We start from the raw sequence: 57,671 nt of genomic DNA on the forward strand, positions 1-57,671 counted from the left end.
GGGCGCAACGACGATCAGGTGAAGATCCGCGGCCTGCGCATCGAGCTGGGGGAAATCGAGACCCGCCTGGGGGATCACCCGGCAGTGCGCGAGGCGCTGGTCCAGGCCCGGGACGGCCAGTTGCTGGCCTGGTTCATTCCGCGCCAGGCGGTCACGGCCCTGCAACTGCGGGAATTTCTGCGCCAGCAGTTGCCGGAGTACATGTTGCCCATGGCCTACGTACCGCTCGACGCCTGGCCGCTGACCGGCAACGGCAAGCTGGACCGCCGGGCGCTGCCGGCGCCGGGGCCCGAGGACCTGATCAGCCGCGCCTACGAGGCGCCCCAGGGCCCGCTGGAAATCACCCTGGCCGGGCTCTGGAGCGAGCTGCTGCAGGTGGAGCAGGTGGGCCGCCACGATCACTTCTTCGAACTGGGCGGGCATTCGCTGCTGGCCCTGCAACTGATCCAGCGCATGGCCCAGGCCGGCCTGCAGGCCGATGTGCGGGTGCTGTTCGGCCAGCCGACCCTGGCCAGTCTCGCTGCGGCGGTGAGCACCGGGCAGGTCGTCGAGGTCCCGGCCAACCGCGTCCCGCCCGACTGCCAGCGCATCACCCCGGCGATGCTGCCCTTGGTGGAGCTGGACCAGGACAGCATCGACCGGGTGGTGGCCTGCATCCCCGGCGGCGCTGCCAATGTGCAGGACATCTACCCCCTGGCGCCGTTGCAGGAGGGCCTGCTCTATCACCACATGACCGCCGCCCGCGATCCCTACCAGCAGCACGCGCTGTTCGCCTTCGCCGGGCGCGAGGACCTGGACGCCTTCGCCCTGGCGCTGCAGGCAGTGATCGAGCGCCACGACATCCTGCGCACCAGCCTGGTCTGGGACGTGCTGGAGCAGCCGCTGCAGGTGGTCTGGCGCCACGCCCGGCTGACGGTGCAAGAGTGGCAGGCCGGGCCCGGCGGCCATGTAGCGGAGCGCCTGCGCGAGCACTTCGACCCGCAGCACAACCCGCTGGATATCCGCCAGGCGCCGATGCTGGCCCTGGCCTGGGCCGAGGACCGGGCCAATGGGCGCTGGATCGGCCTGCTGCGCTTCCATCACCTGGTCAACGACGCCACCAGCACCGCGGTGCTGCTGGCGGAAATCGCCGCCCATGTGCAAGGCCGGCAAGCCAGCCTGGCGCCGGCCTATGCCTACCGTGACTACGTGGCCCGCACGCGCCTGGGGCAGGCCGCCCACAAGGCGTTCTTCGAGGCCGGCCTGGGCACGGTGGACGAGCCGACCCTGGCCTTCGAACTGCAGGAACGGCCCGGGGAACAACTGGACCTGCAGCACGCCAGCGGCCTGCTGGAAGCCGAGCTTGGCCAGCGCCTGCGGACCCAGGTGCGCCAGCTCGGGGTCAGCGCCGCCAGCCTGTTTCACCTGGCCTGGGCCCTGGTACTGGGGCGTACCAGCGGCCGTGAGGACGTGCTCTTCGGCAGCGTATTGCTGGGCCGCCTGCAAGCCGGGGCGGGGGCCGACCGGGCCCTGGGCATGTTCATCAACACCTTGCCACTGCGCCTGGAGCTGGCGGGGCTGACGGTGGCCGAGGGGCTGGGCCAGGCCCAGCAGCGCCTCAGTGCCTTGCTCGCCCACGAGCAGGCGCCGCTGTCCCTGGCCCAGCGCTGCAGCGCGGTGGCGGCGCCGACCCCGCTGTTCAATGCCTTGCTCAACTATCGCCACAACCTCGGCGGCGACCTGTTGCAGGGTTTGCCTGGGGTCGAGTTGCTGAGCAGCGAAGAGGTGCTCAGCTACCCGCTGATGCTGGCGGTGGACGACCTGGAACCGGGTTTCCGCCTGGGCTGCCGGGCCCCGCGGCGGATCGGCGCGCAACGCCTGCTGGGCTACCTGAGCACCGCTCTCGAAGCGCTGGTGCTGGCCCTGGAACAGGCGCCGCAGACGCCGTTGCACAGCCTGTCGATCCTGCCGCCGGTGGAGTCGCGCTACCTGCTGCAAACGCTCAATGCCACCCGTTCGCAATACCCGCGGGAGCTGACCCTGCATGCCCTGTTCGAGGCCCAGGTGCGGCGCACGCCCGAGGCCATTGCACTGCAGGCCGGCGCGCGGCAACTGAGCTACCGGCAGCTCAACCAGCGCGCCAACCAGCTGGCCCATTACCTGCGCGAGCAGGGTGTGGGGCCGGATGTGCGAGTCGGGCTCTGCGTGCAGCGCAGCCCGGAACTGCTGATCGGCCTGTTGGGCATCCTCAAGGCCGGCGGTGCCTATGTGCCCCTGGACCCGGACTACCCGCTGGAGCGCCTGCGCTACCTGGTGCAGGACAGCCAGCCACTGGCGGTGCTGGTGCACCAGCCGACCCGCGAGCTGCTGGGCCCGCTGCCCCTGTCGCTGATCGACTTCGACCGCAGTGCCTGGGAGCAGGCGCCGCAGCATGATCCCGTGGTGGCAGGGCTGACGGTTTCGCACCTGGCCTACGTGATCTACACCTCGGGTTCCACCGGTACACCCAAGGGGGTGATGGTGGAGCACCGCGGCCTGGGCAACTTGATGCACTGGAGTTCGCAGCTGTGTGGCGAGCGGGCCCGGGGCACCCTGCTGCAAAAGGCGCCGTTCAGCTTCGACGGCTCGGTCTGGGAGCTGTTCTGGCCCCTGGTCACGGGCATGCGCCTGTTGCTGGCGCGGCCCGACGGCCAGCGCGATCCGCTGTATCTGGCGCAATTGGTGCGCGAGGAGCAGGTGAGCATGATCAAGTTCGTGCCGGCCATGCTCCTGCAATTTCTGCAGCTGGAAGAGGCCGGCCAGTGCCACAGCCTGACCGATGTGTTCTGCGGTGGCGGCGAGCTGACCGAGGCGATTGCCCGGCTGTTCCGCCAGCGCCTGCCCGGAGCCCGTTTGCATAATGTCTACGGCCCCACCGAGGCCACCGTGGACAGCAGCGCCTGGACCCTGGAGCCCGGGGCAGCGGTGCCGCCGGTGCAACTGCCGATCGGCAAGGCTATCACCAACACCCGGCTGTATGTGCTGGATGCCCATGACCAGCCGGTGCCCCAGGGCGTCAGCGGCCAGCTGCACATTGGCGGGGTCGGGGTTGCCCGGGGTTACCTGGGCTTGCCGCAGTTGCAGGCCGAGCGCTTTATCGACAGCCCCTTCGTCGCCGGCGACCGGCTGTACCGCAGCGGTGACCGGGTGCGCTACAACGCTGACGGCGACCTGGAGTTCCTCGGGCGCAACGACTTCCAGGTCAAGCTGCGGGGGTTGCGCCTGGAGCTGGGGGAAATCGAGGCGCGGCTGGCCAGCCACCCGGCCCTGCGCGAGGTGGCGGTGCTGATGCGTGGCGAGCGCCTGGTGGCCTATTTCAGCCTGCACCCCGGGGTGGCGGCGCCGGGGATCGAGGCGCTGCGGGCCCATGTCCTGGAGCGTCTGCCGGAGTACATGGTGCCGGCAGCCTATGTGCAACTGGCGGCGCTGCCCCTGAGCGCCAACGGCAAGCTGGCGCGCGATGCACTGCCGGAGCCGGGCCTGGAAGCGGTGCTGAGCCGCGATTTCGAGCCGCCCCAGGGGCCGCTTGAAACCACCCTGGCGCGGCTCTGGGCCGAGGTGCTGCAAGTGGAGCGGGTAGGGCGCCACGACCACTTCTTCGAACTGGGCGGGCATTCCCTGCTGGCGGTCAGCCTGGTGGCGCGGATGCGCCAGGAAGGCCTGCACGCCGATGCCCGCCTGTTGTTCAGCCAGCCGACCCTGGCGGCGCTGGCGGCCCATACCCTGGGCCAGTTGCAGCGCCTGGAAATCCCCGCCACCACCATCCCCCAGCTCAAGCGCCAGCGGCGTCTCTGAGGCCGCTGCAAGTGCTTTTCCCCGCGCCGGCCCCAGGGCCGGCGCGGGCCGTGGTGCCTCAGCGGGACAGGCCCCGCGCCATGTCCCGGCTTCCCATGTCAGCCCCGCTGCGGCGGATGTTTTAGCGTCTGCGAGCTGCCAGCAAGCCTGGCGGGCTCACTGTCCCTGGTGCTTTTTGCGCAACGGCGCGACAGCCCCGCGCGGTGCCTGGCAGCGGCGCTTGTCGCCCGTCCGGGCAGCGGGGCGCCGGTGAAAGGTTGCATCTGAAACAAGGACGTTCTCTTCAACCGTTTCCGAATTCTCAGGCAGGTTACAAGATGCAGTTCAGCGAATTGATGGCAGTGCTTTCGACCCTGGCGATCCGTCTTCAACGGGAACAGGAGGACCTGCTCGTCCAGGGCGATGACGAGGCGCTGGACGACGGGCTCTGGGACAGCCTGGTGCAGCACAAGGCCCGGCTCCTGGAACTGCTCGACGGCCAGGGCGGCAGCTGGCTGAGCCCGGCCTTCAGGATCACCCCGGACATGCTGCCCCTGGTGCAGCTGGACCCGCCCGCCATCGAGCGTATCGTCGCCGCAGTGCCCGGTGGCGCCGCCAACGTGCAGGACATCTACCCCCTGGCGCCGCTGCAGGAGGGCATGCTCTATCACCATTTGTCCGCCGCCCAGGGCGACCCCTATGTGCTGCAGGCGCGCTTCGCCTTTGCCAGTGCCGAGCGACGGCAAGCCTTCGTCGAAGCCTTGCAATGGGTCATCGACCGCCACGACATCCTGCGTACCGCCATCGCCTGGGAAAGCCTGGATGAGCCGTTGCAGGTGGTCTGGCGCCAGGCGCCGCTGGTGATCGAGGCCGTGGCGCTGGACCCGGCCGACGGCGATGTGCTCGGCCAGTTGCAGGCCCGCTACGACTCCCGGCACTTTCGCCTGGACCTGCGTCAGGCGCCGCTGCTGCGCCTGGTGCACGCCGAGGACCCGGCCAACCAGCGCCAGGTGGCGCTGCTGCTGTTTCATCACCTGGCCCTGGACCACTCCGCGCTGGACCTGGTACGCCAGGAAATCCACGCCCGCCTGCAAGGGCACAGCGAGCGCCTGCCGGCCCCGGTACCGTTTCGCAACCATCTGGCCCAGGCCCTGGCAAGCCGCAGCGAGGCGGCCCACGAACGCTTCTTTCGCGAGATGCTCGGCGATATCGACGAGCCGACCCTGCCGTGCGGCCTGGGGGATGTGCAGGGCGCCGGGCGGGTGATCGAAGAGGCCCGGCTGACCCTGGACCGCGAGCTCAGCCAGCGCCTGCGGGCCCAGGCCCGGCAACTGGGGGTGAGCAGCGCCAGCCTGATGCACCTGGCCCTGGCCCGGGTGCTGGGCCAGCTGTCGGGGCGCGAAGCGGTGGTGTTCGGCACCGTGCTGCTGGGCCGCATGGAGGCCGGCGAAGGCGGCGAGCGGGCCCTGGGCATGTTCATCAACACCTTGCCGCTGCGGGTGGATGTCGGCGCCCAGGGCGTGCGCGCCGGGGTCCTGGCCACCCATCAGCGGCTCAGTGCCTTGCTCGCCCATGAGCATGCGTCCCTGGCCCTGGCCCAGCGCTGCAGCGGGGTCAGTGCGCCGACGCCGCTGTTCAGCGCCATGCTCAACTACCGCCACAGCCACGCCGCCGATGGCGCCCAGGTGCAGGAGGTGGCCCCGGGCATCCAGGTGCTGGGCGCCGAAGAACGCACCAACTACCCGCTGACCATCAACATCGATGACCTGGGAGAGGATTTTTGCATCACCGCCCTGGTGGATCGGCAACTGGGCGCAGAGCGCATCGCCGGCTACCTGCTGACCGCCCTGGAGAGCCTGGCCCTGGCCTTGCAGAGCACTCCGCAGGCACCGCTGTACAGCCTGGAGATGCTCCCGGCCAGCGAGCGCCGCTACCTGTTGCAGGGCCTGAACACGCCGCTGGGGCACTACCCGGACAGCCCGCTGATCCACCAGCAGGTGGAAGCCCAGGCCCGGGTCCAGCCCGAGGCCCCGGCGCTGCTGTTCGGCGAGCTGCGGCTGAGCTACGGCGAGCTCAACCGGCGCGCCAACCAGGTGGCCCACCGTTTGCTGGCGCTGGGCGTACGCCCGGACCAGCGGGTGGCGATCTGTGTCGAGCGCGGCGTGGAAATGATCGTCGGCCTGCTGGGCATCCTCAAGGCCGGCGGCGCCTACGTGCCCATCGACCCGGCCTACCCCCGCGAGCGCATCGCCTACACCCTGCAGGACAGCGACCCGGTGGCGCTGCTGGTGCAGGCCGGCACCCAGTCCCTGGTGGCCGACCTGCGGGTGCCGCTGATCGACCTCGACAGCCGCACCCTGGCCCATGAAGCCCAGGACGACCCCGAAGTGCCGGGGCTGACCCCGGCCCACCTGGCCTATGTGATCTACACCTCGGGCTCCACCGGCCTGCCCAAGGGGGTGATGGTGGAGCACCGCAACGTGGCCCGGCTGTTCAGCGCCACCCGCGACTGGTTCGACTTCAACTGGCGGGACGTGTGGGCGCTGTTCCATTCCTTCGCCTTCGATTTCTCGGTGTGGGAGATCTGGGGGGCGCTGGTGCATGGCGGCCAGTTGCTGGTGGTGCCCCAGGCCGTCAGCCGTTCGCCGGATGACTGCTACCGGCTGCTCTGCGAAGCCCGGGTGAGCATCCTCAACCAGACCCCCAGCGCCTTCCGTTCGCTGATCGCGGCCCAGGACCAGAGCCCCCTCAAGCACTCCCTGCGCCAGGTGATCTTCGGCGGCGAGGCCCTGGAACCGGGGATGCTCAAGCCCTGGTATGCCCACCTGGAAAACGTCGGCACCCAGCTGGTGAACATGTACGGCATCACCGAAACCACGGTGCACGTGACCTATCGCCCGTTGCAGGCGGCGGATGCCCAGCAGGTGGGCAGCAGCCCCATCGGCCGGCGCATTCCCGACCTGCAACTGTATGTGCTCGATGCCCACCGCGAGCCGCTGCCCAGCGGCGTGGTGGGTGAGTTGTATGTGGGCGGCGCCGGGGTTGCCCGGGGCTACCTCAACCGCGATCAGCTGACCGCCGAGCGCTTTATCGCCGACCCCTTCAGCCACGAGCCGGGGGCGCGGCTGTACAAGACCGGCGACCTGGCGCGCTGGCGCAGCGACGGCAGCCTGGAGTACCTGGGGCGCAACGATGACCAGGTGAAGATCCGCGGCTTTCGCATCGAGCTGGGGGAGATCGAGGCCCGCCTGGCGGCCTGCGACGGCGTGCGCGAAGCGGTAGTGATCGCCCGGGAAGACACCCCGGGGGACAAGCGCCTGGTGGCCTATGTGATCCCCCGGCCGGGGGCCGCTGCCAGCGCTGCGCAACTGCGCGAGCAACTGCAACAGAGCCTGGCCGAGCACATGCTGCCCAGCGCCTTTGTGACGTTGCAGGCCTGGCCCCTGACCCCCAATGGCAAGCTCGACCGCAAGGCCCTGCCGGCGCCGGACAGCCAGGCCCTGGCCCGGCGTGAATATGCAGCGCCCCAGGGCGAGGTGGAACAGGCCATCGCGACGATCTGGCAAGAGCTGCTGGGCTTGCCGCAGGTCGGGCGCCAGGACAACTTCTTCGAGCTGGGCGGGCACTCGCTGCTGGCGGTCAAGCTGATGGAGCGCATGCGCCAGGTGGACCTGTGCGCCGATGTGCGGGTGCTGTTCGGCCAGCCGACCCTGGCCGCGCTGGCGGCGACCGTGGGCGGGCAGCGCGAGGTGCAGGTGCCGGCCAACCGCATCGCCGCCGATTGCCGCCACATCACCCCGGACCTGCTGCCCCTGGCGGACCTCGATCAGGCCGCCATCGACCGGCTGCTGGCGCGGGTGCCCGGCGGCGCCGCCAACGTCCAGGACATCTATGCTCTGGCGCCCTTGCAGGCGGGGATCCTCTATCACCACCTGAGCAGCGCCGAGGGCGATCCCTATGTGCTCCAGGTGCAGTTCGAATTTGCCGGCGAAGACGCCCTGCAAACCTTCACCCTGGCCTTGCAGCAGGTCATCGCGCGCCACGACATCCTGCGCAGCAGCATGGCCTGGGAAGGCCTGGAACAGCCGGTGCAGGTGGTCTGGCGCCAGGCGCCCCTGGACATTCAGGTGGTCGAGACGGACCCGGCCCAGGGCCCGGTGCTGGAGCAGCTGCAGGCGCGTTTCGACCCCCGTCGCTACCGCCTGGACCTGAGCCGGGCGCCGCTGCTGCAACTGGCCTGCGCCGCGGACCCGGGGCAGCAGCGCTGGCTGGGCCTGCTGTTGTTCCACCACCTGGCCCTGGACCACAGCTCCCTGGAGGTGTTGGTGGAGGAGATCAGCGCGGTGCTGCAGGGCGCCGCCGCGCAGTTGCCGGCGCCGGCACCGTACCGCAACTATGTGGCCCAGGCGCGCCTGGGCCATGGCGAGGAGCAGCACCAGGCGTTCTTCCGCGAGATGCTGGCGGACATCGACGAGCCGACCCTAGCCTTCGGCCTGCAGGACGTGCAGCGCGACGGCAGCGGCATCCGGGAGCGTCAACTGCGCCTCGACCCGGCGCTGTGCCGGCGCCTGCGGGAACAGGCGCGGCACCTGGGAGTGAGCCTGGCCAGCCTGCTGCACCTGGCCTGGGGCCGGGTGCTGGGGCAACTGGCGGGCCGCGATGACGTGGTGTTCGGCACCGTGCTGCTGGGAAGGATGCAGGGCGGCGCCGGTGCCGACCGGGCCCTGGGCATGTTCATCAACACCTTGCCGTTGCGGGTCAGTGTAGGGGAGCAGGGTGTGGCCGAGGCCTTGCGCGCCACCCACGCCCGGCTGGCCCGATTGCTGGGCCACGAGCACGCCTCCCTGGCCCTGGCCCAGCGCTGCAGCGGCGTGCCGGCATCGCTGCCCCTGTTCAACAGCCTGCTCAACTACCGCCACAGCGCTGCCGACACCGCGCAGCAGGGGCCGGCGAGCTGGGAGGGGATCCGCGTGCTCGACTCCCGGGAGCGCAGCAATTATCCCCTGGCGCTGAATATCGACGATGACGCCCACGGCCTGCGCCTGACCGTGCAGGCCGTGGCGCAGGTGGACGGCGATCGGGTCTGTGGCTACCTGCAGTGCGTGCTGGAACACCTCGCCCAAGCCTTGGAGCAGACCCCGGCCCTGGCCCTGGAGGACATCCCGGTACTGCCGGCGGCCGAGCGCCGCCAGGTATTGCTGGAGTTCAATGCCAGCACCCGCGACTACCCGCGCCAGCACACCGTGCACCGGCTGTTCGAGGCCCAGGCCCAGGCCCACCCGCAGCGGGTGGCGGCGGTCGAAGGCCAGGCGCAGCTCAGCTACGGCGAGCTCAATACCCGGGCCAACCAGTTGGCCCGGCACCTGCTGGAGCTCGGGCTGCAGCCCGGCGACCGGGTGGCGATCCTGTTGCCCCGGTCCCTGGACCTGCTGGTGAGCCAACTGGCCGTCTGCAAATGCGCCGCGGCCTATGTGCCCCTGGATATCAACGCCCCGGCCCAGCGCCAGGCCTTCATGGTGGAAGACAGCGCCAGCGTGCTGCTGCTCAGCCGCAGCGACCAGGTGCTTGCGTGCCCGGCCAGAAGGGTCGACCTGGACCGCCTGCAACTGGCGCCATTGCCCGGGCACAACCCGGACCTGGCGCAGTCGTCCGAGACCGTGGCCTACATCATGTACACCTCCGGCTCCACCGGCGTGCCCAAGGGCGTGCAGGTGCCGCACCGGGCCATCAGCCGCCTGGTGCTCAACAACGGCTATGCCGACTTCAACCCCGAGGACCGGGTGGCGTTCGCCTCCAACCCGGCCTTCGACGCCAGCACCATGGATGTCTGGGGTGCCTTGCTCAATGGCGGCCGGGTGCTGGTGATCGATCACTACACCCTGCTGGAACCTGCGCGTTTCGGCCGGGCCCTGAGCACGGCCGGGGCCACGGTGCTGTTTGTTACCACGGCGCTGTTCAACCAGTACGTGCAACTGATTCCCGAGGCCCTCAAGGGCCTGCGGATTCTCCTTTGCGGCGGCGAGCGTGCCGACCCGGCGGCCTTTCGCCGCCTGCTGGCGCTGGCGCCGCGGCTGCGCCTGGTGCACTGCTACGGCCCCACCGAAACCACCACCTACGCCACCACCCATGAAGTCACTGCCCTGGCCGATGACGCCGAGCACGTGCCCATCGGCCGGCCGATCGGCAACACCCGGGTGTATGTCCTGGACGCCCAACAGCGGCCGCTGCCCATCGGTGCCCCGGGGGAGATCGTGATCGGCGGCGACGGCGTGGCCGTGGGTTATCTCAACCGCCCCGAACTCAATGCCGAGAAATTTATCCGCGACCCTTTCAGCGAACAGCCCGGGGCCTTGCTGTACCGCACCGGGGACATTGGCCGCTGGCTGGGCAACGGCCTGCTCGAATGCCTGGGGCGCAACGACGATCAGGTGAAGATCCGTGGCTTGCGCATCGAACTGGGGGAAATCGAGGCGCGCCTCACTGCCTGCGCCGGGGTCAAGGAGGCCGTGGTCCTGGCCCGGGAAGACGAGCCCGGGGACAAGCGCCTGGTGGCCTACTACACCCTGCAGGCGGACGCCGCGCCGCTGCCGGCCCAAGCCCTGCGCGCGGCCCTGCAGCAGCAACTGCCGGACTACATGGTGCCCCTGGCCTACGTGCAGTTGCAGGCCTTGCCCCTGACCAACAACGGCAAGCTGGACCGCAAGGCGCTGCCAGCGCCGGCCCCGTCGGCCCTGCTCAGCCGTGAATTCGTCGCCCCCCGGGGCGAGGTGGAAATCGCCCTGGCGCGGATCTGGAGCGAGCTGCTCAAGGTGGAGCAGGTGGGGCGCCACGACCACTTCTTCGAACTGGGCGGGCACTCGCTGCTGGCGGTGAGCCTGATCGAGCGCATGCGCCAGATCGGCCTGAGCGCCGATGTGCGGGTGCTGTTCAGCCAGCCGACCCTAGCCGCCCTGGCCGATGCCGTGGGCAGCGGCCGGGAAGTGCAGGTGCCGGCCAACCTCATCAGCGCTGATTGCCCGCGCATCACCCCGGACCTGCTGCCCCTGGTGGAACTGGACCAGGAGGCCATCGACCGGGTGCTGGCCAGCGTGCCGGGCGGCGTGGCCAATGTGCAGGACATCTACCCCCTGGCGCCGTTGCAGGAGGGCATTCTCTATCACCACCTGAGCGCCGGGCAGGGCGACCCCTACCTGCTGCAATCGCGCCTGGCCTTCGACAGCCTGGAGCGCCTGCAGCGTTTCGCCGGGGCCCTGCAGCAGGTCATCACGCGCCATGACATCCTGCGCACCGCGGTGCTCTGGGAAGGCCTGCCGCAACCGCTGCAAGTGGTCTGGCGCCATGCCGAGCTCCGGGTCGAGGAACAGCACCTGGACCCGGCCGAGGGTGACCTGCTGGCGCAGTTGCAGCAGCGCTTCGACGCCCGTCACTGGCGCCTGGACCTGGCCCAGGCGCCGCTGATCCGCCTGGTCTATGCGCGAGAGCCCGGGCAGCAGCGGGTGCCGGCGATCCTGCTGTTCCACCACCTGGCCCTGGATCACACCGCCATGGAGGTGATCGGCGAGGAAATGCGCGACCTGCTGTTCGACCGCGCGCAGCACCTGGGCACACCGGTGCCGTACCGCAACTATGTGGCCCAGGCACGCCTGGGTGCCGGGCAGGCGGAACACGAGGCGTTCTTTCGCGACATGCTCGGGGACATCGACGAGCCGACCCTGGCCTTCGGCGTAGAGGATGTACAGGGTGACGGCCTGGGTATCGAAGAGGCCGAGCTGGTGCTGCCCGAGGCCCTGAGCCGGCGCCTGCGGCAACAGGCGCGGCACCTGGGGGTGAGCGCCGCGGCCCTGATGCACCTGGCCTGGGGCCTGGTGCTGGGGCAGTTGGCCAACCGTCGTCAGGTGGTGTTCGGCACCGTGCTGATGGGCCGCATGCAGGGCGGCGCGGGCGCCGACCGCGCCCTGGGGGTGTTCATCAATACCCTGCCGCTGCGGGTCGATGTGCAGGGCAGCGTGCGTGCCGCGGTCAAGGCCACCCACGCCCGGCTCAGCGCCTTGCTCGGCCATGAGCACGCCTCCCTGGCCCTGGCCCAGCGCTGCAGCGCGGTGGCGGCCGGCGCGCCGCTGTTCAACACCTTGCTCAACTACCGCCACAGCGTGCCGAACACGGCGGCGCCGGACGGCCTGGATATCTGGCAGGGCGTCGAACTGCTGGGGGGCGAGGAGCGCAGCAACTACCCGCTGAGCCTCAGCGTCGATGACCTGGGCGAAGGCTTCAGCCTGGCGCTGCTGGCCCAGGCCGGAATCGGTGCGCAGCGTGTCGGCGCTTATATGCAAAGTGCCCTGGAGCAACTGGCCCAGGCCCTGGAACACAACCCGCAGGCGGCCCTCGAACAGTGCTCGGTGCTGCCGCCACAAGAGCGCGAGCAACTGCTGGAGGGCTGCAATGCCAGCACCGCCGACTACCCCCGCGGGCAGACCCTGCACGGGCTGTTCGAGGCGCGAGCGGCACAGGCTCCCGACGCCGTGGCGCTGGTGCAGGGGCCGTTGCGCCTGAGCTACCGCCAGCTCAACCAGCAGGCCAATCAGCTGGCCCGGCAACTGCTGGAGTTGGGCGTGCACCCAGACGATCGCGTGGCCCTGTGCCTGCAACGCGGGCCGCACTTGCTGCGGGGCATGCTGGCGGTCCTCAAGGCCGGGGCGGCCTATGTGCCCATCGACCCGAGCCTGCCGGCCGAACGCATCGCCTACCTGCTGCAGGACAGCGCGCCGCTGGCGGTGCTGGTGCAAAGCGCCACCCGCGAGCTGCCGGGCAGCCTTGCGGTGGTGTCGATCGATCTCGATGGGGTTGCCTGGCAGGAGGCCGAGCAGGGCAACCCGCTGCTGCCGCACCTGACCCCGGCGCACCTGGCCTATGTGATCTACACCTCCGGTTCCACTGGCCTGCCCAAGGGCGTGATGGTGGAGCACCAGAGCCTGGAAAACCTGGTGCACTGGCACTGCGCGAGTTTCGACCTGGGCCCGGGGCGGCACAGCTCCAGCGTCGCCGGCCTGGGCTTCGACGCCATGGCCTGGGAGGTCTGGCCAACCCTGTGCAGCGGCGCGACCCTGCACCTGCCGCCCGCCGAAGTGGGCAGCCAGGATATCGAAGCGCTGCTGCACTGGTGGCGCGCCCAGCCCCTGGATGTCAGCTTCCTGCCGACCCCGGTGGCCGAATACGCCTTCAGCCAGGGGCTCGGCCACCCCACACTGGACACCTTGCTGATCGGTGGCGACCGCCTGCGCCAGTTCGCCGCCGACCCGGGTTTTGCAGTGATCAACAACTACGGCCCCACCGAAGCCACGGTGGTGGCCAGCTCCGGGCGGATCGAGGCCGGTAGCGCCCTGCATATCGGCCGGCCCGTGGCCAATGCGCGGCTCTACCTGCTGGACGAACTGCAGCGCCCGGTGCCCCAGGGGGTCAGTGGCGAGCTGTATGTGGCCGGGGCCGGGGTGGCCCGGGGTTACCTCAACCGCCCGCAAATGACCGCTGAACGCTTTCTCAACGACCCCTTCAGCGCCGAGCCCGAGGCACGCATGTACCGCACCGGTGACCTGGCCCGCTGGCGCGCCGACGGCAACCTCGACTACCTGGGGCGCAACGACGACCAGGTGAAGGTACGCGGCATGCGCATCGAACCTGGGGAAATCGAGGCGGCGCTGCTCACCCATCCGGCCCTCAAGGAAGCCCTGGTGCTGGTCCGCGAGGGGCGCCTGCTGGCCTATTTCACTTCCCGTACCGAGGGCGTGCAAGCCGCCGCCGAAGACCTGCGCGACCACCTGCAAGGCCGGCTGCCGGACTACATGCTGCCGGTGGCCTATGTGCGCCTGCCGGCCATGCCCCTGACCGCCAACGGCAAGCTCGACCGCAAGGCCCTGCCACCGCCGGGGGAAGAGGCCTGGCTGAACCGGGAATTCGTGGCCCCCGAAGGCGAGGTGGAACAGGCCCTGGCACGGATCTGGAGCGAGGTGCTGCAGGTGGAGGCGGTGGGGCGCCATGATCACTTCTTCGAACTGGGCGGGCATTCGCTGCTGGCGGTGAGCCTGATCGAACGCATGCGCCAGATCGGCCTGGACGCCGACGTGCGGGTGCTGTTCGGCCAGCCGACCCTGGCTGCGCTGGCGGCTGCGGTGGGCAGTGGCCGCGAGGTCGCGGTCCCGGCCAACCGGATCACCGCGGATTGCCCGCGCATCACCCCGGACCTGCTGCCGCTGGTGGAACTGGAGCAGGAAGCCATCGACCGAGTGGTGGCCAGCGTGCCCGGCGGCGTGGCCAACGTGCAGGACATCTACCCCCTGGCGCCGTTGCAGGAGGGCATCCTCTATCACCACCTGAGTGCCCGGCAGGGCGACCCCTACCTGCTGCAATCGCAGCTGGCCTTCGCCAGCCGGCAACGCCTGGATGATTTCGCCGCAGCCCTGCAGCGGGTGGTCGAGCGCCACGACATCCTGCGCACCGCGGTGCTCTGGGAAGGCCTGAAGCAGCCGCTGCAAGTGGTCTGGCGCCAGGCAGGTGTGCAGGTGCAAGAGGTGCAAGCGAACCCCGCCCAGGGCGAGGTCCTGGAGCAACTGCAGGCGCGCTTCGATGCCCGGCACCTGCGCCTGGACCTGACCCGGGCGCCGCTGATGCGCCTGGTGTATGCCCAGGACCCGGCCCGCCAGCGCATCGTCGCCATCCTGCTGTTCCATCACATGGCCCTGGACCACACCGCCCTGGAGGTGGTGCGCGAGGAAATCCAGGCCTGCCTGCTGGGGCAGTCGCCCGCGGGCACGGCGATTCCCTATCGCAACTACGTGGCCCAGGCGCGCCTGGGTGTGAGCCGTGAAGAGCACGAGGCATTCTTTCGCGAGATGCTCGGCGATATCGATGAGCCGACCCTGCCGTTCGGCCTGCAGGACGTGCAGGGCGATGGCGATGCCATCGAAGAGCGCCAGCAGGCCCTGGAGCCGTCACTGAGTGCGCGCCTGCGGACCCAGGCCCGGTTGCTGGGAGTGAGTGCGGCGAGCCTGTTCCACCTGGCCTGGGCCCGGGTCCTGAGCGTCACCTCGGGCCAGGACCGGGTGGTGTTCGGCACCGTGCTGCTGGGGCGCCTGAGCGCCGGGCAGGGCGCCGACCGGGCCCTGGGCATGTTCATCAACACCTTGCCGCTGCGGGTCGACCTGGATGCGCGTGGCAGCCGTGCCGCGGTCAAGGACACCCACGCCCGGCTCAGTGCCTTGCTGGGTCATGAACACGCCTCCCTGGCCCTGGCCCAGCGTTGCAGCGGGGTGGCCGCGCCGCTGCCGCTGTTCAGTGCCATGCTCAACTACCGCCACGGCAGCGACGGGGTGCCGAGCCAGGCCGTGCAACAGGCCTGGCAGGGCATCGAGACCCTGCACAGCGAGGAGCGCACCAACTACCCCCTGAGCCTCAACGTCGACGACCTGGGCCAGGGGTTCCGTCTCACCGCCATGACCCTGGCGCGGATCGGTGCCGAGCGTATCTGCGGCTACATGCAGCAGGCCCTGCTGGCCCTGGTGGAGAACCTGGAGACGGCGCCGCAGCGGCCCCTGCGCGAGGTGCCGATCCTGCCGCCGCAGGAGCGTCAGCACCTGCTGCAAGGGTTCAACGCCACGGCCGTGGATTACCCCCTGGAGCAGACCCTGCACGGGCTGTTCGAGGCCCAGGTACGGCGCAGCCCCGAGGCCACTGCGGTACAGGCCGGCGAGCAGCAGCTGAGCTACGGCGAACTCAACCGGCGCGCCAACCAGCTGGCCGGGCACCTGCTGCAACTGGGCGTCGGCCCCGACAGCCGGGTGGCGATCTGTGTCGAGCGCGGGCTGGAAATGGTGGTCGGCCTGCTGGCGATCCTCAAGGCCGGCGGCGCCTATGTGCCCATCGACCCGGGCTACCCCGCCGAACGCATCGCCTACATGCTCGACGACAGCGCGCCCCTGGCGGTGCTGGCCCAGGGCGCGACCCGGGCATTGCTCGGCGAACTGGCGCGGCCCCTGGTGGACCTCGACCAGCTGGCCTGGAGCGGGCCGGCGCCGGGCAACCCGCAAGTAGAGGGGCTGACCCCGGGGCACCTGGCCTATGTGATCTACACCTCCGGTTCCACCGGCCAGCCCAAGGGCGCGATGAACGAGCACCGGGCCGTGGTCAACCGCCTGTTGTGGATGCAGGCGCAGTACCGCCTTGGCACCGAGGACGCGGTGTTGCAGAAGACCCCGTTCAGTTTCGACGTCTCGGTCTGGGAGTTCTTCTGGCCGCTGTTCACCGGCGCGCGCCTGGTGATGGCGCGCCCCGACGGGCACAAGGACCCGGCCTACCTGCGCCAGGTTATCCGCGAGCAGGGCATCAGCACCTTGCACTTCGTGCCCTCGATGCTCGATGTGTTCCTGGCCCAGGGCGAGGGCGCCGAGGACCTGGGCCTGCGCCAGGTGATGTGCAGCGGCGAGGCATTGCCGGGCAGCCTGGTGCGGCGCTTCAAGCAGCAACTGCCACAGGTGGCATTGCACAACCTCTACGGCCCCACGGAGGCCGCGGTGGACGTCACTGCCTGGGATTGCAGAGGCCCGCTGGCCGATACCCCGGACCACACGCCCATCGGCAAGCCCATCGCCAATACCTGCATCTACCTGCTGGACGCGCAGATGCAGCCGGTGCCCCTGGGGGTGGTGGGCGAGCTGTACATCGGCGGGGTGCAGGTGGCCCGGGGTTACCTGAACCGCGAGCAGTTGAGCGCCGAACGTTTCCTCAAGGACCCGTTCAGCCAGGAACCGGGGGCGCGCCTGTACCGCACCGGCGACCTCGGGCGCTATCAGGCCGACGGCACTATCGAGTACCTGGGGCGCAACGACGACCAGGTGAAGATCCGCGGCCTGCGCATCGAACTGGGGGAGATCCAGGCGCGCCTGACCCAGCTGGAGGAGGTCAAGGAGGCGGTGGTACTGGCCCGCGAGGATGTGCCCGGCGACCAGCGCCTGGTGGCCTACTACACCACCCACGACAGCGCCCGGCGCCTGCCCGTCGAGCACCTGCGCACGCAACTGCTGCAGCACCTGCCGGAGTTCATGGTGCCGGCGCTGTTCGTGCACCTGGCGGCGCTGCCCCTGAGCGCCAACGGCAAGCTGGCGCGCAAGGAACTGCCGGCCCCGGGGCTGGAGGCGGCCCAGGTGCGCGAGTATGAGGCCCCGGTGGGCGACACCGAAATCGCCCTGGCGCGGCTGTGGGCCGAACTGCTCAATGTCGAGCGGGTGGGGCGTCACGATCATTTCTTTGAACTGGGTGGGCACTCACTGCTGGCGGTCAGCCTGATCAGCCGCATGCGTGAGCTAGGCATGGAAGCCGATGTCCGGGCGTTGTTCGAACAGCCGACCCTGGCGGCCTACGCGGCCATGACCGAACGAATGGAGATCGTCCTGTGAGCGTGATCGAACTGTTGGCGACACTGAAGGAAAAGGATGTGCAACTGGTGCTCAAGGACGACCAGTTGGTGGTCCAGGGCAACAAGCAGGCCCTGAGCGAACCGCAGCTGCTGGCCCGCTTGCGCGAGCACAAGCCGGAGCTGATCGAGCTGATCCGCGCCGGCCAGTATTCGCCGAGCAAGGCCGGGCAGGTGCAGGTGCCGGCCAATGGCATCACCCCGGGCATCAGCCGCATCACCCCGGCGATGCTGCCCCTGGCCAACCTCGACCAGGAGGCCATCGAGCGCATTGTCGCCAGCGTCCCGGGCGGGGTCGCCAACGTGCAGGACATCTACCCCCTGGCGCCCCTGCAGGAGGGCATTCTCTACCACCACGTCAGTGCGCAGCAGGGCGACCCCTATGTGATGCAGGCGCAGTTCGCCTTCGCCAGCGAGGAACGCCTGGAAGCCTTTGCCGAGGCCCTGCGCGGGGTCATTGCGCGGCACGACATCCTGCGCACCGCGGTGCTCTGGGATGGTCTGGAGCAGCCGATGCAGGTGGTCTGGCGCGAGGCCTGGCTGGAGCTGCAAGAGGTCGAGACCGACCCTGCGGCCGGTGAGGTTCTGGCCCAGTTGCATGCGCGTTTCGACGCCCGCCACTATCGCCTGGACGTCAGCCAGGCGCCGCTGCTGCGCCTGGTGCATGCCCGGGATGAAGCCGGGCAGCGCATCGTCGCCATGCTGCTGTTCCACCACATGGCCCTGGACCACAGCGCCCTGGATGTGGTGCGCCACGAGATGCAGGCCTTCCTCACCGGGCAGGCCGAGCGCCTGGGGCCGGCCATGCCGTTTCGCAACTACGTGGCCCAGGCGCGGCTGGGCATCAGCGAACAGGAGCACGAAGCGTTCTTCCGCCAGATGCTCGGCGATATCGACGAGCCGACCCTGCCTTACGGCCTGCAGGATGTGCAGGGCGATGGCCGGGCCATCGAGGAATGCACCCAGGCCCTGCCAACCGAGTTGAGCCAGCGCCTGCGGACCCGGGCCCGGCTGGCCGGGGTCAGCGCGGCCAGCCTGTTCCACCTGGCCTGGGGCCGGGTGCTGGGCACCCTGGCGGGCAAGCACAAGGTGGTGTTCGGCACTGTGCTGATGGGCCGCCTGCAAGGCGCCGAAGCCACCGAGCGGGCCCTGGGGATCTTCATCAACACCTTGCCGTTTCGCCTGGATGTGGACAGCCAGGGCCTGGGCGAGGCCCTCAAGGCCACCCACGCCCGGCTCACCACCTTGCTGCGCCACGAACACGCGGCCCTGGCCCTGGCCCAGCGTTGCAGCGGCGTGAGCGCACCGACCCCGCTGTTCAGCGCCTTGCTCAACTACCGGCACAGTGCTGCCGGGGCCAGTGCCGCGGCCCAGGCCGCCTGGGCCGGGATCAGCACCCTGAGCTCCGAGGAGCGCACCAACTACCCCCTGACCCTGAGCGTCGACGACCTCGGGCAGGATTTCAGCCTGACCCTGCTGGCCAGCACCCAGGTCGACCCGCGGCGCATCCTCGGCTACCTGCTGTGCACCCTGGAGAACCTGGCCCAGGCCCTGGAGCAGACGCCGCAACTGGCCCTGGAGCAGTTGCCGATCCTGCCGGTGGCGGAACGCGAGCAGGTGCTGGAAGGCTTCAACCGCAGCGCGGTGGACTACCCCCCGGGGCAGGCTATCCATGGCCGCATCGAGGCCCAGGCGCAGCGCACCCCAGACGCCCTGGCGGCCTGCTACCAGGGCCGCTCGCTGAGCTATGCCGAGCTCAACCAACAGGCCAATGTCCTGGCCCGGCAACTGCGCGGGCTGGGGGTGCAGCCCGATGACCGGGTGGCCATCGTTGCCCGGCGCAGCCTGGAAACGGTGGTGGGCCTATTGGCGATTCTCAAGGCCGGGGCCTGCTATGTGCCCATCGACCCGGCCCACCCGGCCGAGCGTCTGAACTACCTGCTCCAGGACTGCGGCCCGCGGGCGGTGCTGACCCAGGCCGAGCTGCTGGGACGCCTGCCGGCCCTGGCGGTGCCGGTGATCGAACTCAACCAGCGGTTGTGGCTCGATCAGACGGCGGACAATACCCAGGTACCGGGGCTGAGCGCGGCCAACCTGGCCTATGTGATCTACACCTCCGGCTCCACCGGCCTGCCCAAGGGGGTGATGGTGGAGCACCGGACCCTGGGCAACCTGGTGGACTGGCACTGCCAGGCCTTCGACCTGCGTCCCGGCAGCCAGGCCTCGTGCCTGGCCGGCTTCGGTTTCGATGCCATGGCCTGGGAGGTCTGGCCGGCGCTGTGTGTGGGCGCGACCCTGCACCTGGCACCGGCCCAGGACGGCAGCGAGGACCTGGATGCGTTGCTCGCCTGGTGGCGTGCCCAGCCCCTGGACGTGAGCTTCCTGCCGACCCCGGTGGCCGAGTACGCCTTCAGCCAGGAGCAGGGCCACCCGAGCCTGCGCACCCTGCTGATCGGCGGCGACCGCCTGCGCCAGTTCAGCCACGACCAGGGCTTTGCCCTGATCAACAACTACGGCCCCACCGAAGCCACGGTGGTGGCCAGTTCCGGGCCGATCCACGCCGGTGGCGAGCTGGACATCGGCCGGCCGGTGGCCAACGCGCGCATTTACCTGCTGGATTCCCAGCAGCGCCCGGTGCCCATCGGCGTCGCCGGTGAGCTGTATGTGGGCGGCGCCGGGGTGGCCCGGGGGTACCTCAACCGCCCGCAATTGACCGCCGAACGCTTTCTCGACGATCCCTTCAGCGACCAGCCTGAGGCGCGCATGTACCGCAGCGGCGACCTGGCGCGCTGGCTGGCGGACGGACGCATCGACTACCTGGGGCGCAACGACGATCAGGTGAAGATCCGCGGCGTGCGCATCGAGCTGGGGGAAATCGAGACCCGCCTCTGCCAGTTCCCCGGTATCCAGGAAGCCGTGCTGCTGGCCCGCGAGGATCAGCCGGGCAACCCGCGGCTGGTGGCCTATTTCACCCAGCAGCAGGACGTCGCCCTGGACGTGGCGCAGTTGCGCGCCCACCTGCTGGCGCAGTTGCCTGACTACATGGTGCCGGTGGCTTATGTACGGCTCGACGCCTTGCCCCTGACCGCCAACGGCAAGCTCGACCGCAAGGCCCTGCCGGCGCCGGATCAGGCGGCGCTGTTTGGCCGTGAATACCAGGCCCCGCAAGGCGCCACCGAAACCACCCTGGCCGCGATCTGGCAGGAGGTGCTGCACCTGCCGCGGGTCGGGCGCCAGGATCACTTTTTCGAGCTGGGCGGCCATTCGCTGCTGGCCATGCGCATGGTGTCCCAGGTACGCCAGCGCCTGGGGGTGGAACTGGCCCTGGGCGAGCTGTTCGCCAATGCCGAGCTGAGCGCGGTGGCCGCGGTGCTGGAGCGTGCCGGGCGCAGCCATCTGCCGGAGATCTTCCCGGCGGTGCAGGATCACGACCTGCCGCTGTCCTTCGCCCAGCAGCGCCTGTGGTTCCTGGCGCAGATGGACGGTGCCGCCAGCGCCTACAACATTCCCATCGGCCTGGGCCTGCGCGGGCAGCTCGATCGCTCGGCGCTGCGCCAGGCGCTGCAGGCCATCGTCAGCCGCCACGCCACCTTGCGCAGCCGTTTCGTGCGCGTAGAGGACCAGCCCCAGGTGCTGATCGGGCCCCTGGACAGCGCTCTGGACCTGCACGAGGAAGACCTGCGCCAGGCGCCGCTGACCCTGGCCGGGCGGGTGCGTGCCGAAGCCGCCCAGGCCTTCGACCTGGAGCAGGGGCCGGTGATCCGCGCGCGCCTGCTGGCCCTGGCGGACGATCACCATGTGCTGCTCCTGACCCTGCACCACATCGTTGCCGATGGTTGGTCCATGGGCGTGCTGACCCGGGAGCTGGTGGCCCTGTACGAGGCCTTCAGCCAGGGCCGGCCCGATCCCTTGGCGCCGCTGGCGGTGCAGTACAGCGACTTTGCCCTGTGGCAACGGCGCTGGCTCAGCGGTGAGGTGCTGCAGCAGCAGAGCGACTACTGGCGCCAGGCCCTGGCCGGCGCGCCCAGCCTGCTGATGCTGCCCACCGACCGGCCGCGGCCGCAGCAGCAGGATTTCAGCGGTGGCAGCATCGAGCTGCTGCTGGACCGGGCCCTGAGCGACCAGCTCAAGGCCCTGAGCCAGCGCCATGGCTGCACCCTCTACATGACCCTGCTGGCCGGCTGGGGGCTGCTGCTGAGCCGCCTTTCGGGGCAGGACGATCTGCTGATCGGCAGCCCGGTGGCCAACCGCATGCGCGCCGAGGTGGAAGGGCTGATCGGGCTCTTCGTCAACACCCTGGCCCTGCGCCTGGACCTGGACCCGGGGCAGAGCGTGAGCGAGCTGCTGGCCCAGGTCCGCGCCCGCAGCCTGGAGGCCCAGGCGCACCAGGACCTGCCGTTCGAGCAGGTGGTGGAAATCGTCCGGCCCCAGCGCAGCCTGTCCCACAGCCCGCTGTTCCAGGTGGTGCTGACCTGGGTCGACAACTTCGCCCAGGACCTGCAACTGGGGGACCTGAAACTCGAAGGTGTGGCCGGGGCCAGCGCGGTGGCCAAGTTCGACCTGACCCTGAGCCTGGGAGAAAGCCAGGGGCAGATCCGCGGAACCCTGGACTACGCCACCGCGCTGTTCGATGAGGCCACGGTGCAGCGCTATGCCGCCTACCTGGTGCAGGTGCTGCGGGCCATGGTGGCCGACGATCAGCAATGCCTGGCCCAGGTGCAGTGGCTGGATGAGACCGAGCGCCGGCAACTGCTGGAGGATTTCAACGCCAGCGCCGTGGACTACCCACGGGGCCGGACCCTGGCCCAGCGCTTCGAGGCCTTTGCCGCTCGGCAGCCCGAGGCCACGGCCCTGCAGGTGGGCGCGCAGCGCCTGAGCTATGGCCAGTTGAATGCCCGGGCCAACCAACTGGCCTGGCACTTGCGGGAGCTGGGGGTGGGCCCGGATCAGCGGGTGGCGATCTGCGTCGAGCGCGGGCCGGGGATGGTGATCGGCCTGCTGGGGATTCTCAAGGCCGGTGGCGCCTATGTGCCCATCGACCCGGGTCACCCCGCGGAACGCATCGCCTACCTGCTGCAGGACAGCGCGCCGCTGGCGCTGCTGGTGCAGGGCAGCACCCGGGCCCTGGTGGGCCAACCGGCCATGGCCCGGGTGGACCTCGACCAGCCCGAGTGGCAGGCCCGCCCCGAGGGCAACCTGCAGGTGCCGGGCATGAGCTGCGCGCACCTGGCCTATGTGATCTACACCTCCGGTTCCACCGGCCTGCCCAAGGGCGTGATGGTGGAGCATGCCAGCCTGGAAAACCTGCTGGACTGGCATTGCCAGGCCTTCGACCTGGGGCCGGGGCGACATGCCTCCAGCGTCGCCGGTTTCGGCTTCGACGCCATGGCCTGGGAGCTCTGGCCGACGCTCTGCGGCGGCGCCACCCTGCACCTGCCGCCGGCCGGTATCGGCCACCAGGACCTCGACCAACTGCTGCACTGGTGGCAGGCCCAGCCCCTGGACCTGAGCTTTTTGCCGACCCCGGTGGCCGAATACGCCTTCAGCCAGGGCCTGGGCCACCCGACCTTGCGCACCCTGCTGATCGGCGGCGACCGCCTGCGCCAGTTCAGCCAGGAGCCGAGCTTTGCCGTGGTCAACAACTACGGCCCCACCGAAACCACGGTGGTGGCCAGCTCCGGGCGGCTGCTGGCCGGCGGGCCCCTGGACATCGGCCGGCCCATCGCCAATGCACGGATCTACCTGCTGGACCCGCAGCAGCGGCCGGTGCCCATCGGCGTCGCCGGTGAGCTGTATGTGGGCGGCGCCGGGGTGGCCCGGGGTTACCTCAACCGCCCGGAGCTGACGGCCGAACGCTTCCTTGAAGACCCCTTCAGCACCGTGCCGGGCGCACGCATGTACCGCAGCGGCGACCTGGCGCGCTGGCGGGCGGACGGGCGCATCGACTACCTGGGGCGCAACGACGACCAGGTGAAGGTGCGTGGCGTGCGCATCGAGCTGGGGGAGATCGAGACCTGCCTCAACCGCCTTCCGGGCATCCGCGAGGCGGTGCTGCTGGCCCGGGAAGACCAGCCGGGGCAGACCCGGCTGGTGGCCTATTTCAGTGCAATCCCCGGCGCCGAACCGAGCCCGGCCGAGCTGCGCAGGCGCCTGCTGGAGCAACTGCCGGAGTACATGGTGCCGGCGGCCTATGTGCACCTCGCTGCCTTGCCCCTGACCGCCAACGGCAAGCTCGACCGCCGGGCGTTGCCGCAACCGCCGCTGGAGGCGCTGCTGAGCCGGGACTATGTGGCCCCCGAGGGCGACAGCGAGATCGCCCTGGCGCAGATCTGGAGCGAGCTGCTGCAGGTCGAGCGGGTAGGGCGCCACGATCACTTCTTCGAACTGGGCGGCCATTCGCTGCTGGCCATGCGCATGCTGTCCCAGGTGCGGCAGCGCCTGGGGGTGGAGCTGGCCCTGGGCGAGCTGTTCGCCAATGCCGAACTGTGCGCCGTGGCCGCGGCCCTGGCCCGGGCCGAGCGCAGCAGCCTGCCGGACCTGCTGCCGGCGCCGCGCAACCAGCCGCTGGCGCTGTCCTTCGCCCAGCAGCGCCTGTGGTTCCTGGCGCAGATGGAAGGGGCCAACACCGCCTACAACATTCCCATCGGCCTGCGCCTGCGCGGGCCACTGGACGGCGCGGCCCTGCAGCAGGCCCTGGAGCGCATCGTCGCGCGCCATGAAACCCTGCGCAGCCGCTTTGCCCAGTACGGTGACGAAGCCCAGGTGCTGATCGCCCCGGCCGAATCCGGGCTGGAGCTGCTGCTGGAAAACCTGCGGGGCCACCCCCAGGCCAGCGACGCCTTGCAGGCCCTGGTGCAGGGCGAGGCCTCGGCGCCGTTCGACCTGCAACGCGGGCCGCTGATCCGCGGGCGCCTGGTCAGCCTGGCGGACGACCACCATGTGCTGTTGCTGACCCTGCACCATATCGTCAGCGATGGCTGGTCCATGGGCGTGCTGACCCGGGAACTGGTGGCGCTGTACCAGGCCTTCAGTCGTGGCCTGCCCGACCCCCTGGCGCCGCTGGCGGTGCAGTACAGCGACTTTGCCCACTGGCAGCGGCACTGGCTCAGTGGCGCGGTGCTGGAGCAGCAGGCGCAGTACTGGCGCCAGGCCCTGGAGGGGGCGCCGCCGTTGCTCATGCTGCCCACCGACCGGCCACGGCCGGCCCAGCAGGACTACGCCGGCAGCAGCGTCGAGGTGCGCCTGGATGCGCAATTGACCGCCGGCCTGCGGGCCCTGAGCCAGCGCCATGGCACCACCTTGTACATGACCCTGATGGGCGCCTGGGCGCTGCTGCTGGGGCGGCTCTCGGGGCAGTCCGAGGTGGTGATCGGCACCCCGGTGGCCAACCGCATGCGCGCCGAGGTGGAAGGGTTGATCGGGCTGTTCGTCAACACCCTGGCCCTGCGCCTGGACCTGGAGGCGGCGCCCCGGGTCCAGGCGCTGCTGGCCCAGGTCCGCGCCCGCACCCTGGAGGCCCAGGCTCACCAGCACCTGCCGTTCGAGCAGGTGGTGGAGATCCTGCGGCCGTTGCGCAGCCTGTCCCACAGCCCGCTGTTCCAGACCCTGTTCACCTGGCAGAACGGCGACGGCCCGCAGCTGGAGCTGGGGGACCTGCAACTGGAGGGCATCCACGAGGCCAGCCACTTCGCCAAGTTCGACCTGTCCCTGAGCCTGGGGGAGGTGCAGGACCGCACCGAAGGCAGCCTGGAATACGCCACGGCGCTGTTCGATGAAACCACCATGCTGCGGTATGCCGGCTACCTGCAGCGGGTGCTGCAGGCCATGGTGGCCGATGAACAGATGCTGCTGGCACAGGTGCCGCTGCTGGATGCCGCCGAGCGCGAACAGCTGCTGCACGGCTTCAATGCCACCGCCCGCGACTACCCCCTGGAACAGACCTTGCACGGGCTGTTCGAGACCCAGGTGCTGCGCCGCCCCGAGGCCATCGCCGTGCAGGCCGGCGAGCAGCAGTTGAGCTACCGCGAGCTCAACCAGCAGGCCAACCAGCTGGCCGGGCACCTGCTGCACCTGGGCGTCGGCCCCGACAGCCGGGTGGCGATCTGCGTCGAGCGCGGGCTGTCCATGGTGGTGGGCCTGCTGGGCATCCTCAAGGCCGGCGGCGCCTACGTGCCCATCGACCCGGGCTACCCCGCCGAACGCATCGCCTACATGCTCGACGACAGCGCGCCCCTGGCGCTGCTGGCCGATAGCGCGACCCGGCCGCTGCTGGGCAACCTGGCGCTGCCCCTGGTGGATCTCGACCAGCCGCAATGGCACCGCCAGCCCCGGGTCAACCCGCGGCTCAACGGCCTGACCCCGAGCCACCTGGCCTATGTGATCTACACCTCCGGTTCCACCGGCCAGCCCAAGGGCGCGATGAACGAGCACCGGGCCGTGGTCAACCGCCTGCTGTGGATGCAGGAGCAGTACCGCCTTGGCACCGAGGACACGGTGTTGCAGAAGACCCCGTTCAGTTTCGACGTCTCGGTCTGGGAGTTCTTCTGGCCGTTGTTCACCGGCGCACGGCTGGTGATGGCGCGCCCCGATGGGCACAAGGACCCGGCCTACCTGCGCCAGGTGATCCGTGATGAACGCATCAGCACCTTGCACTTCGTGCCCTCGATGCTCGATGTATTCCTGGCCTATGGCGACACCCGCGAATGCGCCGGCCTGCGCCAGGTGATGTGCAGCGGCGAGGCGCTGCCGGGCAGCCTGGTGCGGCGCTTCAAGCAGCAGTTGCCGCAGGTGGCGCTGCACAACCTCTACGGCCCCACGGAAGCGGCGGTGGACGTCACCGCCTGGGATTGCGCCGGCCCGCTGGCACAGACCCCGGACAACACCCCCATCGGCAAGCCCATCGCCAATACCCGCATCTACCTGCTGGACGCGCAGATGCAACCGGTGCCCCTGGGGGTGGTGGGCGAGCTGTACATCGGCGGGGTGCAGGTGGCCCGGGGTTACCTGAACCGCGAACAACTGAGCGCCGAACGCTTCCTCAAGGACCCGTTCAGCCAGGAACCGGGCGCGCGCCTGTACCGCACCGGCGACCTGGCCCGCTACCTGGCCGACGGCACTATCGAGTACCTGGGGCGCAACGACGACCAGGTGAAGATCCGCGGCCTGCGCATCGAGCTGGGGGAAATCCAGGCGCGCCTGACCCAGCTCGAAGGGGTCAAGGAAGCGGTGGTGCTGGCCCGGGAAGATGTGCCGGGCGACCAGCGCCTGGTGGCCTACTACACCACCGTTGCCGGACAGCCGGCCCTGGCGGTGGAGCAACTGCGCCGGGCGCTGCTGGAACACCTGCCGGAGTTCATGGTGCCGGCGCTGTTTGTGCACCTGGCGGCGCTGCCCCTGAGCCCCAATGGCAAGCTGGAACGCAAGGCCCTGCCGGCCCCGGGGCTGGAGGCGGCCCAGGTGCGCGAATACGAGGCCCCGGTGGGCGACACCGAGATCCTCCTGGCGCAACTCTGGGCCGAACTGCTCAAGGTCGAGCGGGTGGGGCGCCACGACCACTTCTTCGAACTGGGCGGCCATTCGCTGCTGGCGGTGAGCCTGATCGGCCGCATGCGTCGGGCCGGGCTCTCGGCGGATGTGCGGGTGCTGTTCGGCCAGCCGACCCTGGCGGCCCTGGCCGCTGCCGTGGGCCGCGGTCGCGAGGTGCAGGTACCGGCCAACCTGATCTACCGCGACTGCCCGCGTATCACCCCGGACCTGCTGCCGCTGCTGGCACTGGACCAGGCCGCCATCGACCGGGTGGTGGCCACGGTGCCCGGCGGTACCGCCAATGTGCAGGACATCTACCCGCTGGCGCCGTTGCAGGCCGGCATCCTGTTCCACCATCTGGCGGCTGGAGCGGGTGACCCCTACGTGTTGCAGGCGCAGTTCGCCTTTGCCAGCACCGAGCGCCTGCAGGCCTTCGCCCAGGCCTTGCAGGGGGTGATCGAACGCAATGACATCCTGCGCAGCGCGGTGCTCTGGGAAGGCCTGGAGCAGCCGCTGCAAGTGGTCTGGCGCCAGGCGCCGCTGTGCTGCGAAGAGATCGCCCTGGAGCCTGGCGACGGCGAGGTGCTGGGCCAGTTGCAGGCGCGCTTCGACAGCCGTCGCTACCGCCTGGACATCGCCCAGGCGCCGCTGCTGCGCCTGGTGCATGCCGCCGACCCGGTGAACCAGCGAGTGGTGGCCCTGCTGCTGTTCCATCACCTGGTGATGGACCACGTGGCCCTGGAAGTGCTGCAGCACGAACTGCAAGCCTTCCTCCTGGGCCAGCAGCAGCGCCTGGGGGAAGCGGTGCCGTACCGCAACTACGTGGCCCAGGCGCGCCTGGGCATCGGCGAGGCCGAGCATGAGGCGTTCTTCCGCCAGATGCTCGGCGATATCGACCAGCCGACCCTGCCGCTGGGCCTGCAGGAAGTACCGGGAGGCAGCGCCGAACTCAGCGAAGCGCGCCAGCCCCTGGACCGCCTGCTGAGCCGGCGCCTGCGCTTGCAGGCGCGGCAACTGGGGGTCAGTGCCGCAAGCCTGATGCACCTGGCCTGGGGCCGGGTGCTGGGCAGCCTGGCGGGGCAGCAGCAGGTGGTGTTCGGCACCGTGCTGCTGGGGCGGATGCAGGGCGGCGAGGGCGCCGAACGGGCCCTGGGAGTGTTCATCAACACCTTGCCGCTGCGGGTCGATCTGGGCGAGTTGCCGGTGCGCGAGGCCCTGCTGGCCACCCATGAGCGGCTGGCGCAGCTGCTTGGCCACGAACAGGCGCCGCTGGCCCTGGTCCAGCGTTGCAGTGGGGTGGAGCCGGGTACACCGTTGTTCAGCAGCCTGCTCAACTACCGCCACAGTGCCCCGGCGGCAAACCAGGCGGGGCAGGCCGGCAGTGCCTGGGAGGGCATGCAGTTGCTCAATGCCCAGGAGCGCAGCAACTACCCGCTGACCCTGAGCATCGACGACCTGGGGGACGGCTTCATGCTCACCGCCGTGGCCGCCGGGATCGATGCCCGGCGCATTTGCGACTACCTGCACGGCACCCTGGAACAGCTGCTGCTGGCCCTGGAGCAGCAACCGGAACAGGCCGTCGGCCAGGTGCCGGTGCTGCCGCAGGCCGAGCGCCGGCAGGTACTGGAGGGCTTCAACGACACGGTGCGCGACTACCCGCGCGAGCAGGTCCTGCACCAGTGTTTCGAGGAGCAGGTGCTGGCCCGGCCGCAGCAGGTGGCAGCGGTGCAGGGCGCCGAACAGCTCAGCTATATCCAGCTCAACACCCGGGCCAACCAGCTGGCCCAGCATCTGCTGCAACTGGGGGTGCAGCCCGGGGATCACGTGGCGCTGCTGCTGCCGCGCTCCCTGGACCTGCTGGTGAGCCAACTGGCGGTGAGCAAGTGCGGCGCCGCCTATGTACCGCTGGACGTCAATGCCCCGGCCGAGCGCCTGGGGTTCATGCTGGCCGACAGCGGGGCGCCGGTGCTGCTCAGCCACAGCGAGCGGGTGCTGGAAGCTGCGGTGCAACGGGTCGACCTGGACCGCCTGCGCTTCGACCGGCTGGCCGGGCACAACCCGAACCTGGCGTTGTCGTCCGAGGCGGTGGCCTACGTCATGTACACCTCCGGTTCCACTGGAGCGCCCAAGGGCGTGCGGGTGCCGCACCGGGCCATCACCCGGCTGGTGATCAACAACGGCTATGCCGATTTCAACCCCGAGGACCGGGTGGCCTTCGCCTCCAACCCGGCCTTCGACGCCAGCACCCTGGAGGTCTGGGGGCCGCTGCTCAACGGTGGCCGGGTCGTGGTGGTGGACCACGCGACATTGCTGGACCCGCACGCCTTCGGCTCGCTGCTGGAACGCACCGGGGTCAGCCTGCTGTTCCTCACCACCAGCCTGTTCAACCAGTACGTGCAACTGGTTCCCCAGGCCTTCAAGGGGCTGCGCATGCTGCTCTGTGGCGGCGAACGGGCGGATGCCACGGCCTTCCGGCGGATCCAGGCCGAGCTGCCGCACTTGCGCCTGGTCAACGGCTACGGGCCCACCGAGACCACCACCTTTGCCGTGACCCATGAGCCCGGTGAGCTGGCGGCGGATGCCGACAGCGTGCCCATTGGCCGGCCGCTGTCCAACACCCGGGTGTACGTGCTCGATGCCCTGGGCCAGCCGCTGCCGGTGGGGGTGGTGGGGGAGCTGTACATCGGGGGTGATGGCGTGGCCCTGGGCTACCTCAACCGTCCGGACCTGTCGGCGCAGAAGTTCCTCATCGACCCGTTTCACCAGCAAACCCAGGGCACCGCTGCGCCGGCCCTGATGTACCGCACCGGCGACCTGGGCCGCTGGCTGGAAAATGGTCTTCTGGAATGCATCGGGCGCAATGACGAGCAAGTGAAGATCCGCGGCCTGCGCATCGAACCCGGGGAAATCCAGGCGCAGTTGGCCCGCTTCCCCGGCCTGCGGGACGGCGCGGTCGTGGTGCGTGAAGACAGCCCCGGGGACAAGCGCCTGGTGGCCTACTACACCCTGCACGAGCACACCCCGGCGCCGGATGCCGAGCAACTGCGCAGCCACCTGCAACAGCAGTTGCCGGACTACATGGTGCCCCTGGCCTATGTGCACTTGCAGGCCTTGCCCCTGACCCGCAACGGTAAGCTGGACCGCCGTGCGCTGCCGGCGCCCGGCAGCGCGGCCCAGCTCGCCCAGGCCTATGCCGCGCCCCAGGGCGCGCTGGAGCAGGCCCTGGCCGGGCATTGGGCGGCGGTGCTGAAGCTCGAGCAAGTAGGGCGCCACGACCACTTCTTCGAACAGGGCGGGCATTCGCTCTCGGCCATCCAGTTGCTCAACCGCCTGCAACAGGCGGCGTTCGACGTGACCCTGGCGGAGCTGTTCCAGCACGCCACGGTGGCGGCCATGGCGCGCCTGTTGAGCGAGCGCACGGCCGCGCCGCGCTCCACCGAGCTGATCCCGGTGCGCACCGGCGGCAGTGGCCCGGCGCTGTTCCTGGTCCATGAGTTCACCGGGCTGGACGTGTATTTCCCGGCCCTGGGCCAGCACCTGGAAGGCGATTTCCCGATCTACGGCCTGCCCGGCGTGGCGGTCGGCGAGCCGCAGTTGCGCACCCTGGAATGCCTGGCCACACGCTTGCTTGACGTGATGCGCAAGGCCCAGCCGCAGGGGCCGTATCGCCTGGCCGGCTGGTCCTTCGGTGGCGTCCTGGCCTATGAGATCGCCCAGCAGTTGCTGGGCCTGGACCAGGAGGTGGAGTTCCTCGGCCTGATCGACAGCTACGTGCCGCGCCTGACCGACCAGGGCAAGGCTCGCTGGTCTGGCGAGCACGCGCACAAGCGCCACCTGCTATTGCAGTGCCGCGCCTACTGGAGCGCCCAGGGCGCGGCCGGGGTGCAGTCCCTGGCGCACCTGGAACAACTGGAGGCGCTGCTGGAACCACTGGACTTTGCCGACCTGCTGCAACGCTGCCGCGACCAGGGGCTGCTGTTCGAGCAACTGGCCACGGCGCCGCCGCAAGCGCTCGGCCATTACCTGGACCGCGAGGTCGCCCACGGCCATGCCCTGGCCCATTACCGGGTCCATCCCCTGGGCATGCCGGTGCATCTGTTCTGCGCCGCCGAACGGCCCACCGAGCTGTCCCGGCGCAGCCCGACCCTGGGCTGGGGCGAGATCCTGCCGGCGGGCGAACTGCACTGCATCAGCGTACCCGGGGACCACCTGAGCATGATGAAGGCGCCGCATATCCAGGCCCTGGGTCACGCCCTGGGCCAGGCCCTGGCGGTGGCCAGGGCCAAGGGCGCGGTGAGCGCTGTGCCGCACCAGCCCTTGCTGCGGATCCAGAGCGGGCGCCCCGGGCACACGCCGATCTTCTGCGTGCCCGGGGCCGGTGACAGCATCACCGGCTTTATCGGCCTGAGCGAGGCCCTGGGGGCCGAATGGCCGATCCTCGGCCTGCAGGCCCGGGGCCTGGACGGCTGCGGGGTGCCCCATGGCCAGGTCGAAGTGGCGGCCCGGCATTACCTGGAGGCCATCACCGCCGAGTACCCCGACGGGCCGCTGCACCTGATCGGCCATTCCTTCGGCGGCTGGGTGGCATTCGAGATGGCCGGGGCCCTGCAGGCCGCCGGTCGCGAAGTGGTGTCGCTGACCCTGATCGACAGTGAGGCTCCCGGAGGCAATGGCGCGCTAGGGCGGCCCTATACCACCACCGCGGCGCTGTGGCGCTTGATCGAATCCATGCAACTGGCTGCAGGCCAGGACATGGGCATCGACCCCGAGCGCTTCGCCGCCGAGGACGACGGGATGCAGATGCACCTGCTGCATGCCGGCATGGTACGGGTCGGGCTGTTGTCCCCGCGCGCCGACCCGCGGGCCATGCACGGCCCGGCGCGAACCTTCGCCAGCGCCCTGCGCACCCGCTACCAGCCTCGGCGCCCGTACCAGGGCAAGGTGCGCCTGGTGCTGGCGGATGACCCGAGCCTGGACGCCGCCGGCAACCGCCGGGAGCAGCAGGGGATGGTCCAGGGCTGGCGCCGGCAGGCTGCGCACCTGCAGGTGTGGTACGGCCCGGGCAACCACTTCAGCCTGCTCAAGGCGCCCAACGTCTACCACCTGGCGGCCTGGTGGCATGACGGCCTGGCGCTGCCCCAGGGGGAGGTCATGTCATAGGGCGCGGGGCAACACAGGCGCTGGCCCTGCCGGCGCCTGGACACCCGGTTTCATTCATCTGGAACACCGCTCACTACGGCAGCACGGTGTTCTGTAAGGGGGCTTGCCGCTGGCCGGTGCAGCCCGCCCTCAACGGACTTGTGGTCATCTATGGAAAAGTCGAAGTTTCGCAAAATCGGTATGGGGCTGTTGCTGGTGGTTGTGGCCGGGTTGATTTTCTATACGGTGCAGGCGCCGGCGGAGCCGCCGCAGTACCTGACCGCCAAGGTCGAACGGGGGGATATCGAGAACGCGGTCCTGGCCTCGGGCCTGCTCGAAGGCATCAAGCAGGTGGATGTCGGGGCCCAGGTCTCCGGGCAGTTGAAGTCGCTCAAGGTCAAGGTCGGGGACAAGGTGAAAAAGGGCCAGTGGCTGGCGGAAATCGACCCGCTGGTGCTGCAGAACACCCTGCGCCAGGCCCAGGTGGACGAGGAGAACCTGCAGGCCAAGCGCCGCGCCACCGCGGCCCAGCTCAAGGAAACCAAGGCCATCTACGAGCGCTACCGTGACTTGCAGTCCGACGCCTCGATTTCCCAGCAGGATTACGAGACCGCCGAATCCAACTACGAGGTGCAGCGGGCCAACCTGCTGTCCCTGGACGCGCAGATCAAGAGCGCGCACATCCAGATCGACACCGCCAAGGTCAACCTGGCCTACACCCGCATCGTCGCGCCGATCGATGGCGATGTGGTGGGGGTGGTGACCCAGGAAGGCCAGACGGTGATCGCCAACCAGCTGGCGCCGGTGCTGCTCAAACTGGCGGACCTGGACACCATGACCGTCAAGGCCCAGGTCTCGGAGGCCGATGTGATCCATATCGCCCCCGGCCAACAGGTGTACTTCACCATCCTCGGCGAGGCGGAAAAACGCTACTACGCCAAACTGCGGGGCACTGAGCCGGCGCCGCAGAACTTTCTCGAGACCCAGACCGCCGGCACCCCCAAGCAGAACACCGCGGTGTTCTACAACGCGCTGTTCGACGTGCCCAACCCGGACCATAGGCTGCGCATTTCCATGACTGCCCAGGTACGCATCGTGCTGGATACCGCCAAGGACGTGCTGATGGTACCGGTGGCGGCCCTGGGCCCGCGCAATGCCGACGGCAGCTTCGCGGTGCGGGTGCTGGACGCCAAGGGCCATGCCCAGGCGCGCAACGTCAGCACCGGGATCAACAACAACGTCAAGGTGCAGATCAAGGACGGCCTGGCGGAGGGTGACCGGGTGGTGATCGGTGATCCGCTGCCCGGCACGGCAGGGGCCTGAGCATGAGCGAGCCCCTGCTGCACCTCACCGGCATCAGCCGCAGCTTCACCGCCGGGGATCGGGAGTTCCTGGCCCTCAAGCACATCGACCTGAGCATCCAGGCCGGGGAAATGGTGGCGATCACCGGGGCCTCGGGGTCGGGCAAGTCGACCCTGATGAACATCCTCGGCTGCCTGGACTACGCCACCGCCGGCAGCTACAAGGTCAACGGCCGGGAAACCCGCGACCTCGACGACCAGGCCCTGGCGGAACTGCGCCGCGACTACTTCGGCTTCATCTTCCAGCGCTACCACTTGCTGCCGCACCTGAGCGCCATGCACAACGTCGAGATGCCGGCGATCTACGCCGGTACCCCGCAAGTCAGGCGCCATGGCCGGGCCCGGGAACTGCTGGCGCGCCTGGGTTTGTCCGGGCACCTGGGCCACCGGCCCAACCAGCTCTCCGGCGGCCAGCAGCAGCGAGTGAGCATCGCCCGGGCGCTGATGAACGGCGGCGAAGTGATACTCGCCGACGAACCCACCGGTGCCCTGGACACCGCCAGCGGCAAGGAGGTGATGAACATCCTCCAGGAACTGCACGGCCTGGGGCACACGGTGATCATCGTCACCCACGACCCCAAGGTGGCGGCCAACGCCCAGCGCATCATCGAAGTGCGCGACGGCGAGATCGTCAGCGACCGGGCCAACCCGCGCCCGGCGGACGAGGCGCCGAGCGAGCCACCGGTCAGCGTGCGGCCCGCCGGTGCGCGGCGCCTGGTGGCCAGCCTGGGGCTGTTCAAGGAGGCCTTCGTGATGGCCTGGGTGGCGCTGGTCTCGCACCGCATGCGCACCCTGCTGACCATGCTCGGGATCGTCATCGGCATCACCTCGGTGGTGTCCATCGTGGCCATCGGCGAGGGCGCCAAGCGCTACGTGCTCAAGGACATCCAGGCCATTGGCAGCAACACCATCGACATCTTCCCCGGGGCCAGTTTCGGCGACAGCCGGGCGGCGGCGATCCAGACCCTGATGCCCGCCGACGTGACGGCCCTGAACCAGCTGTACTACGTCGACAGTGCCACGCCCATGGTCGGCCGCAGCCTGTTGCTGCGCTACGGCAACATCGACCTCAACGCCACGGTCAACGGCGTCAGCCACCTGTATTTCCAGGTTCGCGACATCAAGCTGGCCAGCGGCATTTCCTTCAGCGAGAACGACGCGCGGCGCCAGGCCCAGGTGGTGGTGATCGACCACAACACCCGCAACCGCCTGTTCGGGCCGGATGTCGACCCGCTGGGGCAGGTGATCCTGGTGGGCAACCTGCCGTGCACGGTGATCGGCGTGACCCGGGAGAACAAGAACATGTTCGCCGCCAGCAACCTGCTGAACGTCTGGCTGCCCTACGAGACCGCCGCCGGGCGGGTGCTCGGCCAGCGCCACCTGGACAGCATCAGCGTGCGGATCAAGGACGGCCAGCCGAGCAAAGTGGTGGAGGAGCATGTGAAGAAGCTGATGGAGCAGCGCCACGGCACCAAGGATTTCTTCACCAACAACCTCGACAGCATCATGCAGACGGTGCAGCGCACCAGCCGCTCCCTGGCCCTGCTGCTGTCGCTGATTGCGGTGATTTCCCTGGTGGTGGGGGGAATCGGGGTGATGAACATCATGCTGGTGTCGGTCACCGAGAGGACCCGGGAGATCGGCATCCGCATGGCGGTGGGGGCCCGGCAGTCGGATATCCGCCAGCAGTTCCTGGTGGAGGCGGTGATGGTCTGCCTGATCGGCGGGGCCATCGGCATCAGCCTGTCGTTCGCCATCGGCTACCTGTTCACCCTGTTCATCAAGGAGTGGGAGATGGTGTTTTCCATGGGGTCGATCATTACCGCGTTCGCCTGTTCGACCCTGATCGGCATCGTCTTCGGCTTCGTTCCAGCGCGCAACGCCGCGCGCCTGGATCCCATCGAGGCCCTGGCCCGGGATTGACAGGCCGTAGACCGAACCGCCGGCGCTGGGGCCGGCGGGGGTTACAGGGCCAAGGCCGGATCAGGCCGTCGGGGTTTCGCTGCTGTGCGGCGCTTGTTCCTCGGGCGAGTACATCCAGCGCAGCAGCGAGTGCCGGCCACTGATGCCGAGCTTGATGGCGGCGCGCTTCAAGTAGCTTTCGACGGTATTGACCTTGAGCTTGAGCTGCTCGGCCAGCTGCGGCGCGGTGCGCCCGGCCAGCAGCCCGACACAGACCTCCAGCTCGCGGTTGGACAGGCGCAGCCCGGACTGTTCCAGGCGCGCGGCAAAGCGCAGGCGCAGGCTTGCCAGGCCCTCGATGGCGGCACTGTCCTGCTCGGCGGCATCGCCCCGGGGCTGCAGGGCGCTGATGTGTTTTTCCACCATGGGCAGCAGCAACGGCGAGATGTCCTCCAGCAGCAGGCGTTCCTGGGGGGAAAAGCTCCGGTCCTGGCTGCTGCGGTACACCGAGAGCACGTAGTGGTAGGAGTCCTTGCGCCCGGTCAGGTGCAGTTGTGCCGGGTCCGCGTGGCCGCGCTGGCGTTGCAGCGACGGGCCCGGGGCCGGTTCGCCGGGTTGTTCGGGAAAGCCGGTGAGCAGCAGCGGGTCATTGCTGGTATGGGCATCGCTGTACAGCGGGTGGCGGGTCTGCATCAGGGTGTTGCCGGTTCTGCCGACGGCCTGTTCCGGGTCGGCCCGCAGTTGGGTGATATGGGTGGCGTCCACAGCCAGCTGGGTGAGTATCAGGTCGTGCAGCATGCGCGGAAAGTTGCGGCTGCCGGTGCTGGCGATGACCTTACCAATGTGTGGAAACAGTATTTGTGAGTTCATCATTTCATCCATGAATGTGAAGGTGTGGAGGGGGGCTGCCTTATAGCAACGAGTTTGGGTCAGGGTTGATTTACCTCCTGTTTGCTCTGGGCGACAAAGGGTCGCCTCGTATCCTAGTACAGGGTGGCGGTGGCTGTTTGATGAAGTGCGCAAAATCTTTCACCGCGGGCGCAGCGGTGCGGTGCTGCGTTGCACAGCACCGGGGCCGGGCTTGCAGGTGGGCCGGGTTACGGGCGCTTCTCGCAATTGACCATCCATGGCACACCAAAGCGGTCCACCAGCATGCCGAAGCGCTCGGCCCAGAAGGTGGCTTCCAGGGGCATCTGCACGTTGCCCTGTTCGGCCAGGGCGGCGAATACCCGTTCGGCTTCGGCGGCGTTGTCGATGTTCAGCGAGATCGAGCAGCCGTGGATGCCCAGGTAGGGCAGCTCAGGGGTGGTGTCCGAGCCCATCAGCACCTGGTCGCCGACGCTCAGGCGGGTGTGCATGATGCGTTCGTGACAGTCGGCAGAGATGTGATCACGGGCCGGGCTTTCACCGAAGGTCATCATCATTTCCAGGGTGCCGTTCAGGCATTGGGCATAGAAGGTGAAGGCGGCCTTGCAGGTGCCGTTGAACACCAGGTAGGGGTTGATTTTCATGCTGTGCTCCGGTCGCAGGTAACGGGCAGGCACGCGGGCCTGTGGACGAACTTCCATAGCAAAGCCGCTATCGGCCCTGCGCGGAGGTTTTTTTATAGATGGTTTTTCCATGCTCGCCCGTGGCGATATAACCGTCGCCGCGCCATTGGGGGCGCGGCGGCGGTGCGGGCGGGGGTTACAGGCGTGGCTGCTCCTGGGGCGTGCCGAGCAACTGGTGCAGGGTGTTGATCAGCGCCTGCTGGCGCAGCCGGTCTTCCTGGTGCCGGGCTTCGGCGGCGGCGACATCGGCGTTGCAGTGCGGGCAGGTGCTTTCATGGGCGTGGATGTACTCCAGGCAACTGCGACACAGGGCCAGGCGCGGCGGGATGCGGCCTTCCTCGGGCGACGCCTGGCCCTGGTTGACCCAGGCCAGCTTGATCACCTGGCCGCTGTCGTTGACGCTCGATACCGCCTCGCCGGTGTCGATGCGTTCGGTGATCAGGTCGAAACGGCCCACCGAGAACGACGCCGGGCCGGCGTCTTCGAGCTTGACGATGCGTTCGCGCAGGCCCTTTTTCGCCAGGTCCAGGGTCCGGTAGTGGCAGTAGGGATTGTTCCCCGGCTTGCCCAGCAGCGAGTGCGAGGTCCAGGTGCAGCCGCCGCGGCAGACATCGTTGTAGTAACAGGTGCGGCAGTAGCCCCACAGGTCGTCCACCGAGCGCAGGCGGCCGAAGTGGATGCCTTCGCTGTAGTGCCAGATGTCGTGCAGGCTCATGCTGCGCACGTTGCCACCGGAGAAACCCACGGTGGCCAGGGACGGGCAGCCCTTGACCGTGCCGTCAGCCTCCAGGGCCAGGACCGTCTGCCCGGCGGCGCAGCCGCTCCAGTGCACGCGGTCGTCGCCGAAGCCGCGCCACATGTGCTCGTAGGGGCCGTAGTAGCCGATGTTGTTGCCCACATTCATCAGCAGCCCGCGCTCGGCGCCTTCGCGGTACAGGCGCGCCAGCAGCGGCATCACCTCCAGCAACTGGTAGGGCTGCAGCAGCAGCTCGGGGTGATCCACCGCATTGCCCATGGCCACGGTCAGCTGGATCTGCCAGTGGCTGGCGCCGGCATCGATGATCAGTTCCATCAGGGCCGGCAGGTCGGGCAGGGTGGCGGCGCCGATCTGCGTGTTGACGCTGACCTTGAGCCCGGCCTGCTTGGCCCGGCGCAGGGTATCCAGGGCCTTGTCGAAGGAGCCGGGGACATTGCGCACCGCGTCATGCAGCGGCGCCAGGCCATCCAGAGAGACGCCGACGCCATTGAGCCCGGCATCCACCGCGGCCTGCATCTTGGCCGGGGTCAGGTTGCGCCCGCCGGTCTGGATCGCCACGTACATGCCGTGGTCGTGGATGGCCTGGATCAGCCGCGTCCAGTCCTTGCGCAGATAGGCTTCGCCACCGATCAGGGTGACTTCCCGGGTGCCCAGGGCGGCGATCGAATCGATTACCGACAGGCATTCCTGGGTATTGAGTTCGCCCGGGCGCCGATGCCCGGCGCGGGAGCCGCAATGCAGGCACTTGAGGTCGCAGGCGAGGGTGATTTCCCAGACCACATGCACCGGGACAAAGCGCTTGAGGTCGGTTTCGCTGAGGTAGCGGGCGGGGAGACGGTCTGACATGAGAGTTCCTTGCGCACCCGGCGGTGCGCGGCACCAACCCATCGAAATAGGCGCGCCTTCCTTGTGTCGCAATGGCGCGGTCGTTTTGTGGCAGCCCCCGGGGCCGCGGCGGGCGGCCCCGGGTGCTGGTGGTCAGCGCTGTTCCAGGCGGCTGATTTCTGCCTGCAACTGCTGCACCGCCTGGGTCAGGTTGTCAGCGTTGGCCAGTTGCTGCTCGCCCTGGGCCACCAGTGCCTTGAGCCGCGCCAGGTCGCCGCTGGCCTGGGCCTGCTGCAGCGCCACGGCATACAGCGGGTGGCGCACTTCGGCGGCCGGGCCGGCCTGGCTGGCGTAGTCCGCTGCCTGCGCCTGCTCCACCGGGGCCGGGCTCACGGCGGCGTGTTGCACCACGTGCCAGTGCCCCTGGAACTGGTACTTGTAGCTGGCGAAACCGCTGGCCCAGTCCAGGCCGAGGATGCCCTGCAGATGGAAGGTCTCGGCGATCTGGCTGGTGGGGCCGCTGGGGTTGCCGGCCAGGCTGAGGATGATGTGCCCCTCGCTGGAGGGGTCGAGCTTGACCTGCGAGTAGTCGCCCCACACGTCGGCATGGAACTGCACCGGTGGCGAGGTGCTCTGGGTCACGCGGGCAACGCCGCTGACGCGTTTCTTCGGGGTATCGACCAGCAGGTCGAGGGTCAGCACCGGCCCACCGATCACGGGGTTGGCGACGATGAGGCGGGTATGGAACAGTCCGATTGTCATGCTGCAACTCCTTATCTTCTTGAAGACATCAGGTTCGATGGACGGCCGGGCTCAGCGCCGCTCCTGCTGGCTGATCTCGGCCTTGGCGGCCACCAGTGCGGTGCGGATCAGCGGCAGCTGTTCCAGTTGCTGGGTGGCGACCTTGTGCAGGCTCTTCATCTGCGCCAGGTCACCGCTGGCGATGGCACCGTGGATCGGCGCCCCGTACAGCGCCGAGATCGGCGGCAGCGGGTGGTTGGGCTGGCCGCGGTGCAGAGGGGCCGACAGGGTGCTGGACTGCACGGTTTTCTGCAGGTGGGCGGGCACCTGGTTGACCGTCACCCAGCTGTGGCCGTTGTAGTACTGATAGTTGGCCACGCCTTCCTTCCAGTCGTCGCTGACCACCAGGTGCAGCTTGAAGTTGATCACCGAGTTCGACCCCGGGCCGCCCTGGTTGCCCTGGGCCGTGATGAGGATCTTGCTGGTGCTGGGCGGCATGACGGTGAGGTAGGTGTACTGGCCCCAGACATCGCTGTGCAGGTCCAGGGGCGGGTTGACCGCCTGGGTGATGCTGGAAGTGCCGCGCACACTGTGTTCCGGGGTATAGACCAGCAGGTTGAGGATCAGGGTGGGTGCGCCGGGTTGCGAGGTGCCGATGCGGTAGCTCAGGGGGAACAGGCCTTCGGCTTGCGAGTAGTTGCCGGACATTTGCTTTGCCTCCATTCAATGACAGGGGAACCGCGATCAGCGGCGTTCCAGGCGGGCGACTTCCTTGGCCAGCTGTTCGTAGGCGTTGTGCAGATCCTTGGGTTCGTTCCTGGCCGGATCGCGCTTGGCCAGCAGGGCTTTCATCTCCGGCAGCTTGCCTTCGCTGATGGCCGACTGGATGGCGACTCCGTAGGGGGGGATCACATGTTGGGATGCATTGCTCATGGCGTTTGCCTTCCGTGGGTGTGGATGGGGTGCTGCGCTACTCGGCAGCTTTTGCAGTTAAGCAGCGCGGGTGGAATTGGCAGGGTAATGGCACATTGATTTTGTGGGTTTCCGACCGGTGGATTCACGGTCGGTAAAGGGTTGATTTTGGAGACATTCCAAAGGGCGATATGCAGGCGGGAGGTGATTGCGGATGGCGATAGGAGGGGGTGAGAAAGGGGGGCGAGCGTAGGCGCCGGCTGCCGGCGAAGAGGCCCTCGACAGCCATGCATCGCCCTGGCCGGCGCCTTCGCTGGCAAGCCAGCCCCTACGGGGTGTCAGTGCGCTCGGACCACCCCCAACTCCTCCAGCCGGCGCCGGGTCTCAGCCGCCGTCACATGATGAATCGCATGCCACCCCAGCGCCGTTGCGGCGACGATATTGGGCGCATGGTCGTCAATGAACACCAGTTCCTCGGGGGCCACCCCCGGCAAATGCGCACGAATGCGCCCCAGGGTCGTGTGATAGATCTCGGCATCCGGCTTGATCTGGCGCTCTTGCCCCGACACGACGATGTCGCGAAAGCGCTGCAGAAACGGGTAATTGTCCCAGGCATAGGGAAAGGTTTCCCGGGACCAGTTGGTCAGCCCGAACAGGGGCACCTGCGCCTGGTGCAGTTCTTCCAGCAGGGCCACGCCCTGATCCAGTGGCCCCTTGAGCATTTCCGGCCAGCGCCCGTAATAGGCCTCGATCAAGGGGGCATGGTCGGGGTGCTCGGCCACCAGGCTGCGGGTCGCCTCGGCCAGGCTGCGGCCGGCGTCCTGCCGGGTATTCCAGGCCTGGGTGCAGATGGTGTCGAGGAACCACTGGCGACGCTCATCGTCGGGGATCAGCTGGCGGTACAGGTGGTGCGGGCTCCAGTCGAACAGCACGCCACCAAAATCGAAAACCACGGCACGAATCGTCATGAACACGTCCTTTTGAGCGGTTATGGGCCAGGCGCCATCCTGCGACGCCCGGCAGCACAATGCAATTTGCCGCTGGCCGCTGGTCCGCTCGGCGGCACCCTGGCCACGAATCGTGATCCAACCCCTGTATCCGGCCTTTTCCAGGCTGGCACAGGAGCTGCCCATGACTGCCAAGAACCCCACGGGGCCGCGCTCGTCCGAGCATGCCTCGAATCATCATGACCCGGGTTTCGACCCCGATTCGCCAGACCTGGCCGACCCCCAGGTAGACCCGGTAGGCCCGGCCAGGGCACCCCTGGACCGCCCTGAACCCGAGCACCGGCGCAAGCGCTCGCGGGCCTACGATCCCCTGGCCAACCTGAAGAAGTGACCCGGCGCGCCGACATGCGGCAGTCGCCGGACGGTGTGGCGGGTGTAAGGTAAAACGCCCAAGCCCCAGGCTCGCCGAGGAAAAAGGAGGTGTCCATGAGCACGCCGCTGCTGAACAAACTGCAGATCAACGGCTATCAGGTCTTGAGCGTCAACCACGGGCCCTGGAAGGTCTGCACGCCGGGTGACCGGCTTGCTACCTTCGGCACCCGGGAAGAGGCCATGGCCTTTGCCGCCGCCCTGCCGGCGCGCAGGCAACGACCGGCCGCCACCGGTGGCTAGCGTCCTGGCAGGAAAAAAGCCCCGACCGGTTCGGGGCTTTTTTATGCCCGGCCGGGGGCATGGCCGGACGGGGCGAGGGCGCAGCGGGGCGCAATTACGGCTGCATGAAACTCAGCAGCGGGAGGATGAAGGCTGCTGCCAGGGCCAGTGCCCACAGGGTCTGCAGAAACAGCTCATCGGCGTTGTCGGCGGCGGGCCGCGGGGCGAGGCGGCGGCGCCAGTAGAAGTACAGGCCGCTGACCACGAACACACAGGTGATGCCCATCATGTACTCCAGCTCCCACTTCTGGGGGCTGATGGCCAGGCTGCCGTCCTGGTCATCCGGGTAGTCGAGCCGCCACCAGGCGCCCAGCAGCAGCGGCACCAGCCCGGCCAGGAGCCAGGCCAGGCGCGCGCCGGGCATCCGGGTCAGCAGGGTCACGGCCAGGCCGATCAGGCACAGCACCCAGACAAAGAGGTACAGCTGAAAGCCCATGGCCCCACCGAACAGCGTGCTGCTGACATCCCGCGGCTGCATCATCTGCACGTCGCACAGCAGCATCAGCGACAAGGGCGCGGCAACGACGATCCAGCACAGAGGGCGGTAGAGCCACAACCACAGGGTAAACAGGCGAGACATGGGCACACTCATCGAGGTTTGGTGAAGCAAGAAAGAGGCGGGGTTGACGGTCAGTCGACAATGACCCGGGTGCCAGGGCCCAGGCACAGGCTCAACTGTTCGCCGGCCCGGTTGAAGGCGCAGTACGGCAGGGGCGCCTTGCTGGCATTGACCAAGGGGGGGATGAAGAAGCCCCCCAGCAACACCGCCCATGCAATCCGCAACGACAGCTCACGGAGGGTGGCGGGGGCTCTCGGCTTGAGCCGCTGCTGGTGCAACAGGTAGATGCCGCTGTAGACGAGGGCGAAACCGAAGACCATCACATAGTCCAGCTCCCGGGCCTGGATGCTGAAGATCAGGTTGCCGTCGAAATCATCCGGGTAGTGGATCCGCCACCACAGGCCCAGCAGCAACTGCACCAGCCCACCGATGATCCAGGCCAGGCGGGCGCCGGGCACCCGGGTCAGCACGGCCAGGCCCAGGCCGATGACGCTGAAGGCCCAGCCGCCCAGGTACAGCATGAAACCCATGGAGCCGCCGAACAGCGTGCCGCCGACTTCCCGGGGGACGATCAGGTGCAGGTTGCAACGGATCATGGTGGCCAATTGTGCGGCCACGGCGATCCAGCACAGGAGGTAGTAGAGCCGGGACCAGAAGGTGTGCAGGGGCGACATGCAGAGACTCGAAAAAAACAGGGCCGATGAGAGTGTGTGGTGGGCTGGGTTCAAACCAACAGCAAACCGCAGGCAAGCGCGAACAGCACCAGGGCGATGCTGATGCCCGCCAGGGGAATGCGAAACCAGTAACGAATCGCCAGCACCCACAGGCTGGCGAGAAACCCCAGGCCGATCAGCAGCAAGCCACGGGCCTCCAGCAGCAGGGCCGGGTGCAGCCAGGCGAGGTAGCCATAGACCAGGCCGAACAGCATGGCGCCCAGGCTGTGGCTGGCGTTGAAGCCGACCCAGGCCCGCCACAGGCTGGTCTGGCGGGTGATCATCGGCGACACCTGGCGCATGCGTTCGGCCAGGGCCGGGTCACGGGGCTGGAATTTGTCGGTGGCGAAGGTGTAGATCAGGTGCAGGGTGCCGAGCAGCAGCACGATGGCTGAGCTGGCGATGATCAGGGCGGGGGCCAACACGTTTCTTCCTTGGGCGGTGCTCGGTTGCGCGGAGTATGCCGGGCCGCCCGGGGTTTTGCACCTGCGGGCGCGGCTTTTTTACCGGCACGGGGCAGGGCGCCGGGCGCCCTGCCCAGGGGCTCAGAAGTGCTCGGCGTCGAGGCCGAACAAGGAGGCGCTGCCGGCGCGGATGCTCTGCTCCAGGCTGAGGATGCGCGGCAGCATGCGGCTGAAGTAGAAGCGCGCGGTGGCCAGCTTGGCACCGTAGAAACCGTCGTCCTCGGAACGCTTGTGCTCGGCCACCTGGGCCATGCGCGCCCACAGGTAGGCGTAGGCCACGTAGCCGAACAGCTGCAGGTATTCGACGCAGGCGCTGCCCACCGCGTGGGGGTTCTGCGCCGCCTGTTCACGCAGCCAGTCGCTGAGGTCTTCCAGGCGCTGCACCGCATCCAGCAGCTCGGCGGCGTAGGCGGCGCCGGGCAGGTAGGCGTAGTCGCGGATCTCGCCGGTGAACAGGCGCAGGGCCACGCCGCCGTTGCCCACCACCTTGCGCCCCAACAGGTCCAGGGCCTGGATGCCGTTGGTGCCTTCGTAGATCTGGGCGATGCGTACATCCCGCACCAGTTGCTCCTGGCCCCATTCGCGGATGTAGCCGTGGCCGCCGAAGATCTGCTGGCCCAGCACGCAACTGTCCAGGCCGGTGTCGGTGAAGAACGCCTTGGCCACCGGGGTCAGCAGCGCCACCAGGGCCTCGGCGTTGTGCCGCTCATGGGGCTGGTCGGCGAACTTGGCCAGGTCCAGCTGCTGGCCGACGTAGCTGGCGAAGGCGCGGCCGCCTTCGGTCATGGCCTTCATGGTCAGCAGCATGCGCCGCACATCGGGGTGGACGATGATCGGGTCGGCGATCTTGTCCTTGGCCACCGGGCCGGCCGGGGAGCGGCTCTGGATGCGCTCGCGGGCGTAGGTTCGGGCGTTCTGGTAGGAGTTCTCGGCGCAGCCGATACCCTGGATGCCGATGGACAGGCGCTCGTAGTTCATCATGGTGAACATCGCCGCCAGGCCCTTGTTGGCCTCGCCGATCAGCCAGCCGCTGGCGCCGTCGAAGTTCAGCACGCAGGTGGCCGAGGCCTTGATGCCCATCTTGTGCTCGATGGAACCGCAGCTCACCGCGTTGGCCGCGCCGAGATTGCCGTTGGCGTCCACATGGATCTTCGGCACCAGGAACAGCGAGATGCCCTTGGGCCCGGCCGGGGCGTCCGGCAACTTGGCCAGCACCAGGTGGATGATGTTCTCGGTCAGGTCCTGCTCGCCGCCGGTGATGAAGATCTTGCTGCCGCTGATGCGGTAACTGCCGTTGGCCTGGGGCTCGGCGCGGGTGCGGATGATCCCCAGGTCGGTGCCGGCGTGGGCCTCGGTGAGGCACATGGAGCCGGCCCAGCGGCCTTCGTACATCGGCGGCAGGTACAGCTGTTTCAGCGCTTCGCTGGCGTGGGCGTCGATGGCCAGGCAGGCCCCGGAACTCAGGGCCGAGTACAGGGCGAAACTGGAGTTGGCGGCGTAGAGCATTTCCTCGAACTGCACCGCGAGCATCTTCGGCATGCCCATGCCGCCGTAGGCCGGGTTGCCGCTCAGGCCGACCCAGCCGCCCTGGATATAGGTGCTGTAGGCCTCCTTGAAACCGGCCGGGGTGCGCACCTGCCCGGCGTGCCAGCTGGCGCCTTCCTCGTCGCCGCTGCGGTTGAGCGGGGCGATCAGGTTGCCGGTGACCTTGGCCGCTTCTTCGAGAATGGCGTCGGCGGTGTCGCCGTCCACGGTATCGGCCAGGGCCGGCAGGCGCGCCCAGAGCTTGGGTGCGTTGAACACTTCATGCAGGACAAAGCGCATGTCGCGCAGCGGAGCGTTGAATTCGGGCATTGCAGGAACCTCGGGCAAAAGTGGGGGCCGAGCGGCCGTGGCCGCATGAATCGACAACGAAAACCCCGCCACCATGTAGGAGCCGGCTTGCCGGCGAAGAGGCCCGCAAGCCATGCATCGCCCTGGCCGACGCCTTCGCTGGCAAGCGAAGCGCCGCCCGGCCAGCTCCTACAAGGGCTGGGTAGGTGTATTCAGGCTAGAGGTTTTTCGCCATGTCGCGCAGGACGAACTTCTGGATCTTGCCGGTGGAGGTCTTGGGCAACGGGCTGAAGACCACGGTACGCGGCACCTTGAAGCCTGCCAGGTGCTCGCGACAGAAGGCGATGATCTCGGCTTCGCGCACGTCCTGATGATCGGCCTTGAGGGTGATGAAGGCACAGGGCGTCTCACCCCACTTTTCATCGGGCCGGGCCACCACCGCCGCTTCCAGCACCGCCGGGTGGCGATAGAGCACGCCTTCCAGTTCGATGGTGGAAATGTTCTCGCCGCCGGAAATGATGATGTCCTTGAGCCGGTCGCGGATCTCCACGTAGCCGTCCGGGTGGGTTACCCCCAGGTCGCCGGTGTGGAACCAGCCGCCCTCGAAGGCTTCGGCGGTGGCCGTGGGGTTCTTCAGGTAGCCCTTCATCACGGTGTTGCCGCGCATGAAGATCTCGCCGATGGTCTGGCCGTCCCGGGGCGTGGGTTCGAGGGTTTTCGGGTCGGCCACCATCACCCCTTCCAGGGTCGGGTAGCGCACGCCCTGGCGCGACTTGATCTGCGCCCGCTGTTCCAGGGGCAGTTCATCCCAGGCGGCGTGCCAGGCGCACAGGGTCACCGGGCCATAGACCTCGGTCAGGCCGTAGACGTGGGTCACCTTGATGCCCATTTCCTCCACTGCGCCGATCACCTTGGCCGGCGGCGCGGCCCCGGCCACCATGGCGTTGACCGGGTGGTCGATGGCCGCCTTGGCGGTGTCGGGCATGTTCACCAGGGCATTGAGCACGATGGGCGCGCCGCACAGGTGCGTGACCTGATGCTCGCGGATCAGGTCGAGGATCTTCTGCGGGTCGACCCGGCGCAAAAACACGTGCACCCCGGCCAGGGCGGTGACGGTCCAGGGGTAGCACCAGCCGTTGCAGTGGAACATCGGCAGGGTCCACAGGTACACCGGGTGGTTGCCCATGGCCCAGGTCATCTGGTTGCCCAGGGCGTTGAGGTAGGCGCCGCGGTGGTGGTAGACCACGCCCTTGGGGTTGCCGGTGGTGCCCGAGGTGTAGTTCAGGGCGATGGCCTGCCACTCGTCATCGGGCCACTGCCAGGCAAACTCGGGATCGCCCTCGGCCAGGAACGCTTCGTAGTCCAGCTCGCTGACCGGCTGGCCCTCGCCGTACTCCGGGTCGTCGAGGTCGATCACCAGGGGCGGGTGATCGAGCATGGCCACGGCGGCGTGGATCACCTCATGGAACTCGCGGTCGGCGATCAGCACCTTGGCTTCGCCGTGGGCCAGCATGAAGGCGATGGCCTCGGCGTCCAGGCGCACATTGAGGGCATTGAGCACGGCGCCGATCATCGGCACGCCGAAGTGTGCTTCGAGCATTGCCGGGATGTTGGGCAGCATCACCGCCACCGTGTCGTTCTTGCCGATGCCGCGCCCGGCCAGGGCCGAGGCCAGGCGCCGGCAGCGGCTGTAGGTCTGGGCCCAGGTGCGACGGATCGAACCGTGGATCACCGCCGGGTAATCGGGGTAAACCGCAGCGGTACGCTCGATGAAGCTCAAGGGGGAGAGGGCGATATGGTTGACGGCAGTCGGCGCCAGGCCTTGCTCGTAGATGGACATGGTTCGGGTACCCGGTGGCTGATTATTAGCTCTATTGGCCGAGGCTTGGGTGGCGCGTGCTGTGTACCTGGGGGCACTGACTGTAGGCGCCGGCTTGCCGGCGAAAGCGATCCCACGGGCCTCTTCGCTGGCAAGCCAGCTCCTACATTCGGCGTTGCTTACAGGTACGCAGCACACCCAGCGAAAGCTCGGTGACTTATCCGGGGTCTTTTATATACTGTTTGTCGATTGATATGGAAGTACTACCTGAGTTGTATAGTAGTTATACTATAAAAAGAACCTATCCTTCCGGCCGCGAGACTGATCGACCATGCCCGACTCTACCCACCTGCGTCACTGGCTGCGCCTGCAGCGTGAAGGCCAGTTGCCGGACTCGCCCTGGCTCGGCCACGACCCGCAACCCAGCCTGCTGCTGGACGCCCAGGCGCAGCCGCTGGACCTCAACCCGGCACTGCGCCAGTGGCTGGACGATGCTGCCACTGGCGATCTCGCGGCCCTGCTGCCGGTCAACCACCCGGCCCTGGTACGGGCCTGCCTGGAGCAGCAGCGGGCCATCGAGCAGGTGGAAGCCCAGTGGGGCGAGCGCATCCTGCTCTGGAGCTTTATCCCCGATCCGCATCGCCAGCGGGTACTGGCGCGCTGCCAGGAAGCCACGGCCCAGGTCCGGGCCGAGCGCGAGTCGGCCAAGGCCCGGCGCCTGTACCGCCTGATCACCGAAAACACCACTGACCTGATTTCCCGGCACACCCCGGACGGCAGCTTCCTCGACGCCTCACCGGCCTCCTGGACCCTGCTCGGCTACTGGCCCGAGCAACTGCGCGGGCGCCTGGCCCGCAGCCTGTTCCACAGCCAGGACCTGGCCGGGCTGATGCAGCGCACCCGCGATGCCCTGGAGCAGGACGGCTACCACACCATGACCTATCGCATCCGCCATCGCGACGGCCACTACCTGTGGTTCGAAACCGCCTGCCGCGGCATTCGCGATACCTACACCGGCACCGTGGTGGAAGTGGTGGCGGTGTCCCGGGACATCACCGCCCGGGTCCAGGCCGAAGAGAACAAGCGGCGCCTGGCGGAAGTGGTAGAGGCCAACCCCGACCCGGTGCTGTTCATCCAGCCCGGCGGCGCGGTGACCTACCTCAACCCGGCGGCGCGGCGCACCCTGGGGCTCGGCGACGGGCAGGCAATGCCGCCACTGGCGGCCATCCTCAGCGCTGCGGTACTCGACAGCCTGCAACGCGAAGGCTGGGACCGCGCTGAACACAGCGGCCGCTGGAGCATCGAGGCGCGCCTGCAACCGCCGGCCGGCGGCGCCTCGGTGCCGGTCTCGCTGATGCTCCTGGCCCACCGCGCGGCCAGTGGCGAGCGTTTCTATTCCCTGGTGGCCCACGACCAGAGCGAGCGCGAACTGCGCGAAGCCCAGCAGCGCCATCACCAGGACGAACTGGCCCACACCGCGCGCCTGGTGACCCTGGGCGAACTGGCCTCGGGTATCGCCCACGAGATCAACCAGCCGCTGGCCGCAGTGGTCAACTACGCCAATGCCAGCCAGCGCTACTTGCAGGCCCTGGGCACCCAGCCCGAGGCCGCCCGCAAGGTGGCCCAGGGCCTGGAACGGATTGCCGAGCAGGCGACCCACGCCGCCGAAGTGATCAAGCGCCTGCGGGCCTTTTTGCGCAAGGGCGGGCGCCGGGTGCAGGCCCTGGACATCGCCGAAGTGGCCCGGGAAACCGTGCGCCTGTGTGCCTGGGAAGCCCAGGCCAGCCAGGTGACGATCGACTTGCAGCTGGCGGATAATCTGCCGCCGGTGTACGCCGACCGGGTGCTGCTGGAGCAGGTACTGCTGAACCTGCTGCGCAACGCCATCGAGGCCAACCGCGAAGTGCATGGGCAGCAGGGCTCGCACATTGTGCTGGCCGCCGAGGCGACGGCCGAAGGCGGGGTGCAGATCAGCGTCAGCGACCAGGGCCCCGGTGTCTGCGCCGAGCAACTGCCGCAGCTGTTCACCCCGTTCTACACCAGCAAGGCCAATGGCCTGGGGCTCGGGCTGTCCATGAGCCGCAGCATCGTCGAGGGCTTTGGCGGCGACTTGCAGGCCCAGCCCCAGGCCGTCGGCCTGCGCATGTGCTGCCGGCTGCCGGCCAGTGCCCCGGCCGACCCCTCGGCAACGTCCCAGGCAACTTCCCCCGCAACGACAGGAGCAAGGCAATGACGAGTGTGGCGCAGCAACTGGTGTATGTGGTCGACGACGACCCGGGCATGCTCGACTCCACCGTCTGGCTCCTGGAGTCGGTGGGGCTCAAGGCGCTGCCCTTCACCAGTGGCCGCGAGTTTCTCGAACACTGCGACCCGAGCCTCAATGCCTGCGTGCTGCTGGATGTGCGCATGCCCGGCATGGGCGGGCTGAACGTCCAGGAAGAGCTGCGCCAGCGCGATATCCGCCTGCCGCTGATCTTTGTCAGCGGCCACGCCGACGTGCCCATCGTGGTCCGCGCGTTCAAGGCCGGGGCGGTGGATTTCATTGAAAAGCCCTACAACGAACAGCTGTTGCTGGACAGCGTGCAGCAGGCCCTGAGCCGCGCCGACCGCCATCAGAACCAGAGTGCCGGGCAGGCCCGGGTGCAACGGTTGCTGGAAAGCCTGACGCCACGGGAGAAAGACGTGTTGCTGCCGCTGGTGCAGGGCTACACCAACCGGGAAATTGCCGAGCAACTGGGGGTCAGCATCAAGACCATCGACCTGTATCGCTCACGGGTGATGAAACGCATGCAGGCCGAACACCTGCCGGAATTGGTGGGCATGGCCATTGCCGCCGGGCTGGTAGACCCGCTGCACCTGCGCTGAGGTTCAGGCCACCGCGCTGCGCACGGGCACGCCGCCCAGCAGCCGCTCGATGGCGCCGCTCAGCAGGTTTTCCAACAGGGCTTCGCGTTCACGCTCGGCCAGGGGTTGTTCGCTGAACCAGCTGGGGGCGCTGTTGAGCAGGTTGGCCAAAGCATGGGCCGCGGCGCGCTGCGCCTGTGGGCCAAGGCCGGTCGGGGTGCCCAGCAACTGCACCAGCTGTTGTTCGTAGCGTTCGCGCAATTGCCCGACCCGCAGTTGCTGGTCGGGATTGAGGCAGCCGCTGTCGCGCTCCACCAGGCGGAAATGCCGCGGCAATTCCCGGTGCAGCTTCAGGTGGGCGCGGATCAGCGCCGGCAGGCAGTCGCCCTGCAACTTGCGCCGTTGCAGGCGCTTGAGGGTGCTGTGCAGCTCATCGAAGAACTCCTCGATCAGGTCCAGCAACAGGTGCTGCTTGCTCGGGTAATGGTGGTACAGCGAGCCCGGGGTCAGCCCCAGATGGCTCGCCAGCTCACGCATGCCGACCTGGCCGAAGCCCTTGCTGGCGAACAGCTCCAGGGCCTTGTCGCGGCTTTCGGCAAAGCGTGAGCAACGCTCAGCCATAGTGATGGAAACCCCGACCGGTCTTGCGCCCCAGGTAGCCGGCGGCAACCATTTCCTTGAGCAGCGGCGCGGGGCGGTACTTGCTGTCGTTGAAGCCGTCGTAGAAGGCTTCAAGGATCGCCAGCAGGGTGTCCAGGCCGATCAGGTCGGCCAGGGCCAGCGGGCCGATCGGCTGGTTGCAGCCCAGGCGCATGCCGGCGTCGATGTCCTCGGCGCTGGCCAGGCCTTCCTGGAACACCAGGATCGCCTCGTTGATCATCGGCACCAGGATGCGGTTGACCACAAAACCCGGGCGGTTGCCGGCGGTGATCGCGGTCTTGCCCAGGCGCTGGGCCATATTCATGGCCAGGGCGTGGGTCGCGTCGCTGGTCTGCAGGCCACGGATCACCTCGATCAGGCCCATCACCGGCACCGGGTTGAAGAAGTGCAGGCCGATGAACCGCTCGGGCGCGCTGACGCTGGCGGCCAGTTGGGTGATCGACAGCGACGAGGTGTTGGAGGCGATCACGCACTCGGCGCTGACCTGAGCGGCGATCTGCTGCAGCACCTTGAGCTTGAGGTCGAGGTTCTCGGTGGCGGCTTCGATCACCAGTTGCGCATCCTTGAGCACGCCGTAGTCGGTGCTGATGCGGATCCGGCCCAGGGCGGCGAGCTTGTCGTCTTCGCCGAGGGTGCCCTTGCTCACCTGGCGGTCGAGGTTCTTGCCGATGGTGGCCAGGGCCTTTTCCAGGGCGCCCTGGGCGATGTCCAGCAGGGTCACGTCAAAGCCCGCCTGGGCGCAGACCTGGGCGATGCCGTTGCCCATGGTGCCAGCGCCGATCACCCCGATATTCGCAAGATTCATCTTCAGCTCTTCCTTTGTTCATTGCCTTCGCGGAGCATGGCGCGGTTGCCTTGCACAGCGCGTTATCCAGCGCGAGTCTAGAGCCCGGCGCGGTGGCCGGCCTATGCCGAAAGCGGTCAAGCGTGCTGGCGTTTTTTGCCATAGGTCCAGCTACGGGAGCACAGCCTCTACATGCGTGAATCGGATTCGGTCGCGGTCTATTTTGTCCGGGTGATGACCCACGCCCTGCGCCAGCAGCCGGCGCGCCTGGCGGCCGTGCTGCGCGAGGCCGGTATCGATCCGGCGTTGCTCGACCAGCCCCGGGCGCGGGTGCCCGGCAGTGCCTTTGCCGCGCTGTGGCTGATCCAGATCCGCGAGTTGCAGGACGAATTCTTCCAGCTCGACTCCCGGGGGATGCCGCCGGGGGCCTTTGCCCTGATCTGTCGCGGACTGATCCAGGAGCCCAACCTGGAAAAAGCCCTGCGCCAGTGCCTGAACAACTTCGGCCTGTTCCTGCGGGACGTCCGCGCCAGCCTCAGCCTGCGGGGCAAGCGCGCGGTGATCAGCCTCGACAGCCGCTGCGCCGACCCGCTGCGCAGCCACTACGCCGAGGAAACCCTGCTGGTGCTGGTTATCAGCCTGTTGTGCTGGCTCGGCGGGCGACGGATTCCCATCGACCGCGCCGATTTTCGTCATTCACGCCTGAGCCTCAGCGACGATGCGCTGCTGTGGGGCAGCAACCTGAGCTGGAACGCCGGGCGCACCGAGATCGAATTCGCCAGCCGCTTCCTGCGCCTGCCGGTGGTCCAGGACCTGGCCTCGCTCAAGGTGTTCCTGCGCAGCGCACCGCAGTGGCTGGTGATCCGCTTTCGCAACCAGCACGGGCTGACCACCCAGGTGCACCAGCGCCTGCGGGGCAGCCACTACAGCCAGTGGCCGACCCTGGAAGCCTTCGCCCGCGAAGTGCAGATGAGCGCCAGCACCCTGCGCCGGCGCCTGGAGCGCGAAGGCGGCTCGTACCAGGAAATCAAGGACGAAGTGCGCCGCGGCGTCGCCGTCGAGCTGCTACGGCGCACCTCCGTCAGCATCAGCGAGATCGCCGAACTCACCGGCTTCCAGGAGCCCAGCGCCTTCCACCGCGCGTTCAAGAAATGGACCGGCGAAAGCCCCGGGCGCTACCGCGCCCGTTTCCAGCCAGCCCCCGCCTGATTCCACGACATCCCGGCTTCTACGGATTTCGTCCCGTCACGCAGTCCGTTGTAGGAGCTGGCTTGCCAGCGAAGGCGCCCGCAAGATCACCGCCTGATCCGAGGGCCTGTTCGCCGGCAAGCCGGCTCCTACGGATTTCGTCCCGTCACGCAGTCCCTTGTAGGAGCTGGCTTGCCAGCGAAGGTGCCCGCAAGATCACCGCCTGATCCGAGGGCCTGTTCGCCGGCAAGCCGGCGCCTACGGTCGGTGTGGGTTAGGCCGGGCTGCGGCCGGGCATCTGGATGCCGTGCTGTTGCACGCGGCGGTACAGGGTGGCGCGGGAAATGCCCAGGGCCTTGGCTGCCGCCACGGGTTTCCAGCGGTGGCGCACCAGGGCGTCCAGCAGGGCCTGGCGCTCGGGGCTGGTGGCGGTTTCCAGGGCGGGCAGGGCGCCTTCGGCCTCGGCGCCGCGCAGTTGTTCGGGCAAGTCATGCAGTTGGATCAGCGGCCCTTCGCACACCGCGCAGGCATAGCGCAGCACATGGCGCAATTGCCGCACGTTGCCCGGCCAGCGGTAGCCCAGCAGGCATTCCAGCGCCGCATTGCCCAGTTGCACCGGCGCACCGCAGCGCTTGGATTCCTCTTCGACAATCCGGGTGATCAGCGCCAGCCGGTCGCTGCGCTCGCGCAGCGGCGGCAGCTGAAAACGCGCGCCCCCCAGGCGGAAATACAGGTCCTCGCGAAAGCTGCCTTCGGCCACCAGCGCTTCCAGGTCGCGGTGGGTAGCGCAGATCACCTGGATATCCACCGCCTTGCGTTGCGCGGCCCCCAGGGGCGCCACTTCACCCTCGGCCAGCACCCGCAGCAGGCGGGTCTGCAAGGCCAGGGGCATGTCGCCGATCTCATCGAGGAACAGGGTGCCGCCATCGGCCTGTTGCAGCAGGCCCTGCATGCCCTTGTTCGAAGCGCCGGTAAAGGCCCCGGCGACGTAGCCGAACAGTTCGCTTTCGATCAGGTTCTCGGGAATCGCCGCGCAGTTCACCGCGACAAAGGGCCGGTCCCGACGCTGGCTGGCCTGGTGCAGCTGGCGGGCGAAGACTTCCTTGCCGGAACCGGTCTCGCCCTGGATCAGCACCGGCAGGTGGCGGTCCTTGACCCGCACCGCCAGGCGCAGGCTCTGTTCCACCCGCGGGTCCAGCGGTTCGCCGGCCAGGCTCAGGCGCGGGCGCTGTGCCGGGCGCCTTGGCGCTTGCAGGCGGCCGTGCAGGTTGTCGGAAAGGGGGCACAGGGCTTCGTCGCGGGCGCGCTGCAACAGCTGCGGGTCGAACACCTGGGCGATGTGCTGCGGCAAGCGGCCATAGCGGCGCAGCAGGTAATGGCGCGCCGCCGGGTTCAGGGCCCGCAGGCAACCGTCGTCGTCCCAGGCCAGCAGGTAATCCGGCTGGCTGTCGACATAACCCGGGCTGGCATGGGCCCGCAGCACCCAGTAGCCCTGGGCGCTGTTCATGAAGAACGCCTGTTCGATCTCCCGCGCGCTCTGCACCACCATCTGCCGGATCAGGTGCTGGGAGCGACGGTCATCCGGGGAGCGCACCGCCGACACGTCCAGCACCCCCAGCAACTCGCCCTGGGGGTCGAACACCGGGGCGGCGGAACAGGTCAGGCCGATGAACGCGGCGCGAAAGTGGTCGCGCTTGTGCACGGTGATCGGCGTGCGCGCGGTGAGCACCGCCGCCACGCCGCAGGTGCCTTCTTCACCCTCCGACCAGCAGGTGCCCAGGTACAGCCCGGCCTTGCGGCAGTCGTTGCGCAGGGTGGACTCCACCCGGTAGTCGATGGTCTGGCCTTGGGCGTCGGTGAGCAGCACGCAGTAGTCGGCGTCGCGCACCCGGCCATGCAGGCGGGCCACTTCTTCGCTGGCGATGCGCAGGAACAGCTCGGAACGCTCGCGGCATTCCTTGAGCACGTTTTCGGACAGGATGCGCGGCCCCTGCAGCGAGCCGGGGTCCAGTTGGTGCTGCTCCATGGAGCGGCGCCAGGAATCGAGGATCAGGCTCGGCACCGGCGCCTGGGGCAGGTGATCGGCGTTTTTCAGGACCCGGCTGACGCAGTCCACATGGGCTTTTGAATGTGCGGAAAGCATGAAGGCCTCCGGTTGCAGCTTCTTATCGTTGTCGGCGCATTAAGCGCCGATCCGCGGCTCCCGACAAGCACCGGGCGGCGCCGTGGGGGCGCTGAGACGCAACGTCTCAGGGTCTCGCCAAGGCCCCGTGCAGCCTGACATGCAACGTCTCAGGCGCAGGGCTTCCCGACACCTGCAGGCGAGTGCAACAGCCGCTCTGACACGGGCCTTTGCAGCGGTTTTTCCATAACTGGCACCGGCCTTGCTCTGGCTCTTGGCAACCAGCCCTTGGCAACCCGCGCCGACTGGCCCATCGAAGAATAAGAACGAGGTGCCCGATGTTTTCTCCTGCCTGTGCTCCGCCCGCGGTGAGCCCATGAGCCGCCGCCCCCTCACTGTCGGCATCATCGCCAACCCGGCCTCGGGCCGTGATGTGCGCCGCCTCACCGCCAACGCCGGCCTGTTCTCCAGTACCGACAAGGTCTCGGTGATCCAGCGCCTGCTGGCGGCCTTCGGCGCCACCGGTATCACCCAGGTGCTGATGCCCACCGACATGACCGGCATCGCCGCCGCGGTGCAGAAGAACAGCCGCAGCCGCCAGGCCCGGGAGCAGCACTGGCCGGCCCTGGAATTCCTCGACCTGACCCTGCGCCAGAGCGTCGAAGACACCCGCCAGGCGGCACGCTGGATGGCCGAGCGCGGGGTGTCGCTGATCGCCGTGCTCGGTGGCGATGGCACCCACAAGGCGGTGGCTGCCGAGGTCGGCGACATTCCGCTGCTGACCCTGTCCACCGGCACCAACAACGCCTTTCCGGAACTGCGCGAAGCCACCAGCGCCGGGCTGGCCGGCGGGCTCTACGCCAGCGGCCGGGTGCCCGCCGAGATCGCCCTGCGGCGCAACAAGCGCCTGCTGGTGCGCGAGCCGTCCCGGGGCCTATGCGAAGTGGCCCTGGTGGATGTGGCGGTGTCGCCCCTGGCCTTTGTCGGTGCCCGGGCCATCAGCCGCGCCAGCGATCTGGCCCAGGTATTCGTGACCTTCGCCGAACCGCAGTCCATCGGCATTTCCGCGCTCTGCGGGCTGTGGCTGCCGGTCACCCGCCAGGAACCCCACGGCGCCTGGATGCGCCTGGACCCGCAATCCCCCGAGGCGCTGCTGGTGCCCCTGGCCCCCGGCCTATTGCAGGGCTGCGGGGTGCTGGACGCCGGCTACCTGCAACCCGATGTGCCCCAGCCCCTGTGCCTGAACGCCGGCACCCTGGCCCTGGATGGCGAGCGCGAGATCGAGTTCAACCCCCACGACCGGCCCACGGTCACTCTGGATGCCGGCGGCCCGCTGAGCATCGACGTCAACGCGGTCCTGGAACACGCGGCGCGCCAGCGCCTGCTGGCCATCGACCGCGATCACCGGCAACACCCCGTGAACCTTCAGTCCGAAGACACCCTGGAGAATAAAAATGTCGACATCCCTGACCACTGACCAGTTGCTCCACGCCTACCGGGTGATGCGCACCATCCGCGCATTCGAAGAACGCCTGCACGTGGAATTCGCCACCGGCGAGATCCCCGGTTTCGTCCACCTCTATGCCGGGGAAGAAGCCTCGGCCGCCGGGGTCATGGCCCACCTGCGCGACGACGACTGCATCGCCTCCAACCACCGCGGCCACGGCCATTGCATCGCCAAGGGCGTGGACGTCTACGGGATGATGGCGGAGATCTACGGCAAGAAGACCGGGGTCTGCCAGGGCAAGGGCGGCTCCATGCACATCGCCGATTTCGAGAAGGGCATGCTCGGCGCCAACGGCATCGTCGGTGCCGGCGCGCCGCTGGTGGTGGGCGCGGCCCTGGCCGCCCGGCTGCAAGGCACCGACGGCGTGTCGGTGGTGTTCTTCGGCGACGGCGGCTCCAACGAAGGCGCGGTGTTCGAGGCCATGAACATGGCCTCGGTGTGGAACCTGCCGTGCCTGTTCATCGCCGAGAACAACGGCTACGCCGAAGCCACGGCCTCCAACTGGTCGGTGGCGTGCGACCACATCGCCGACCGCGCCGCCGGTTTCGGCATGCCCGGAGTGACGGTGGACGGTTTTGATTTCTTCGCCGTGCACGAAGCTGCCGGCGCCGCCGTGGAGCGGGCCCGGGCCGGGGAGGGGCCGTCGCTGATCGAGGTCAAGCTGACCCGCTACTACGGCCACTTCGAGGGCGACGCCCAGACCTACCGCGCCCCCGACGAGGTCAAGCATTACCGCGAGCACAACGACTGCCTGATGCAGTTCCGCGAGCGCACCACCCGTTCGGGCCTGGTGCAGGCCAGCCAGCTGGACCAGATCGATGCCGACGTGGAAGCGCTGATCGAAGACGCGGTGCGCAAGGCCAAGTCCGACCCCAAGCCGAGCCCCGCCGACCTGCTCAGCGACGTGTACGTCGCTTATCCATAACGCCCCACAGAACAACAAGAGACCACCATCATGGCGAGAAAAATCAGTTACCAGCAGGCCATCAACGAAGCCCTGGCCCAGGAAATGCGGCGCGACCCCAGCGTGTTCATCATGGGTGAAGACGTGGCGGGCGGCGCCGGCGCCCCCGGCGACAACGACGCCTGGGGCGGCGTGCTCGGGGTGACCAAGGGCCTCTACCATCAATTCCCCGGGCGGGTGCTGGACACCCCGCTGTCGGAGATCGGCTACGTCGGCGCCGCGGTCGGCGCCGCCACCCGTGGCGTGCGCCCGGTGTGCGAGCTGATGTTCGTCGACTTCGCCGGCTGCTGCCTGGACCAGATCCTCAATCAGGCGGCGAAGTTTCGCTACATGTTCGGCGGCAAGGCCCAGACCCCGCTGGTGATCCGCACCATGGTCGGCGCCGGCCTGCGCGCCGCGGCCCAGCACTCGCAAATGCTGACCTCGCTGTGGACCCACATCCCCGGGCTGAAAGTGGTCTGCCCCTCGTCGCCCTACGACGCCAAGGGCCTGCTGATCCAGGCCATCCGCGATAACGACCCGGTGATCTTCTGCGAGCACAAGCTGCTCTACAGCCTGCAGGGCGAAGTGCCGGAGGAGTCCTACGCGATTCC

At 68.6% G+C, this 57,671-nt stretch carries 27 protein-coding genes and 1 pseudogene (2 of these 28 running past the window's edge); 13 read left to right on the forward strand and 15 right to left on the reverse strand.

Annotation, left to right across the window (positions count from 1 at the left end; translation table 11 throughout):
- From ofaA to AC1RGE_RS00680, 5 genes are all read left to right on the forward strand, one after another.
- A protein-coding gene (gene ofaA, locus AC1RGE_RS00660; RefSeq protein ID WP_492583002.1) for an orfamide A non-ribosomal peptide synthetase OfaA crosses the window boundary here: on the forward strand, nt 1-3,813 show its 3' portion. Its footprint begins 2,553 nt before the window's first position; only the last 3,813 of its 6,366 coding nucleotides appear in the window; its start codon lies off the left edge, out of view; its stop codon occupies nt 3,811-3,813.
- 317 nt (nt 3,814-4,130) lie between these two features.
- Nucleotides 4,131-17,234: an orfamide A non-ribosomal peptide synthetase OfaB gene (ofaB, locus tag AC1RGE_RS00665; RefSeq protein ID WP_492583004.1), complete on the forward strand. Its 13,104-nt coding sequence runs from the start codon at nt 4,131-4,133 to the stop codon at nt 17,232-17,234.
- Nucleotides 17,231-31,936: an orfamide A non-ribosomal peptide synthetase OfaC gene (gene ofaC, locus AC1RGE_RS00670; RefSeq protein ID WP_492583006.1), complete on the forward strand. Its 14,706-nt coding sequence runs from the start codon at nt 17,231-17,233 to the stop codon at nt 31,934-31,936. Before ofaB ends, ofaC begins: the two co-directional genes overlap by 4 nt.
- Nucleotides 31,937-32,086: 150 nt before the next feature.
- The gene (gene macA / locus AC1RGE_RS00675; RefSeq protein WP_011060449.1) at nt 32,087-33,238 is read left to right on the forward strand and encodes a macrolide transporter subunit MacA; all 1,152 of its coding nucleotides are present in this window, start codon (nt 32,087-32,089) and stop codon (nt 33,236-33,238) included.
- A gap of 2 nt (nt 33,239-33,240) precedes the next feature.
- Nucleotides 33,241-35,199 carry a MacB family efflux pump subunit gene (locus AC1RGE_RS00680; RefSeq protein WP_041117091.1) on the forward strand — a complete coding sequence of 653 codons (1,959 nt, stop codon included), beginning with the start codon at nt 33,241-33,243 and terminating at the stop codon, nt 35,197-35,199.
- Nucleotides 35,200-35,259: 60 nt separating this feature from the next.
- On the opposite strand, the gene AC1RGE_RS00685 is transcribed toward AC1RGE_RS00680, so the two are convergent.
- From AC1RGE_RS00685 to AC1RGE_RS00715, 7 genes are all read right to left on the reverse strand, one after another.
- Nucleotides 35,260-36,048: a helix-turn-helix transcriptional regulator gene (locus AC1RGE_RS00685; protein ID WP_492583008.1), complete on the reverse strand. Its 789-nt coding sequence runs from the start codon at nt 36,046-36,048 to the stop codon at nt 35,260-35,262.
- 227 nt (nt 36,049-36,275) lie between these two features.
- Entirely contained in the window at nt 36,276-36,689 is a 414-nt protein-coding gene (locus AC1RGE_RS00690) for a VOC family protein (RefSeq protein WP_011060452.1), read from the reverse strand.
- 175 nt (nt 36,690-36,864) lie between these two features.
- Nucleotides 36,865-38,331, reverse strand: a complete 1,467-nt coding sequence (locus AC1RGE_RS00695) for a GDL motif peptide-associated radical SAM/SPASM maturase (protein WP_026020220.1) — start codon at nt 38,329-38,331, stop codon at nt 36,865-36,867.
- 132 nt (nt 38,332-38,463) lie between these two features.
- Nucleotides 38,464-39,072, reverse strand: a complete 609-nt coding sequence (locus AC1RGE_RS00700) for a DUF1842 domain-containing protein (protein WP_011060454.1) — start codon at nt 39,070-39,072, stop codon at nt 38,464-38,466.
- A 51-nt stretch (nt 39,073-39,123) separates the two neighbouring features.
- Nucleotides 39,124-39,759: a DUF1842 domain-containing protein gene (locus AC1RGE_RS00705; protein ID WP_492583010.1), complete on the reverse strand. Its 636-nt coding sequence runs from the start codon at nt 39,757-39,759 to the stop codon at nt 39,124-39,126.
- 36 nt (nt 39,760-39,795) lie between these two features.
- The gene (locus tag AC1RGE_RS00710) at nt 39,796-39,984 is read right to left on the reverse strand and encodes a DUF1843 domain-containing protein (protein WP_015634943.1); all 189 of its coding nucleotides are present in this window, start codon (nt 39,982-39,984) and stop codon (nt 39,796-39,798) included.
- A gap of 317 nt (nt 39,985-40,301) precedes the next feature.
- Nucleotides 40,302-40,931 (reverse strand): HAD family hydrolase, encoded by a 630-nt coding sequence (locus AC1RGE_RS00715; protein WP_011060457.1) that lies wholly within the window; start codon nt 40,929-40,931, stop codon nt 40,302-40,304.
- A 163-nt stretch (nt 40,932-41,094) separates the two neighbouring features.
- On the opposite strand from AC1RGE_RS00715, the gene AC1RGE_RS00720 reads away from it, so the two are divergent.
- Together AC1RGE_RS00720 and AC1RGE_RS00725 are read left to right on the forward strand one after the other, a co-directional pair.
- Nucleotides 41,095-41,301 carry a DUF6021 family protein gene (locus tag AC1RGE_RS00720; protein WP_015634945.1) on the forward strand — a complete coding sequence of 69 codons (207 nt, stop codon included), beginning with the start codon at nt 41,095-41,097 and terminating at the stop codon, nt 41,299-41,301.
- 95 nt (nt 41,302-41,396) lie between these two features.
- Nucleotides 41,397-41,582: a DUF2188 domain-containing protein gene (locus AC1RGE_RS00725; protein ID WP_011060459.1), complete on the forward strand. Its 186-nt coding sequence runs from the start codon at nt 41,397-41,399 to the stop codon at nt 41,580-41,582.
- Nucleotides 41,583-41,676: 94 nt separating this feature from the next.
- Here the strand turns inward: AC1RGE_RS00725 and AC1RGE_RS00730 are convergent, their stop codons facing one another.
- The 5 genes from AC1RGE_RS00730 to AC1RGE_RS00750 all read right to left on the reverse strand — a co-directional run bounded on the left by AC1RGE_RS00730 (nt 41,677) and on the right by AC1RGE_RS00750 (nt 47,030).
- The gene (locus AC1RGE_RS00730) at nt 41,677-42,201 is read right to left on the reverse strand and encodes a hypothetical protein (protein ID WP_019095111.1); all 525 of its coding nucleotides are present in this window, start codon (nt 42,199-42,201) and stop codon (nt 41,677-41,679) included.
- 50 nt (nt 42,202-42,251) lie between these two features.
- A complete protein-coding gene (locus tag AC1RGE_RS00735) occupies nt 42,252-42,854 on the reverse strand; it encodes a hypothetical protein (RefSeq protein WP_019095110.1) in 603 nt (200 codons plus the stop codon).
- Between the two features lie 50 nt (nt 42,855-42,904).
- Nucleotides 42,905-43,318 (reverse strand): LIC_13387 family protein, encoded by a 414-nt coding sequence (locus AC1RGE_RS00740; protein WP_019095109.1) that lies wholly within the window; start codon nt 43,316-43,318, stop codon nt 42,905-42,907.
- 120 nt (nt 43,319-43,438) lie between these two features.
- Nucleotides 43,439-45,211: an acyl-CoA dehydrogenase C-terminal domain-containing protein gene (locus AC1RGE_RS00745; RefSeq protein ID WP_011060461.1), complete on the reverse strand. Its 1,773-nt coding sequence runs from the start codon at nt 45,209-45,211 to the stop codon at nt 43,439-43,441.
- 196 nt (nt 45,212-45,407) lie between these two features.
- A complete protein-coding gene (locus AC1RGE_RS00750; protein ID WP_015634950.1) occupies nt 45,408-47,030 on the reverse strand; it encodes an acyl-CoA synthetase in 1,623 nt (540 codons plus the stop codon).
- 310 nt (nt 47,031-47,340) lie between these two features.
- Between AC1RGE_RS00750 and AC1RGE_RS00755 the strand changes: the two genes are divergently transcribed.
- Together AC1RGE_RS00755 and AC1RGE_RS00760 are read left to right on the forward strand one after the other, a co-directional pair.
- Nucleotides 47,341-49,242 carry a PAS domain-containing sensor histidine kinase gene (locus AC1RGE_RS00755; RefSeq protein ID WP_053157412.1) on the forward strand — a complete coding sequence of 634 codons (1,902 nt, stop codon included), beginning with the start codon at nt 47,341-47,343 and terminating at the stop codon, nt 49,240-49,242.
- Nucleotides 49,239-49,874 carry a response regulator transcription factor gene (locus tag AC1RGE_RS00760; protein WP_015634952.1) on the forward strand — a complete coding sequence of 212 codons (636 nt, stop codon included), beginning with the start codon at nt 49,239-49,241 and terminating at the stop codon, nt 49,872-49,874. Before AC1RGE_RS00755 ends, AC1RGE_RS00760 begins: the two co-directional genes overlap by 4 nt.
- A gap of 3 nt (nt 49,875-49,877) precedes the next feature.
- On the opposite strand, the gene AC1RGE_RS00765 is transcribed toward AC1RGE_RS00760, so the two are convergent.
- Together AC1RGE_RS00765 and AC1RGE_RS00770 are read right to left on the reverse strand one after the other, a co-directional pair.
- A complete protein-coding gene (locus AC1RGE_RS00765) occupies nt 49,878-50,474 on the reverse strand; it encodes a TetR/AcrR family transcriptional regulator (RefSeq protein ID WP_011060465.1) in 597 nt (198 codons plus the stop codon).
- On the reverse strand, nt 50,467-51,318 hold the full coding sequence (locus AC1RGE_RS00770; protein ID WP_015634954.1) for a 3-hydroxybutyryl-CoA dehydrogenase: 852 nt from the start codon (nt 51,316-51,318) through the stop codon (nt 50,467-50,469). The genes AC1RGE_RS00765 and AC1RGE_RS00770 overlap by 8 nt, the downstream gene beginning before the upstream one ends.
- Nucleotides 51,319-51,489: 171 nt before the next feature.
- Here AC1RGE_RS00770 and AC1RGE_RS00775 point away from each other — a divergent pair, with 171 nt between their 5' ends.
- On the forward strand, nt 51,490-52,506 hold the full coding sequence (locus tag AC1RGE_RS00775; RefSeq protein WP_019095105.1) for an AraC family transcriptional regulator: 1,017 nt from the start codon (nt 51,490-51,492) through the stop codon (nt 52,504-52,506).
- Nucleotides 52,507-52,759: 253 nt separating this feature from the next.
- Here AC1RGE_RS00775 and AC1RGE_RS00780 read toward each other — a convergent pair whose 3' ends face one another.
- Nucleotides 52,760-54,628 carry a sigma-54-dependent Fis family transcriptional regulator gene (locus AC1RGE_RS00780; RefSeq protein WP_019094734.1) on the reverse strand — a complete coding sequence of 623 codons (1,869 nt, stop codon included), beginning with the start codon at nt 54,626-54,628 and terminating at the stop codon, nt 52,760-52,762.
- A gap of 355 nt (nt 54,629-54,983) precedes the next feature.
- On the opposite strand from AC1RGE_RS00780, the pseudogene AC1RGE_RS00785 reads away from it, so the two are divergent.
- From AC1RGE_RS00785 to AC1RGE_RS00795, 3 genes and pseudogenes are all read left to right on the forward strand, one after another.
- A pseudogene (locus tag AC1RGE_RS00785) lies at nt 54,984-56,059 on the forward strand (ATP-NAD kinase family protein).
- A 2-nt stretch (nt 56,060-56,061) separates the two neighbouring features.
- Complete coding sequence (locus AC1RGE_RS00790) at nt 56,062-57,039, forward strand: thiamine pyrophosphate-dependent dehydrogenase E1 component subunit alpha (protein WP_072444785.1); 978 nt, start codon at nt 56,062-56,064, stop codon at nt 57,037-57,039.
- Nucleotides 57,040-57,069: 30 nt separating this feature from the next.
- Nucleotides 57,070-57,671, forward strand: the 5' portion of a protein-coding gene (locus AC1RGE_RS00795) for an alpha-ketoacid dehydrogenase subunit beta (RefSeq protein WP_019094731.1). It continues 412 nt past the right edge of the window; only the first 602 of its 1,014 coding nucleotides appear in the window; it begins with the start codon at nt 57,070-57,072; its stop codon lies beyond the right edge, outside the window.

The organism is Pseudomonas sp. GW823-FHT02C05 (assembly GCF_058797595.1).

Excerpts from the sequence above, each read along its gene's own strand:
- AC1RGE_RS00765 (WP_011060465.1), bottom strand. The coding sequence starts at position 50,474 with ATGGCTGAGCGTTGCTCACGCTTTGCCGAAAGCCGCGACAAGGCCCTG.
- AC1RGE_RS00705 (WP_492583010.1), bottom strand. The coding sequence starts at position 39,759 with ATGTCCGGCAACTACTCGCAAGCCGAAGGCCTGTTCCCCCTGAGCTAC.
- AC1RGE_RS00695 (WP_026020220.1), bottom strand. The coding sequence starts at position 38,331 with ATGTCAGACCGTCTCCCCGCCCGCTACCTCAGCGAAACCGACCTCAAG.
- ofaB (WP_492583004.1), top strand. The coding sequence starts at position 4,131 with ATGCAGTTCAGCGAATTGATGGCAGTGCTTTCGACCCTGGCGATCCGT.
- AC1RGE_RS00710 (WP_015634943.1), bottom strand. The coding sequence starts at position 39,984 with ATGAGCAATGCATCCCAACATGTGATCCCCCCCTACGGAGTCGCCATC.
- AC1RGE_RS00770 (WP_015634954.1), bottom strand. The coding sequence starts at position 51,318 with ATGAATCTTGCGAATATCGGGGTGATCGGCGCTGGCACCATGGGCAAC.
- AC1RGE_RS00790 (WP_072444785.1), top strand. The coding sequence starts at position 56,062 with ATGTCGACATCCCTGACCACTGACCAGTTGCTCCACGCCTACCGGGTG.
- AC1RGE_RS00725 (WP_011060459.1), top strand. The coding sequence starts at position 41,397 with ATGAGCACGCCGCTGCTGAACAAACTGCAGATCAACGGCTATCAGGTC.
- AC1RGE_RS00730 (WP_019095111.1), bottom strand. The coding sequence starts at position 42,201 with ATGTCTCGCCTGTTTACCCTGTGGTTGTGGCTCTACCGCCCTCTGTGC.
- AC1RGE_RS00690 (WP_011060452.1), bottom strand. The coding sequence starts at position 36,689 with ATGAAAATCAACCCCTACCTGGTGTTCAACGGCACCTGCAAGGCCGCC.
- AC1RGE_RS00755 (WP_053157412.1), top strand. The coding sequence starts at position 47,341 with ATGCCCGACTCTACCCACCTGCGTCACTGGCTGCGCCTGCAGCGTGAA.
- macA (WP_011060449.1), top strand. The coding sequence starts at position 32,087 with ATGGAAAAGTCGAAGTTTCGCAAAATCGGTATGGGGCTGTTGCTGGTG.
- AC1RGE_RS00735 (WP_019095110.1), bottom strand. The coding sequence starts at position 42,854 with ATGTCGCCCCTGCACACCTTCTGGTCCCGGCTCTACTACCTCCTGTGC.
- AC1RGE_RS00745 (WP_011060461.1), bottom strand. The coding sequence starts at position 45,211 with ATGCCCGAATTCAACGCTCCGCTGCGCGACATGCGCTTTGTCCTGCAT.
- AC1RGE_RS00760 (WP_015634952.1), top strand. The coding sequence starts at position 49,239 with ATGACGAGTGTGGCGCAGCAACTGGTGTATGTGGTCGACGACGACCCG.
- AC1RGE_RS00700 (WP_011060454.1), bottom strand. The coding sequence starts at position 39,072 with ATGACAATCGGACTGTTCCATACCCGCCTCATCGTCGCCAACCCCGTG.
- AC1RGE_RS00680 (WP_041117091.1), top strand. The coding sequence starts at position 33,241 with ATGAGCGAGCCCCTGCTGCACCTCACCGGCATCAGCCGCAGCTTCACC.
- AC1RGE_RS00685 (WP_492583008.1), bottom strand. The coding sequence starts at position 36,048 with ATGAACTCACAAATACTGTTTCCACACATTGGTAAGGTCATCGCCAGC.
- AC1RGE_RS00720 (WP_015634945.1), top strand. The coding sequence starts at position 41,095 with ATGACTGCCAAGAACCCCACGGGGCCGCGCTCGTCCGAGCATGCCTCG.
- AC1RGE_RS00775 (WP_019095105.1), top strand. The coding sequence starts at position 51,490 with ATGCGTGAATCGGATTCGGTCGCGGTCTATTTTGTCCGGGTGATGACC.
- AC1RGE_RS00780 (WP_019094734.1), bottom strand. The coding sequence starts at position 54,628 with ATGCTTTCCGCACATTCAAAAGCCCATGTGGACTGCGTCAGCCGGGTC.
- AC1RGE_RS00750 (WP_015634950.1), bottom strand. The coding sequence starts at position 47,030 with ATGTCCATCTACGAGCAAGGCCTGGCGCCGACTGCCGTCAACCATATC.
- AC1RGE_RS00715 (WP_011060457.1), bottom strand. The coding sequence starts at position 40,931 with ATGACGATTCGTGCCGTGGTTTTCGATTTTGGTGGCGTGCTGTTCGAC.